Source organism: Pseudomonas sp. S3_B08 (genome assembly GCF_054667725.1).
Genome location: NZ_CP162750.1, coordinates 1,075,278 through 1,131,759 on the forward strand (window position 1 = coordinate 1,075,278; position 56,482 = coordinate 1,131,759).

53 protein-coding genes (2 of these 53 only partly in view) are annotated in these 56,482 nt (G+C 61.1%); 17 read left to right on the forward strand and 36 right to left on the reverse strand.

Going from position 1 to position 56,482, the window contains the following annotated elements; genetic code table 11:
• The 11 genes in view from AB4N73_RS04940 to AB4N73_RS04990 are tightly spaced (at most 21 nt apart) and all read right to left on the reverse strand, a layout consistent with a single transcriptional unit that may run on beyond the window.
• Positions 1-652: the 5' portion of a polysaccharide deacetylase family protein gene (locus AB4N73_RS04940; RefSeq protein WP_041478593.1), read on the reverse strand. 350 nt of this gene lie to the left of the window's left edge; only the first 652 of its 1,002 coding nucleotides appear in the window; the start codon lies at positions 650-652; the stop codon falls past the left edge of the window.
• Positions 653-665: 13 nt separating this feature from the next.
• Positions 666-1,802, reverse strand: a complete 1,137-nt coding sequence (locus AB4N73_RS04945) for a glycosyltransferase family 2 protein (protein ID WP_150635726.1) — start codon at positions 1,800-1,802, stop codon at positions 666-668.
• Positions 1,795-2,763, reverse strand: a complete 969-nt coding sequence (locus AB4N73_RS04950; protein WP_095179532.1) for a glycosyltransferase family 2 protein — start codon at positions 2,761-2,763, stop codon at positions 1,795-1,797. The genes AB4N73_RS04945 and AB4N73_RS04950 overlap by 8 nt, the downstream gene beginning before the upstream one ends.
• Positions 2,760-4,130 (reverse strand): O-antigen ligase family protein, encoded by a 1,371-nt coding sequence (locus AB4N73_RS04955; RefSeq protein WP_457263609.1) that lies wholly within the window; start codon positions 4,128-4,130, stop codon positions 2,760-2,762. Before AB4N73_RS04955 ends, AB4N73_RS04950 begins: the two co-directional genes overlap by 4 nt.
• Positions 4,127-5,218, reverse strand: coding sequence for a glycosyltransferase family 4 protein (locus tag AB4N73_RS04960; protein ID WP_252883537.1), 1,092 nt, complete (start codon positions 5,216-5,218; stop codon positions 4,127-4,129). The genes AB4N73_RS04955 and AB4N73_RS04960 overlap by 4 nt, the downstream gene beginning before the upstream one ends.
• Entirely contained in the window at positions 5,215-6,807 is a 1,593-nt protein-coding gene (locus AB4N73_RS04965) for a GumC family protein (RefSeq protein ID WP_041478598.1), read from the reverse strand. Before AB4N73_RS04965 ends, AB4N73_RS04960 begins: the two co-directional genes overlap by 4 nt.
• Positions 6,808-6,823: 16 nt before the next feature.
• Positions 6,824-7,846: a polysaccharide biosynthesis/export family protein gene (locus AB4N73_RS04970; RefSeq protein ID WP_095179536.1), complete on the reverse strand. Its 1,023-nt coding sequence runs from the start codon at positions 7,844-7,846 to the stop codon at positions 6,824-6,826.
• Between the two features lie 21 nt (positions 7,847-7,867).
• Complete coding sequence (locus AB4N73_RS04975) at positions 7,868-8,515, reverse strand: CpsD/CapB family tyrosine-protein kinase (protein ID WP_024012451.1); 648 nt, start codon at positions 8,513-8,515, stop codon at positions 7,868-7,870.
• On the reverse strand, positions 8,515-9,261 hold the full coding sequence (locus AB4N73_RS04980) for a sugar transferase (protein WP_110646483.1): 747 nt from the start codon (positions 9,259-9,261) through the stop codon (positions 8,515-8,517). Before AB4N73_RS04980 ends, AB4N73_RS04975 begins: the two co-directional genes overlap by 1 nt.
• A 14-nt stretch (positions 9,262-9,275) precedes the next feature.
• Positions 9,276-10,310: an NAD-dependent epimerase gene (locus AB4N73_RS04985; protein ID WP_041478601.1), complete on the reverse strand. Its 1,035-nt coding sequence runs from the start codon at positions 10,308-10,310 to the stop codon at positions 9,276-9,278.
• Complete coding sequence (locus AB4N73_RS04990; RefSeq protein WP_056784540.1) at positions 10,307-11,659, reverse strand: UDP-glucose dehydrogenase family protein; 1,353 nt, start codon at positions 11,657-11,659, stop codon at positions 10,307-10,309. The genes AB4N73_RS04985 and AB4N73_RS04990 overlap by 4 nt, the downstream gene beginning before the upstream one ends.
• A gap of 389 nt (positions 11,660-12,048) precedes the next feature.
• Between AB4N73_RS04990 and AB4N73_RS04995 the strand changes: the two genes are divergently transcribed.
• Positions 12,049-13,746, forward strand: coding sequence for a sulfatase-like hydrolase/transferase (locus tag AB4N73_RS04995; RefSeq protein ID WP_460142997.1), 1,698 nt, complete (start codon positions 12,049-12,051; stop codon positions 13,744-13,746).
• 140 nt (positions 13,747-13,886) lie between these two features.
• On the opposite strand, the gene AB4N73_RS05000 is transcribed toward AB4N73_RS04995, so the two are convergent.
• Together AB4N73_RS05000 and AB4N73_RS05005 are read right to left on the reverse strand one after the other, a co-directional pair.
• The gene (locus tag AB4N73_RS05000; protein ID WP_460142998.1) at positions 13,887-14,906 is read right to left on the reverse strand and encodes an AraC family transcriptional regulator; all 1,020 of its coding nucleotides are present in this window, start codon (positions 14,904-14,906) and stop codon (positions 13,887-13,889) included.
• Positions 14,903-15,847: a LysR family transcriptional regulator gene (locus tag AB4N73_RS05005; protein ID WP_150741570.1), complete on the reverse strand. Its 945-nt coding sequence runs from the start codon at positions 15,845-15,847 to the stop codon at positions 14,903-14,905. The genes AB4N73_RS05000 and AB4N73_RS05005 overlap by 4 nt, the downstream gene beginning before the upstream one ends.
• Positions 15,848-15,943: 96 nt before the next feature.
• On the opposite strand from AB4N73_RS05005, the gene AB4N73_RS05010 reads away from it, so the two are divergent.
• A complete protein-coding gene (locus AB4N73_RS05010) occupies positions 15,944-16,792 on the forward strand; it encodes a helix-turn-helix domain-containing protein (protein ID WP_460142999.1) in 849 nt (282 codons plus the stop codon).
• A 12-nt stretch (positions 16,793-16,804) separates the two neighbouring features.
• Here the strand turns inward: AB4N73_RS05010 and AB4N73_RS05015 are convergent, their stop codons facing one another.
• Positions 16,805-18,778, reverse strand: coding sequence for an alkyl/aryl-sulfatase (locus AB4N73_RS05015; protein WP_460143000.1), 1,974 nt, complete (start codon positions 18,776-18,778; stop codon positions 16,805-16,807).
• 139 nt (positions 18,779-18,917) lie between these two features.
• Between AB4N73_RS05015 and AB4N73_RS05020 the strand changes: the two genes are divergently transcribed.
• Genes AB4N73_RS05020 through AB4N73_RS05030 form a run of 3 tightly spaced genes read left to right on the forward strand, consistent with a single transcriptional unit; the run spans position 18,918 to position 23,096 of the window.
• Positions 18,918-19,571, forward strand: coding sequence for an ABC transporter ATP-binding protein (locus tag AB4N73_RS05020; RefSeq protein ID WP_016774109.1), 654 nt, complete (start codon positions 18,918-18,920; stop codon positions 19,569-19,571).
• Positions 19,571-22,039, forward strand: coding sequence for an ABC transporter permease (locus AB4N73_RS05025; protein ID WP_460143001.1), 2,469 nt, complete (start codon positions 19,571-19,573; stop codon positions 22,037-22,039). The genes AB4N73_RS05020 and AB4N73_RS05025 overlap by 1 nt, the downstream gene beginning before the upstream one ends.
• Positions 22,029-23,096 (forward strand): lipocalin-like domain-containing protein, encoded by a 1,068-nt coding sequence (locus AB4N73_RS05030; protein ID WP_457263592.1) that lies wholly within the window; start codon positions 22,029-22,031, stop codon positions 23,094-23,096. Before AB4N73_RS05025 ends, AB4N73_RS05030 begins: the two co-directional genes overlap by 11 nt.
• Positions 23,097-23,140: 44 nt before the next feature.
• Here AB4N73_RS05030 and AB4N73_RS05035 read toward each other — a convergent pair whose 3' ends face one another.
• A complete protein-coding gene (locus AB4N73_RS05035; protein WP_076563955.1) occupies positions 23,141-24,091 on the reverse strand; it encodes an IS110 family transposase in 951 nt (316 codons plus the stop codon).
• A 312-nt stretch (positions 24,092-24,403) separates the two neighbouring features.
• Between AB4N73_RS05035 and AB4N73_RS05040 the strand changes: the two genes are divergently transcribed.
• The 3 genes from AB4N73_RS05040 (at position 24,404) to AB4N73_RS05050 (ending at position 25,529) form a co-directional block, all read left to right on the forward strand.
• Positions 24,404-24,646: a hypothetical protein gene (locus AB4N73_RS05040; RefSeq protein ID WP_056784562.1), complete on the forward strand. Its 243-nt coding sequence runs from the start codon at positions 24,404-24,406 to the stop codon at positions 24,644-24,646.
• A gap of 11 nt (positions 24,647-24,657) precedes the next feature.
• Positions 24,658-24,858: a hypothetical protein gene (locus AB4N73_RS05045; RefSeq protein ID WP_041478610.1), complete on the forward strand. Its 201-nt coding sequence runs from the start codon at positions 24,658-24,660 to the stop codon at positions 24,856-24,858.
• 86 nt (positions 24,859-24,944) lie between these two features.
• Entirely contained in the window at positions 24,945-25,529 is a 585-nt protein-coding gene (locus AB4N73_RS05050; RefSeq protein ID WP_056784570.1) for a hypothetical protein, read from the forward strand.
• 323 nt (positions 25,530-25,852) lie between these two features.
• On the opposite strand, the gene AB4N73_RS05055 is transcribed toward AB4N73_RS05050, so the two are convergent.
• The 7 genes from AB4N73_RS05055 to AB4N73_RS05085 form a co-directional block, all read right to left on the reverse strand.
• Positions 25,853-26,680 carry a glycosyltransferase family 2 protein gene (locus AB4N73_RS05055; RefSeq protein ID WP_056784574.1) on the reverse strand — a complete coding sequence of 276 codons (828 nt, stop codon included), beginning with the start codon at positions 26,678-26,680 and terminating at the stop codon, positions 25,853-25,855.
• Between the two features lie 307 nt (positions 26,681-26,987).
• Positions 26,988-28,376, reverse strand: coding sequence for a 2-oxoadipate dioxygenase/decarboxylase HglS (gene hglS, locus AB4N73_RS05060; protein WP_252878167.1), 1,389 nt, complete (start codon positions 28,374-28,376; stop codon positions 26,988-26,990).
• A gap of 88 nt (positions 28,377-28,464) precedes the next feature.
• The gene (glcF, locus tag AB4N73_RS05065; RefSeq protein ID WP_460143002.1) at positions 28,465-29,685 is read right to left on the reverse strand and encodes a glycolate oxidase subunit GlcF; all 1,221 of its coding nucleotides are present in this window, start codon (positions 29,683-29,685) and stop codon (positions 28,465-28,467) included.
• 2 nt (positions 29,686-29,687) lie between these two features.
• Positions 29,688-30,737: a glycolate oxidase subunit GlcE gene (glcE, locus tag AB4N73_RS05070; protein ID WP_460143003.1), complete on the reverse strand. Its 1,050-nt coding sequence runs from the start codon at positions 30,735-30,737 to the stop codon at positions 29,688-29,690.
• Positions 30,737-32,236, reverse strand: coding sequence for a glycolate oxidase subunit GlcD (gene glcD / locus AB4N73_RS05075; RefSeq protein WP_252869184.1), 1,500 nt, complete (start codon positions 32,234-32,236; stop codon positions 30,737-30,739). The genes glcE and glcD overlap by 1 nt, the downstream gene beginning before the upstream one ends.
• 163 nt (positions 32,237-32,399) lie before the next feature.
• Positions 32,400-33,326 carry an alpha/beta fold hydrolase gene (locus AB4N73_RS05080; RefSeq protein WP_095179550.1) on the reverse strand — a complete coding sequence of 309 codons (927 nt, stop codon included), beginning with the start codon at positions 33,324-33,326 and terminating at the stop codon, positions 32,400-32,402.
• Between the two features lie 21 nt (positions 33,327-33,347).
• Positions 33,348-34,802 carry a flavin-containing monooxygenase gene (locus AB4N73_RS05085; protein ID WP_460143004.1) on the reverse strand — a complete coding sequence of 485 codons (1,455 nt, stop codon included), beginning with the start codon at positions 34,800-34,802 and terminating at the stop codon, positions 33,348-33,350.
• A 188-nt stretch (positions 34,803-34,990) separates the two neighbouring features.
• Here AB4N73_RS05085 and AB4N73_RS05090 point away from each other — a divergent pair, with 188 nt between their 5' ends.
• The 3 genes from AB4N73_RS05090 (at position 34,991) to AB4N73_RS05100 (ending at position 38,188) form a co-directional block, all read left to right on the forward strand.
• A complete protein-coding gene (locus tag AB4N73_RS05090; protein ID WP_252869187.1) occupies positions 34,991-36,064 on the forward strand; it encodes a diguanylate cyclase in 1,074 nt (357 codons plus the stop codon).
• 208 nt (positions 36,065-36,272) lie between these two features.
• Positions 36,273-37,508, forward strand: coding sequence for a M20/M25/M40 family metallo-hydrolase (locus tag AB4N73_RS05095; RefSeq protein ID WP_056784596.1), 1,236 nt, complete (start codon positions 36,273-36,275; stop codon positions 37,506-37,508).
• 401 nt (positions 37,509-37,909) lie between these two features.
• On the forward strand, positions 37,910-38,188 hold the full coding sequence (locus AB4N73_RS05100; protein WP_457263575.1) for a hypothetical protein: 279 nt from the start codon (positions 37,910-37,912) through the stop codon (positions 38,186-38,188).
• A gap of 129 nt (positions 38,189-38,317) precedes the next feature.
• Here the strand turns inward: AB4N73_RS05100 and AB4N73_RS05105 are convergent, their stop codons facing one another.
• The 8 genes from AB4N73_RS05105 to AB4N73_RS05140 all read right to left on the reverse strand — a co-directional run bounded on the left by AB4N73_RS05105 (position 38,318) and on the right by AB4N73_RS05140 (position 46,530).
• Complete coding sequence (locus AB4N73_RS05105; RefSeq protein ID WP_016774123.1) at positions 38,318-39,187, reverse strand: isocitrate lyase/PEP mutase family protein; 870 nt, start codon at positions 39,185-39,187, stop codon at positions 38,318-38,320.
• Positions 39,188-39,341: 154 nt separating this feature from the next.
• Positions 39,342-40,376, reverse strand: a complete 1,035-nt coding sequence (astA, locus tag AB4N73_RS05110; protein ID WP_041478621.1) for an arginine N-succinyltransferase — start codon at positions 40,374-40,376, stop codon at positions 39,342-39,344.
• A gap of 49 nt (positions 40,377-40,425) precedes the next feature.
• Entirely contained in the window at positions 40,426-41,442 is a 1,017-nt protein-coding gene (locus AB4N73_RS05115; RefSeq protein ID WP_460143005.1) for an arginine N-succinyltransferase, read from the reverse strand.
• A 118-nt stretch (positions 41,443-41,560) separates the two neighbouring features.
• Positions 41,561-42,910: an APC family permease gene (locus AB4N73_RS05120; protein ID WP_076567476.1), complete on the reverse strand. Its 1,350-nt coding sequence runs from the start codon at positions 42,908-42,910 to the stop codon at positions 41,561-41,563.
• Positions 42,911-42,964: 54 nt separating this feature from the next.
• Entirely contained in the window at positions 42,965-43,717 is a 753-nt protein-coding gene (locus tag AB4N73_RS05125; RefSeq protein ID WP_056784608.1) for an N-formylglutamate amidohydrolase, read from the reverse strand.
• A complete protein-coding gene (locus AB4N73_RS05130; protein ID WP_460143006.1) occupies positions 43,701-45,032 on the reverse strand; it encodes a type I glutamate--ammonia ligase in 1,332 nt (443 codons plus the stop codon). Before AB4N73_RS05130 ends, AB4N73_RS05125 begins: the two co-directional genes overlap by 17 nt.
• A complete protein-coding gene (locus tag AB4N73_RS05135; RefSeq protein ID WP_460143007.1) occupies positions 45,029-45,673 on the reverse strand; it encodes a cysteine hydrolase family protein in 645 nt (214 codons plus the stop codon). Before AB4N73_RS05135 ends, AB4N73_RS05130 begins: the two co-directional genes overlap by 4 nt.
• A 2-nt stretch (positions 45,674-45,675) precedes the next feature.
• Positions 45,676-46,530 carry a MurR/RpiR family transcriptional regulator gene (locus AB4N73_RS05140; RefSeq protein WP_016774129.1) on the reverse strand — a complete coding sequence of 285 codons (855 nt, stop codon included), beginning with the start codon at positions 46,528-46,530 and terminating at the stop codon, positions 45,676-45,678.
• 258 nt (positions 46,531-46,788) lie between these two features.
• Between AB4N73_RS05140 and AB4N73_RS05145 the strand changes: the two genes are divergently transcribed.
• Together AB4N73_RS05145 and cobF are read left to right on the forward strand one after the other, a co-directional pair.
• Positions 46,789-47,418 (forward strand): histidine phosphatase family protein, encoded by a 630-nt coding sequence (locus tag AB4N73_RS05145; protein ID WP_460143008.1) that lies wholly within the window; start codon positions 46,789-46,791, stop codon positions 47,416-47,418.
• Positions 47,418-48,173 (forward strand): precorrin-6A synthase (deacetylating), encoded by a 756-nt coding sequence (gene cobF, locus AB4N73_RS05150; protein ID WP_252877856.1) that lies wholly within the window; start codon positions 47,418-47,420, stop codon positions 48,171-48,173. The genes AB4N73_RS05145 and cobF overlap by 1 nt, the downstream gene beginning before the upstream one ends.
• 218 nt (positions 48,174-48,391) lie before the next feature.
• Here the strand turns inward: cobF and AB4N73_RS05155 are convergent, their stop codons facing one another.
• From AB4N73_RS05155 to AB4N73_RS05165, 3 genes are read right to left on the reverse strand one after another with little or no spacing between them, the layout of a single operon-like run.
• The gene (locus AB4N73_RS05155) at positions 48,392-49,573 is read right to left on the reverse strand and encodes an acetyl-CoA C-acetyltransferase (RefSeq protein ID WP_460143009.1); all 1,182 of its coding nucleotides are present in this window, start codon (positions 49,571-49,573) and stop codon (positions 48,392-48,394) included.
• 11 nt (positions 49,574-49,584) lie between these two features.
• Positions 49,585-50,250 (reverse strand): CoA transferase subunit B, encoded by a 666-nt coding sequence (locus AB4N73_RS05160; RefSeq protein ID WP_016774134.1) that lies wholly within the window; start codon positions 50,248-50,250, stop codon positions 49,585-49,587.
• Between the two features lie 23 nt (positions 50,251-50,273).
• Entirely contained in the window at positions 50,274-50,972 is a 699-nt protein-coding gene (locus AB4N73_RS05165; protein ID WP_016774135.1) for a CoA transferase subunit A, read from the reverse strand.
• Positions 50,973-51,268: 296 nt separating this feature from the next.
• On the opposite strand from AB4N73_RS05165, the gene AB4N73_RS05170 reads away from it, so the two are divergent.
• Entirely contained in the window at positions 51,269-52,204 is a 936-nt protein-coding gene (locus AB4N73_RS05170) for a LysR substrate-binding domain-containing protein (RefSeq protein ID WP_460143010.1), read from the forward strand.
• 44 nt (positions 52,205-52,248) lie between these two features.
• On the opposite strand, the gene AB4N73_RS05175 is transcribed toward AB4N73_RS05170, so the two are convergent.
• Together AB4N73_RS05175 and AB4N73_RS05180 are read right to left on the reverse strand one after the other, a co-directional pair.
• Entirely contained in the window at positions 52,249-52,866 is a 618-nt protein-coding gene (locus tag AB4N73_RS05175) for a DNA-3-methyladenine glycosylase family protein (protein ID WP_460143011.1), read from the reverse strand.
• Positions 52,867-52,924: 58 nt separating this feature from the next.
• Complete coding sequence (locus AB4N73_RS05180) at positions 52,925-54,007, reverse strand: bifunctional transcriptional activator/DNA repair enzyme AdaA (protein WP_122708301.1); 1,083 nt, start codon at positions 54,005-54,007, stop codon at positions 52,925-52,927.
• Positions 54,008-54,116: 109 nt separating this feature from the next.
• Here AB4N73_RS05180 and AB4N73_RS05185 point away from each other — a divergent pair, with 109 nt between their 5' ends.
• Positions 54,117-54,548 carry a VOC family protein gene (locus AB4N73_RS05185; protein WP_460143012.1) on the forward strand — a complete coding sequence of 144 codons (432 nt, stop codon included), beginning with the start codon at positions 54,117-54,119 and terminating at the stop codon, positions 54,546-54,548.
• Here AB4N73_RS05185 and AB4N73_RS05190 read toward each other — a convergent pair.
• Positions 54,530-55,648 (reverse strand): carboxylate-amine ligase, encoded by a 1,119-nt coding sequence (locus AB4N73_RS05190; protein WP_460143013.1) that lies wholly within the window; start codon positions 55,646-55,648, stop codon positions 54,530-54,532. The genes AB4N73_RS05185 and AB4N73_RS05190 overlap by 19 nt on opposite strands.
• Before the next feature lie 161 nt (positions 55,649-55,809).
• Here AB4N73_RS05190 and AB4N73_RS05195 point away from each other — a divergent pair, with 161 nt between their 5' ends.
• Complete coding sequence (locus AB4N73_RS05195) at positions 55,810-56,085, forward strand: hypothetical protein (RefSeq protein ID WP_423523379.1); 276 nt, start codon at positions 55,810-55,812, stop codon at positions 56,083-56,085.
• A 194-nt stretch (positions 56,086-56,279) separates the two neighbouring features.
• Positions 56,280-56,482, forward strand: the 5' portion of a protein-coding gene (locus tag AB4N73_RS05200) for a biliverdin-producing heme oxygenase (protein WP_041478637.1). It continues 403 nt past the right edge of the window; the window shows 203 of its 606 coding nt (coding positions 1-203); it begins with the start codon at positions 56,280-56,282; its stop codon lies beyond the right edge, outside the window.

Below are 56,482 nucleotides of genomic sequence, written 5' to 3' on the forward strand. Positions count from 1 at the left end.
CCCGCACCTGATGCCAGTCCAGTGCCTGTGGCAGCGAGTCCTTCGGGCATTCGTCGGTGAGTTCTTCCAGCTCCTGCGGGGCCAGGCTTTTCAGCCCTTGCAGGTAATGCAGCAGCGCCAGGCTGCGGCGCTCGACATCGATGTCATCAAGCAGCACCGGCAGCGGATGTTTGCGCGCATGCAGGCATTCGATCAGGTGCATGCGTGCTTTATCGCCATGGCTGCCCCATAGGGTTTCGCCAAGGCTTTCCCACCAGAAACGCTGGCGGCTGCCGATGAAATCGGTGGAGAGAAAAATGCTCGCCGGCACCTGGTGTTTCTGCAGCAACGGGAAGGCGTTGACGGCGTTGTCACGCCAGCCATCGTCAAAGGTCAGCGCCACCCGTGGGCGCTCGCTGCGCAGGGCGTTGGGCTGGAGAATTTCCATCAGCGGCACGCAGTCGAAATGCTTGCGCAGCCACACCAGCAAATGCTCGAACGCTTTCGGTCCGACGCACAGTTCATTGCGGTGCGGCAGGTCGGCGGCGCGGTCATTCGACAGCACGCGGTGCAGCATCAGAATCACCCCCGCGCCCTGCAACTGCTGACGGCCCACCGGCGAGTTGAGATAGAGCCAGCCACTGGTGCTTTTTATCAGTTGTTTGATCGCCATGGCTTCGGTCCTCTTAACGGTTCTGTTCCGGATTCCACTGGGCATACCGCTGACCGCGCAGGAACTGCCACAGGCCGAGACTCATCCCGGCGAGGGTGACCAGCAGAAACGCGGCGAGGCGGAACGGTTTCGGCAAGCGGTGTTGCGCATCCAGCAGCCCGGCAATTGCCACGCTGTAGCCGAACAGTTGCGCGATCAGGCTCAGGCGATAGAAAGCGTGCTCGTCCCACAGCCAGCAATTGCTCAGCAGCAATGGCAGCAGGAGTACCGGCGCCAGGCGGCGGATCAATTTGTGGCTGATCAACGCCAGGGAATACAGGCCATGCTTGAGCGGGTTGAGCAGCTCGCGGCGCTGGGCCAGGCTTTGCAGGCCGCCGACGGTGACGCGCTGACGGCGGCGAAACTGTTTGTCCGCCTCGTCGACGCCATGGTCGATCACTTGCGCTTCGGGAACGTAGACGATGCGCTTGCCGGCTACCGGCGCGCAGGTGCTGATAAAGAAGTCGTCGTTGACCTCGGCCGGTACGTTCTGGAACAGCTCGCGGCGCAGGGCGAGCAGGGCGCCGTCGGCCGAGACCATGCAACCGGTGCGGTTCTCGACCCGGCGCAACCACCCTTCGTAATGCCGATAGAGGCTGTCGCCGACACTCAGACCGCCACCGGTGACCGGGATCACCATGTGCCCGGCGCAAGCGCCGACCTGTGGATCGCTCAGCGGCGCGAGCAAGTGACCGAGGGTGTCGCGTGACCATTGGTTGTCGGCATCGGTGAACACCAGAATGTCGCCGCTGCTCAGGGCCGCGCCGGCATTCAGCGTGGCGGCTTTGCCCTGACGCGGCAGGTCAAGCACGGTGATGCGCGGATCAATCACTTTGTGCGCGCAGGCCACGGTGTCATCGGTAGAGCCGTCGCTGGCGAGAATGATCTGCAGCGTTGCCGGTTGATAATCCTGGGCCAGCAGCGTGCGCAACTTGTGCTCGATATGCCGCGCCTCGTTGTGCGCGGCGATGACGATGCTGACGTTCAGCGGCGGCGCCGGCGTGTGTCGCCACGCTGGAAACAGCGGCGCGAGGATCGTCAGCAACAGCGGGTAGCCGACGTAGGCGTAGACCGGCAGCAACAGGCACATCCAGAAAATGAACTCAGCCACGGGCAGGCCTCCTTGCGTTCCACTGACACAGACTCAAAATGAACGCCGCGCCGGCCAGGTGCAGGCGCAGCCAGTGCAGGCCCCACAGTTGCAAGAGCAGAATCGGATCGCGGTGCTTGATGCTCTGGCGAACGCTCAGGACCAGACCGGGGATCACGGTCAGGGTGACCATCACCGCCGCGTGATGGGGAAAGCCGTCTAGCAGTGCGGAAATCGCCAGGAAATCGAGGATCCACACCAACAACGACAATATTGGAAAGCGCAGCAGGCGCAGGCTCATGCCATGGGTGCGCAGCAGTTGCAGATGGCTGCCCTGACGCCACATTTCCTTGCCCATCCATTCGCGCCAGTTCATCTCGTAACCCCAGTGCAGCGCGACCTTGTCATTGACCGACAGCAGACGCGCGCCCTGTTCGTGCAGGCGCAGGGTGAATTCCTTGTCTTCGCCAGTGCGCAGGGCCTCGTTGAAACCGCCGACCTTGTCGAACCATTCGCGACGCATCAGCAGGTTGGAACTGGGCAGCCAATCGACACTGTGGCTGACGCGGTGCGACGGCTGCGAAGTGCGCCGCTGCCAGGCCGTGGCGAACCATGGCGCCTCGGCCGGCGTATGCAGATCCAGGCCGAACACATCGGCTTGGCCACTGGCTTGGATGTCGAACAAGGGCTGCAACCAGGTTTCAGGCATTTCCACGTCGGCGTCGATGAAGGCCAGCCATTCCCCGCTGGCGATCGCCGTGCCGCGATTGCGTAGAGCGCCGATCAACAGCCCCGGCAAGCTCAGCACGGTTGCGCCGAACTGCCGGGCAATCTGCGGACCCTGATCGGTCGAGCCGTTGTCGACCACGATTAGCTCGCACTCGACGTTGGCCGCGTGTGCGGCTTTCTGCGCGGCGAGCAGGGTACGGCCAATGTGCCGCGCCTCGTTGTACATCGGGATGACGATGCTGATCCGCTTCATGCCTGCGTCTCCGGGGTCAGTGGCGCCTGCTCGGCCTTGATGCGCAGGACGCTGGTCAGCGCCAGCATGATCCACACGTATTTCTGGTTCGGCGCGCTGAGGAACATCAGGAACAGGGTCAGCGATAGAAAGCTCACCCCCAGGTGGGTCATCATGTCCGCCCGATGTCCATCACCGCGCAGCATCCACGCCGCCCGCGCGCGAATCAGGTTGTACAGACCGAGCCCGAGCATGCCGACGAAGAACAGCCCGGCGGGCACGCCCAGTTCGCTGAAGATTTCCAGATAGGTGTTGTGGGCGCGGCGGTACAGATCGCCGATCTTGCGGTTGGCGGAAAACGCCTTGGCGTAACCGGTGGTCGCGTAATGCAACGGGAAGGTCCCGGGACCGGAGCCGAGCACCGGATGTTCGCGGATCATCTGGCCGCCGACGACGATGTAGGAAGCACGGCGGCCGAGGGATTCGTCCTGCGCCTTGGAGCCGGCGCTGAGGATGCTCAATGACTGGATCCGCGCCATGTAACCGGCCGGCATGGCGTAGATCGCCAGCGGAATCACGATGGCCGCACCGAGCATGACGAAACCCAGATGCCGTGGGCGGATGTGGGTCAGTTGCGCGCGGTAGTGCCAAATGCCGATGAGCAGGCTCAACGCCAATACCACCAGACCTGAGCGCGATTCGGTCTTGGTCATGCCACCGAGCAACAGCAGGCAGCAGGCGCCCCAGAACAAGCGGTGCAGCAGGTTCGGGCTGCGGATCACCAGCAGCAGACCCAGAGGAATGGCGAAGGCGATGAGCATAGCGAAGGCGTTGGGGTCTTCGAGCAGGCCGGCGGCGCGGCCCTGATCCTGAAACTTCGCCGAGAACATCGCCATGGCGCAGGTCGCGGTGACGGCGAGGGTCACCAGCCGGGCGAACAGGTCGAGGTTCAGTTCGCGGCCGATCAACAAGGTAATGACAAACAGCACCAGACCAACGCTGAGTTCGCGCAGATGCCCCAGCGACATGCCCATGTCATCGGTATTGAGCAGGCTGAGAAAATACAGAACCATGAAGCCGATCAGGCAGTGCCACAGGTTGCTGCGCAGGCGTTGCGACGGAATCTGGTGCAGCGCCAGTTGCAGCATCACGATTACCGCCAGGGACGCGCCGAGCAACTTGCTTCCCGACACTGAACTGTCTTTGAAGAACCCTTCGAACGGCACCAGCGCGGCAATGCCGAGCAGGCCCCAGGTCGGCTTGCGGTACAGGACGGTGAAACCGACCAGGCCAATCACAGCCCCCGGCGCCAGATACGGCCAGGGACTGGCCAGCAAACCGAGGCTGACCAGGGCGAACAGACTGACGATCGAGAGCGGGAAAATCATGCGCGTGTCTCCCGTGCCGTGTGGATGTACAGCTGCGACCAGCGTTCGGCCAAAGCCTTGAGGTCGTAGCGTTCCTGTTGGGTGCGTCTGGCGTTTTCACGCAACTGCGCGGCCAGCTTCGGTTCGGCCAGCAAGGTGTCGAGCTGGCGGGCGAGGGCGGCGGTATCCGTCGGCGCCGCGAGCAGGCCGTTGTGACGGTCCTGCAGGACATCGGGAATGCCGCCGACCGCGAACGCCACCACTGGCACCCCGGCCTGCATCGCTTCGAGCAGAATCATCGGCGTGCCCTCGGTGCGCGAGCTGATCACCAGCGCATCGAGTTGTTGCCACCAGCCTTGCATCGCCGTCTGGTAGCCCGGTAGGCGAATCCGCTGCTGCAACCCGGCAGCATCGATGCGCGCCTGCAAGGCCTCGCGTTCCGGTCCGTCACCGAGCATCACCGCGTCCAGTTGCGGATGCTGGTGACACAATGCGATCAGCGCATCGAGGAACAGGTCCGGGCCTTTCTCGCTGCTCAATCGACCGACGTAACCGGCCAGCCAGCGTTGCCGCTCTGCCAGCGACGGCATCGCTGGCGCCGCTGGTAAACCGTTGGGAATCACCTGCAACTTCTCCGTCCGGACGTTGGCCTGACGGTGCAGCACGGCGATACTTTCCGCCACGCAGACCACCCGTTTTACCGACGCCGTGCGGCACAGTTGCAGGCTTAGCCAGGTGTAGAACTTCTGCTTGCGACTGCGCGGCGTGAACCCGTGCTGGGTGATCACTAGCGGCAGGCGCAACAGCGTGGCGCCGACCCAGCCGAACAGCAGTCCTTTGAAGTTGTGGGTGTTGAGCAACGGTTTGTCGCCACGGCGCTGACGCAAGTGCCGCAACAGCTCGCCCGGCCCTGAACAAGCGCGAGCGTCCACCCCAGCCTCGCGAAAGCGCGAGATCAGCTCAGGCGGTGCGTCGAGGAACAGCACCTGGTGCTGCCCCGGCGTGGCCAGGCAATGATCCAGCAACATCCGCTCGGCCCCGTAGAAGCCGCCGCTGCTGAGCAAATGAATGATCGGCAGGGCGACGATTGGGGTGGACACCGCGTTCAATTGCGCACCCAGTGAACCAGGCTCGGCATGGTCCAGTTCTTGTGCGGATTGCCCGGCTGTGACGTTTCTTCGTTGAGTACCAACAAGACCGGCAGACCCAGCTCATGGCTGATTTGCGCCGGATGCTTGAAGCGATGGTCGAAGAACTCACGCACGTAGACGAACGCGATTGCCAGCAGCAGACCGGTGAACAGCCCGAAAGGGATGATCAGCAGCGGTTTCGGGAACGCTGCCTCGGTCGGTTCGAACGGCGGGCTGAGTACCCGGGCGTTGGACAGGTCATCGTTGAGCGAGCGCGTGGTGCTGCTTTCGGCAAAACGCTGGGCATAGGTCGAGAACGCTGCGTGCAGCGCATCGATCTCGGTGTCCATCTGGCGCAGTTTGCTCTGGGTCTGCTGCAGGTCGCGGATGCGGTTCTTGAACTCGGCGATGCGCGCGGTTTTCTGCTCGATCACCTGCTTGACCACGGCCAGGTCGGCGGTGCGTTCCTGGATGCGGTTGCTCACCACTTTGAGAAACTGCTGACGGGTGCGGGCGATCTGCTCGCGGGTCAACAGCATCGGTTCGCTGCCGGGCTGGAACACCGCCAGATCGTTCATGTAACGGCTGACCTGGCTGGTCAGTTGCTCGCCCATCTGTTTGATTTCCCGGTCCTCGAACGCCACGTTGTCGACGGTGGTGGTGAAGGTGTAGGGGAAGGTGTAGTCGTTGAGCTTGCTACTGCTGGCGGCGGCGAGCGCGGTTTTCAGATATTCGAGCCAGCGCTGGCTTTGCAGCAGGCGGTCCTGATACAGGTTCAGCGCCTGTTCTTCAGTGTTGATGGCGTTGAGGCGGAAGGTGATTTCCTCCTTCGGATCCGCTGCGCCGACATTTTCCAGCAGTGCTTGACGATTACCTTCCAGGCCATCGAGACGCACTTGATACTGGTGCTTTTTGGTCTCGTAGAACGACTGCGGCAAGTCGATCGATTGCAGGGCCTGACGGCTGACCAGATAGTTCTGCAGCAGGGCGCTGACAAACGTCGTGCCTTGCTGCGGATCCGGGAAGCTGTAGGTGATCGAGATCACGTTGGAACCGGGCAGGGTTTCGATTTTCAGGCTGTCGACGGCTTGCTGGGTCAGGGCGTCGAGGGTGGTGTCACGCACCGGATCGGTTTCCATGCCGAGCCCGTTGCGCAGCGGGTTGATGACGTACTCGCGCAGCGGTGTCGAGACGTAGCGCTTGAACGGTTCGCCAAGCAACTTGGCGAACACCCCGGGTGGCGGGCTGTATTCACCGTTGTCGCGCAGTTCGCTGATGGTCTGACGGATCAGTGCTGGCGAGCGGAGGATGTTGCTCTCGGTTTCCATGTCCGCCAGCGACGGCGGAATGAACGTGGCGTTGTCCACCGTGAGCGACGTGGTGGCGTCGCCCTGAGAGAGTTTTTTCGACTGCACGATGACCTGCGCGGTGATATCGAAGCTCTGTTTGAGCAGCAACGGCAGGAGCAGGGCGATGACTGCAAAGGTCAGGAAGACGCGCTTCACCAGCTGCTTGTTGGCGAAGAAAATCCTGAAGAACTCATGCAGGTAGTTTTCCTTTGGGTTCATGTCGGTCACCTGTGAGTTAGTTGTCACTGTCTTTGTTGTCGACGCGGTAGCCGAAGCTGAAACCGACGCCCTGGAACAGCACCACATCAGCCAGTTGGCGGGCGAGTTCGCCGGCGCTGGCCAGTTTGGTTTTTGGCACGTAGAGCATGTCGTCCGGTTGCAGGTAGGCGATTTGCGGGGCGTCGCCGGACAGCGCTTTTTCGACGTCGTAGCGCACGGCTTTCACCTGATTGCCGTTGCGCCGCATGATCACCACCGAATCCAGCCGCGCCTTGACGTTGGTACCGCGCGCCAGGGTCAGCGCCTCGAGCACCGACACCGGCCGGCGGATCGGATACGAGCCCGGTTGTGCGACCTCGCCGAGCACGTAGATCTCGTTGCCTGCGGTGGACTTGAGCAGCACGTCCACGGTCATGCGGCCCGGCAGTTGCGCGTACTTTTTGTTGAGGAACGATTCCAGTTGATTGACGGTCATGCCTTGCAGCGGCACGGCGCCGATTTCCGGAAAACTCGCGTAGCCGTCAGTGCCGACGGTGATCTCGCGGCTCATGCCGGTGGCCGGGTGATTGAGGGCGCTTTTCAGGTTCTGCTCGTTGCTCAGCGGGCTGATGATCTGCACGGTGAGCTGGTTGCGGTTGGGCTGGAACAGCTGTTTGCGCTGATACACGCGCTGGATTTCCTGGCGCGCTTCTTCGCTGGTCAGCCCGGCGATTTTCACCGAGGTGTTGGCGCCCGGCAGTTCGATGGTGCCGTCGGGCAGCACCAGTTGATTGCCGTTGAGCTGGCTGGCGGCGGTGAAATTCAGGCCGATCTGGTCGCCCGATTGCACGCGGTAGGCGTCCGAACCGCTGGTGCTGATATGGAAGATCACGTCCAGCACATCCTGCGGGCGCAGGGTCTGCTCGATCTTCGGCATATCGGTCGCCTGGGCGTTGGCCGGGGAGGCGGTGAGAATATTCACCGGCATGTTCTGGGTGTCGGAAGTGCTGGAGCAGCCCGCAAGCGGCAGCAACAGCAGGACAAGCATTCTGGCGTTCATGGCGTCATCCTTTGCGTTCGCTTACAGGTTTTTGTAAAGCCATTTGGGCATGTAGTACTTACGCCGGTTGAACACGCTGCCGACCACTTTCGCCCCGGCCTGAGTCAGGCGTTGCACAGCGGCCTGGGCGACTTCCCAGCGGGTGTCTTCGGCGCGCACGACAAACACCACGCCGTCGACCTGAGTGCTGATGACCAGGGTGTCGGCGGCGGAATACACCGCGTCGCCGTCGATCACCACAAAGCGGTACTGGCTGCCCAACTGGTCGAGCAACGGGCTCAGGCGCTCGGCGGTCAGGTGTTCCAGCGTGCGGATCGGCCGGCCGTTGGGCAGCACATGGAAGGGCAGGCTCGAGACCTGCACCACGCAGTCCTGCAACAGCGGCGGGTTGCCCGGGTTGAACAGCAGGTCGCGCAGGCCGCGCTCCTTGCCGAGGTTCATTTGCTGGGTGAGGTTGTTCGCCGACTGGCTGGCGTCGACCAGCAGCACCTGGCCGCTGCTCATCTGCGCCAGCTGACTGGCCAGTGCCAGCGCGCTGGTAGTGGTGCCGGCGCCGGGGTTGGCGGCGGTCAGGAACAGAATGCGCAGATCGAGATCCAGCACGGTCGAAGTCAGATTCGATTCGCTGGGGCTGGCGATGCTCAGGCTTTTATTGGTTGAACCGTCCATTAGCTTGCTCCGTGGCCGCTGAATACTTTGAAGGGGGTTTTCAACAGAATCTTCAGATCAAGCAGAAGGCTCTGCTCGGCGATGTAGCTGAGGTCCAACTCAACGCGCTGGTCGAAGTCGATGTTGCTGCGTCCGGAGATCTGCCACAGACCGGTCATGCCGGGGTAGATCGCCAGACGCGCGAGGTGATTGTCCTTGTAGCGGTAGGCGTTGAACGAGGTCGGACGAGGGCCGACCAGGCGCATGTCGCCGGTCACTACGTTGATCAGATTGGGCAGCTCGTCGAGGCTGGTGCGCCGCAGAAAACTGCCGATGCCGGTGACGCGCGGGTCCTTGTCGATCTTGAAGTCGATGGCGTCGGCCCCGTGTTTGTTCAGGTGGCGCAGCGACTCTTTGAGTTCTTCGGCGTTGCTGACCATGGTGCGGAACTTGAACATGCCGAACTTGCGCCCGCGATAACCGGTGCGTTTCTGCACGAACAGCACCGGCCCCGGGCTGGTGAACTTGATGGCCAGGGCCAGGCCCAGCAGCACTGGCGAGATCAGCACGAGAATCGTCAGCGCGCCGAGGCAGGCGACCACCCGGTTGGTCCGCGACAGCTGCCATGGGCGGCCACCATCGCGGCCGCTGAGCCAGCCGCGACCCTGACGGTGGATCGCCGCGTCGAGGCGCATGCGATGTTCCGGGTCGACGCGCTTGTCAGGGCGCATTTGTGCAATCGACACACTTCTTTCATGTCCAGTCATGGCGTCCTCCGCATTCAATCAGCCGCAAGCGGCGCACGGGCAGTGGGGTAGTAGTCGCGGAACCAGGCGATGAAGCGGCCCAGTCCTTCATCCAGTTCTATCCGGGGCTGGAATCCGGTGGCCTGGGCCAGATCGCTGGCCTCGGCGCAGGTGTTGAGCACGTCGCCCGGTTGCAGCGGCAGCAGCTCGACAATGGCTTGCCGATCGAGATGTTTTTCCATCAGCGCGAGGTAGGTTTTCAGTGCAACCGGCTGCTGCCCGCCAATGTTGAACAGGCGCCACGGCGCCATGCTGCTGGCCGGGTCGGGCTGCTCGCGATCCCACTGCGGATTGGCTTGCGGTGGCTGATCGATGAGGCGTGCGATGCTTTCGATGATGTCGTCGATGTAGGTGAAGTCGCGCTGGTGCTCGCCGTAATTGAACAGCTTCAGCGGCTCGCCTTCGCTGATCGCCCGGGCGAACTGGATCGGCGACATGTCCGGCCGTCCCCAAGGCCCGTACACGGTGAAAAAGCGCAGGCCGGTGCAGGGAATGCCGAACAGATGGCTGTAGCTGTGCGCCATCAGTTCATTGGCTTTTTTGGTCGCGGCGTACAGCGACAGCGGATGGTTGACGCCATCCTTGACCGAGTAAGGCGTGTGTTGATTGGCGCCGTACACCGAACTCGACGAGGCGTAGATCAGGTGCTCGACCGGGTGGTGGCGGCAGCTCTCGAGAATGTTCAGGAAACCGTTGAGGTTGCTGTCCAGATACGCCCGTGGATTGTCCAGCGAATAACGCACCCCGGCCTGCGCGGCCAGATGGATCACCACTTGTGGCTGCTCGCGGGCAAACAACGCGTCGATCGCTGAAGCGTGGGCCAGATCCACCGTGGCCAGCGGAAAATCGCCGACCTGCTCGCGCACCCACTGCACGCGGTCGTGCTTGAGCTGCGGGTCGTAGTAGTGATTGAAATTGTCCAGGCCGACCACCGAATGCCCGTCGCGCAGCAAGCGCAGGACGCAATGGGCACCAATGAAACCGGCGGCACCGGTCACCAGAATTTTCATGGCCGCAGCCCTTCGGGGGCGATGTGGCGCAGGCCGATGCCGCTGTAATGCAGGCCGGCGGCGGCTACTTGTTCCGGGTTGTAGAGATTGCGCCCATCGATGATTACCTTCGAACGCAGCTTCTCGGCGAGCAGTTCGAAATCGACCACGCGGAAGTTTTTCCACTCGGTGCAGATCACCAGCGCGTCGGCGTCTTCAAGGGTGTCGTCGCGGGTCGCGCACAAGTGCAGGTCGTTGCGGTAGCCGTAGATGCGCCGGCACTCGGACATGGCTTCCGGATCATAAGCCTGCACGCTGGCGCCTTCGGCCCACAACGCGTCCATCAGGTAACGGCTGGGGGCTTCGCGCATGTCGTCGGTGTTCGGTTTGAACGCCAGGCCCCAGACGGCGATGGATTTGCCGGCCAGGCCTTGCGGAAACTGCGCGCGCAATTTGCTGAACAGGATGTGCCGTTGGCTGTCATTGACGTCGGTGACGCTGCGCAGCAGTTTCAGCGGCATGCCGTTGTGTTCGGCGGTGTGCAGCAAGGCCCGCAGATCCTTGGGAAAGCACGAGCCACCGAAGCCGCAGCCCGGATAGATGAAGTGATAGCCGATGCGCGGGTCGGAGCCGATGCCTTTGCGCACCGCTTCGATGTCGGCGCCGAGCAGCTCGGTGAGATTGGCCAGTTCGTTCATGAAACTGATGCGGGTGGCGAGCATCGCGTTGGCCGCGTATTTGGTCAGCTCGGCGCTGCGGTTGTCCATGAACATCAGTTTTTCGTGGTTGCGGCAGAACGGCGCGTACAGCTCGCTCATCTGCTCGCGGGCAGCGTCGTCGCGGGTGCCGATGATGATCCGGTCCGGGCGCATGCAGTCGGCGAGGGCGCTGCCTTCCTTGAGAAATTCCGGGTTGGATACCACGCGCACCTGCAGCTCGGTTTTGCCGCGCTGCAGCAATTCGCTGGTGGCCGTGGCCAGAACCTGATCGGCAGTCCCGACCGGCACTGTGGATTTGATGATCAGCGTGCGATCGGCCTCCATCAGGCCGGCGATCTGCCGGGCGACGTTGAGTACATGGCTGAGGTCGGCTGAGCCGTCTTCGTCCGCCGGGGTGCCGACGGCGATGAAAATCAGCTCGGCGTGAGTCACCGCATCACTGGCCTGGGTGCTGAACAACAAGCGCCCGGCCTTGATGTTTTCTTCAAGTGTTGCGGACAGGCCTGGCTCACTGATAGGCGGTACCGCTTGTTGCAGTTGTTTGATCTTGTTCGGATCAATATCAATGCATAAAACCCGATGGCCGACATCGGCAAGTGCAGCGGCTTGTATAAGTCCGACATAGCCAGTGCCAAATACGCTCACGTCCATCTGCGCACCTCAATAAAACCAGAAAAGTTAACTACGGAATGAGATTGTTAAAGGGGTATAGCGCAGGGTTTGAAAAGCGTGTCAGCAAAATGACATGTTGCACGGGTATAACACTTGAGGCGTTTTTGGCGATTGGCCATCAAGTCATTGCTGCGATTGAATTTGTTCTTTCTTTGCAGATTTGTTCAGATTCAATTTAACCGACAGACGGTCTAAGTCCCCGAAATTAAAGGCTTTCATCCCCGCCGGTGTGTCAGATTTGAGTCACCGTTTTTTTGACGCTTTACCCGGCTATCAGTCATTTCTTGCGCTTTGATGGCCGGGTGCTAGTGTCAGGTTCTGACCGACAAAGCTTTGACAACCTCCCATTTCGGACGGCCGGTATCGCCATGTTCAAATACGCCAAGGAACTGCTTTTAGTTGCCTACTTATTGCTCTTTTCCGACTACTATCTGGACCGGTTAAATGCTATCGGGTGGGGTTTTAATGTACTTGTTTTTGGCGCGATGTTTTTGGCGCTTACTTTCGCGTTATATCTAACTGCCTATATACGTCAGGCTCTTGTTCGACATGCGTTCGCATTAACGCTGTTTGTGGCGGCGGTTTTTTTCGATGTCTATACCCGGGTCACGGCGGATTACCTGAGGTACAGCGATTTTGTCTCGCTGGTGTACTCCGGCGGCTTCATTCAGGAAGCGGCCTATCAGTACCGCGACGCGATCCTGCGCGCGCTGCTCAGTGGCTTGCTGCTGTTGTTCGGCATCGGGCTCAAGCCGCGTCATGCGCTGTACATACCCAATACGTTGCGAGTAGCGGCTCCGGTCATCGGCGTGTTGATGCTCAGCGCTTTGCTGTTTTTACGTGCGGGTGAGGGCGCGCGTGGTCTGCCGATCATGTACACGCCGCTGGCCTACCTCAACCTGTTTGCCTACGAAGCGTTGCATGACACCGTCGGCCCGCGTGAATCGGTGACGCTCGCGCGCGCCGCGCCTGCCATCAGCCACGATATCGTGCTGATCATCGACGAAAGCATTTCCGGCAATTACCTTGACATCAACGCGCCGTTCGGCGTGCACAGCAACCTCAAGCAAGCGCCGGCCGGGGTCGATGTCTTCAATTTCGGTTATGCCGCGTCCATTGCCAACTGCAGCGCCGACACCAACGTCACCTTGCGCTACGGCGGCACCCGCGCCGATTACAGGCGCATCAACAGCACGTTGCCGTCGATCTGGCAGTACGCGAAGAAGGCCGGGCTCGGCACGGTCTACATCGACGCCCAACGCACGGCCGGCAATTTGCAGAACCTGATGACCGCCGCCGAGAAAAACGACATCGACAGTTTCGTGCAATTCGACCAGACCAGCGTGCGCGACCGCGATATGGCGGCAGCGGCGAAGCTGATCGAATTGCTCAATGACGATCGCCCCGAGCTGATCGTGATCAACAAGGTCGGCGCGCATTTTCCGGTGCATGACAAATACCCGGACGCGTTCATGGCCTACCGGCCGACGCTGCCGCGCGGGCAGTTCACCGAAGTCGCCGACACTGGCGAACGCCCCGGTTTCAATGGCCAGCCGGATGACTGGGTGCTGTATCGCAACGCCTACAAGAACACGCTGTTGTGGAACGTCGGCGAGTTCTTCGCCCGGGTGTTTGCCCAGGCCAATCTGGACAATGCGCTGCTGATCTACACCTCCGATCATGGCCAGGATCTGCATGAGCGCGGCAACCCGGGCTTGAATACCCACTGCGGCGGCGACCCGGTGGAAGAGGAGGGGCTGGTGCCGCTGGTGGTGATTCAGGGCCGTGGATTGCAGACGCCGGACTGGGCAGCGAATCTGCCGGCAAACAAGGACCGCTCCAGCCACTACAACATCTTCCCGACGCTGTTGCAGGTGATGGGTTATGACCTTGCGGGGATTGAAGCGGTATATGGCAAACCGCTGAGCGTGCCGACGGCGGATGAGTTCACTTTCAACTACCGCTTCAATGCGCGCTTGGGGGCCAAGCCTGAGTGGAAGCATATCGATCTGGGCAGCATCGTCACCCCGGAACGAGCGCCGGCGAGTGTGGCTTCGGGGCAGTGAGTTTTTGATTGCTCGGGCGGGCCTCTTCGCTGGCAAGCCAGCTCCCACAGGGCTCGAGGTTGTTCACAAATCCTGTGTCAGCACTGGCCTCTGTGGGAGCTGGCTTGCCAGCGATGGGGCCAGCACTGACACCAGCCAATTCAAAGCTTCAGCCACCGCGCCCGATACTCCCCAGGCGCGCACCCCAGCCAGCGCGCGAAAGCCCGGTTGAATCCCTGCACATCGCTGTAACCCAAGCGATCCGCCACGTCGACCAGCTCCAGCGCCCCGGATTGCAGCAGGTCCTCGGCACGATAGCGGCGATGCTCATCAAGCAGTTCGCTGAAAGTCCAGCCCAACGCCTTCAAACGCCTTGCCGCCGTGCGCTCAAGCAAATGCTGTGTAACACAGAACTGCTGCCAATCCGCTGTCGCCAGATCTTCGATCAGATAATCGCTGAGCTGTCCGAGCAAGGTCGATTCACTGAGACGTCGGGTCTGTTCCAGCAGATCGACAAGCGTTGTTTCCAATGCCGGATTGCCCGGTGTCAACGGCATTACGAACAGCTGAGGATCCAGATAAATCGCCGCGCATGATTGCTCTGCGCTCACCGGGGCGCGCAATGCCGATTGATGCTGCTCGCGGCTTGCCGATGCCAATGCCACACCTAGCACCGGATCACGATTCACGCCGCTGGCGAGCAATTTGCGTCGTACCAGGCTGCACAGGCTGACAAGGATGTAATCGGTCAGCGCCGCCGGAGCACCCAGACTGCCGGCTTCGACCAGACGCAGTGTTACGCCGTCATCTTTACGCAGGATTTGCACACGGAAATGCCCGTTGAAAAACGCAAAGTACTCGGCGAAAAACGCACAGGCACGTTCCAGCGACACGGCGACATCGAACAGATAGGTCAGCCCGTTGGTGGCCGTCGAAACGAAACGTTCACCCGCCGCCAGACCGATCAGTGGATCCCCGCTCTGTTCCACGGCAAACGCCCAGAAGCGCCGCGACATCAGCAGCGGCATGCGCGTGAACGGCGTGCGCAGATCGAACAGGCTGCGGCGCAGCTGCGCTTCGATGGCGTCTTGGGTAACGCCGCGCGCGAGCAATTCTTCAATGGCCGGCAGCAGGGTCGGCGCGTAAAAAGCGTTGACGGGCTGCGGATCGATTTTGCTCATGTTGTGCGCGCGTCTCCCGTCGCTCCGTTAGCCGCCAGCAAACGCTGATCGACGCTGAGGATCGCCTCGATCATCGCCCGCGCTGCTGGCGTCAGGGTAAAACCGGCGCGGCTGACGATGCCATAACCCAGTTGCAGCGCCGGCTCGTCATGGGGGACGTCGACAAAGTCGAGCAGCTCGATCAGGCCTCGATCAAGTTGTTCACGCAAGGCCTCAAGCGTGGCAAGCCCCACCGCGTCTGAACGCAGCACTACGCGCTGGATCGCGTCAAATTGTGCGCACTCGACGCTCGGGGTGAAGTCCTGCTCACCGAGGATATCGGCGAGCACCTTGCGGATCATCGGAGGAATGCGCGTGCCGACGATCGGGTAATCGAGCAGGGCGCGCAAGCGCAGGTCTCGTTGCGCGGCAAGCGGATGGCCAGCGCGACAGAAAAACCGTCCCGGCCGCGTGCGCAGCAGGTGTACCTCATACTGCGGATCGCTGACGAAGTGCCGCGCATCGGCGACGAAAAACTCGATCTGCTGCTCGCGCAACCACAGCGACAATTGCTGCCAGTCGCCCTGATGAAAGCGCGTACGAATTGCCGGATGCGCCTGAATGAAATCGGCCAGCGCTTCCGGCACCAGCACTTGTGCCGGATACGGGCCGCAACCGAATTGCAGTTCGCCGCCGGTGAGGCCGTTGTATTGCGTCAATTCGTTGTGCAGCGCCTGACTGCCAGCGAGCAGGCGCCGCGCATGTTGCAGCACCAGTTGGCCTTGCCCGGTCAGGCGAAACTCACGGCTGCTGCGCTCGACCAGCTCGCAGTCAAGGTCACGCTCCAGAGTCTGGATGCTGCGGCTGAACGCCGGTTGGCTGAGGTTGATCGCCTCGGCGGCGCGACCGAAGTTGCGGTAATCAGCGAGGGCGACCAAGTGGCGAAGCTGGCGAAGATCCATCATGCGTCTCCTGCATTTTGTGAATACTTTTAATGCATTGGATCGATAGCACGTCCGCTGGCATAAGTACACGCCTGTTCTTCCATGGCCGCCTTCATGTCTCAGCCTCTGTTCGCCTCCAGCGCGTTCACCCGCACGATTCTCGCGCATGCTCGCCAGTCCGGGCTGTGCCCGCAACGCTTGATGACGCGCGTCGGGATCTGCCCGTCTGTGCTTGCCGGACAGCATCAATTGATCGCCGCACAAGCGCTTGAACGGTTGTGGCGTGAGTGTGAATGGGCCGGGGTAGCGCCGACGTTTGGCTGCGAACTGTCCGACGGGATGGCGACCGATTGCCTGCAAGGACTGAATATTCTGCTCGACTCGGCCGCGACCCTGCGGGCCAGTCTGAAGTGCTTCATTGACTGCTTGCCAAGGGTGATCAATTACGTTGCGGTGGAGTTGGTCGAGGCAGGCGACGTGGCTCGTTTGCGCCTGCATTCGCTGCAGGGGCAGCTCCATCATTTCGCCCTGGATGCGGCGGCGATAACGCTGGTGCGCAACATTGCCCGTCGACTCGGCGGGGCGCCTGGAGATTTGTTTGTGAGTGTCAGCCTGCGCCCCGCGCAAATGGCCGGTGGCTGGCTGCGTGGAGTGGGTATCGCGGTGGAGCAGGGCGAGCATCTGTGCCTGACCTTGCCGCGCTCCAGGCTCGATCAGGCCTTGCTGGGCGCCAACCCGTTTCTGCATCAGAGCATGCTGCGCCACTGGCACGCTGCAACTTGTGCGCCTGCGCGTGAGGACAATCTGACGATGGCGCGGCACTGGCTGACGGCGGGCGATCAACCGATCGAGCGGATCGCTGAGCGGCTGGGTTATCGCCAGCCGAGCAACTTTATCCGCGCGTTTCGCAAACAGTTCGGGATTACGCCGAAGCAGTTCCGGTTGAATCCCGGTCAGGCATGAGGGGCGTTTGGCCTAAGGCGTGACGATATTGAACTGCGGCCCGAACGTATCCAGGCTGCCCATCAATAATCCGAATTTCTGACCATTGCCCTGCAACTTCACCAGCCCTTTTTGCATCGCCGTCGGGAAGTCCAATTGCTTCAGGCTGATCTTCTCCAGCGTATCGCGGCTCAGGCTGACGCTCGCATCCGCCGCCGGATTCAAGCCGGCGCGGTGAGTCAGCACGCCGTTGCGCAGGGTCAGGGTGAAATCCTTTTGCACATCGTCGAACGTCCAGTTCAGCGTCAGGTCATGGGCCACGGCTTTGTCGCTGTCCAGGCGTACCGCGAGGTAATCGAAGAACATTTCCGGACTCATCGCCCGGACCATGTCCACCGATACGGTATTGGCAGACTGCGGTGGTACGCCGTTGCGCAGTTCCATCGCACCGGTCAGGTACATGTTGCGCCAGGTGGCGTTCTCGCTTTGATAACCCAACTGCTCCAGCGTCTCGGCTTGAGCGTTGCGGGCATCCGCGTTGTCCGGATCGGCGAACAGCAACTGGCTGCCCAACTGCGCGGCCCAGCGGTAGTCAGCGCTGGCCATCGCACTGCGCATTTTTTCCAGTACCGACGTGGCACCGCCCATGGCCTCGACCGAGCGTTTAGCCGCATCGACCGGCGGCAGCGGGTTGAGGTTGGCCGGGTTGCCGTCGTAGAAACCCATGTAGCGCTGATACACCGCGCGCGTATTGAAACTCAGCGAGCCGTAATAACCACGGGTGTACCACTTCTGATCGAGCGAGCCGGGCAGTTTCTTGATTGCTTCGGCAATTTCCAGCGGCGTCAGGCCCTGGTTGAGCAAGTGCAGGGTGCGGTCGTTGATGAAGGCGTACATGTCACGCTGATCGGCGAGCAAAGTACGAATGCGCTCACCACCCCAGGTCGGCCAGTTGTGTTGGGCGAACAGCACGTCCGCCTTGTCACCGTAGCGCATGAGGCTGTCATCGAGGTATTGCGACCAGGCTTTGGCATCGCGTACTTGCGCGCCGCGCGGGGTGAGGATGTTGTGCATCATCTGCGTGGCGTTTTCGGCCATGCACAAGGCTTTCAGCTGCGGCAGATAAAGGTTCATTTCCGCTGGCGCTTCGGTGCCTGGGGTCAGCTGGAATTCGACTTGCAGGCCAGCGATGGTGCGGGTTTCCAACGGCTCGGCAATCAGATCGGTAGGCGCGATCAGTGTGACCGTGCCACCGCTGGGCGCGCTCTTGCCGAGGCCAGCGTCGACCTGGCCTTTTTCACTGCGCGGCAACAGGCTGCCGAACTGGTACTGCGCGCGGCGGCTCATGGCATTGCCGGCCATGACGTTCTCGCTCATCACGTGTTCCATGAATCCCGCTGGCGCATACACCTTGACCTTGCCGGACTTGACATCGGCCTCGTCGATCACCCCGCGCACGCCGCCGAAATGATCGACATGAGTGTGGCTGTAGATCACCGCGACGACGGGTTTGCGCGGGCGATGGGCGTAGTACAGATCCAGCGCCGTCCTGGCGGTTTCGGCCATGGTCAGCGGATCGATGATGATCAGCCCGTCGTCACCTTCGATGATGGTCATGTTGGCGAGGTCGAGGCCGCGCACCTGATACAGCTTGGGGCTGACCTCGAACAGACCGGCGTGGGCATTGAGCTGTGCCAGTCGCCACAGGCTCGGATTGACCGATTCCGGCGTCTTGTCTTTGGCGAGGAAATCATAGGCATTGACGTTCCAGATGACTTTGCCGGCGGCATCCTTGATCTGGCCCTTGAACGGTGCGATCAAGCCTTTGCTGACGGATTCGAAATCGGTGCGGTCGCTGAAAGGCAGGGTTTGCAGCACGGCAGCGTTGCTTGCGGCGGTTTGCACGCTCGGCGCCACCGGACCGTCAGCAGCGAGCAACGGCTGGCTCAGGCAAGTGGTGATCAGGCAGGTCAGCAGGCCACGCGGGCTCAGGATGAAACGGGGCATGGGTGTCTCCGGTTTTATTATCGTTATGGCCGAACAGCCAGCAGCTTAGGGCGCGGCGCTGGGTTGACGATGATCATCAGCGGACAAAAACCATTCAGGGCCGCTATCCTAGGCCCAGGTTCACTGATCGGGTTTGCCCATGCTTGAGGTTCGCGACGTTTTCAAAAGCTATGCCACGCCACAGGGATTGTTGCCGGTGCTGCAAGGCGTCGACCTGACGCTGGAGGCCGGTGGCAGCCTGGCGCTGATGGGCGAATCGGGCAGTGGCAAAAGCACGCTGCTGCATCTGGTAGCGGGGCTGGACAAGGTCGACAGCGGCAGCATCCGCAGCGGCGAACATCGTCTGGAAGCCATGAGCGAAGCGCAACTGGCCAACTGGCGACGCACGGAAATCGGTCTGGTGTTTCAGCAGTTCAACCTGATCGGCAGCCTGCGCGTGGAAGACAATCTGGCCTTTCAGGCGCGCCTCGCCGGGCGCCATGAGCCACGCTGGCAAGCGCATCTGGTGCAGCGTCTGGGTCTGGGCGATCTGCTCTCGCGGTATCCCGAGCAACTCTCCGGCGGTCAGCAGCAACGAGTCGCATTGGGCCGCGCACTGGCCTCGCAGCCGAAATTGCTGTTGGCCGATGAACCCACCGGCAGCCTCGATGAAGCGACCAGCGATGAAGTGCTGCGGCTGTTGCTCGAATTGCTCGATGACACGCCGACGACCCTGCTGATGGTCACCCACAGTCAGCGCGTCGCGGCGCGATTGGCCCAGCGTGTGGTGTTGTCGAACGGGCGGGTCGCCTGATGATCTGGCGGCAAACCCTGCGCGCGCTGCTCAGCCACTGGCGGCGCCATCCAGTGCAGTTTTTCAGCGTGCTGACCGGGTTGTGGCTGGCCACCAGTCTGCTCACCGGCGTCGAGGCGCTGAACAGTCAGGCACGTGACAGCTACGCGCGGGCCAGCCAGATGATCGGCGGCGAACCGCAGGCCAGCCTCAGCACGCCGAATGGGGCGCTGTTTCCACAGCGCTGGTTTATCGAATTGCGCCGTCAGGGCTGGCCAGTGTCACCGGTGTTGCAGGGCCGGCTGACGCTCAAGGGCCAGGAAGATCAACGCATTCAAGTGATGGGGATCGAGCCGGTGTCGCTGCCGTCGGATTCGGCAGTAGCCGGGCAGGCGATGCCGATCGAGCGCATCGTCGAGTTTTTCAGCCCGCCGGGCGGCACCTGGATTTCTCCGGACACCCTGCAAATTCTCGGCTTGCGCGAAGGTGATACACCGCAAACCGTAAACGGCCAAACCCTGCCGCCACTGCTCGCGCAGAAGGACATGGCGCCGGGCCTGTTGCTGGTCGACATCGGCGTAGCGCAGCGCCTGCTCGAACAACCCGAGCAATTGTCGCGACTGCTGCTACCCAAGGACTTTCATCAAGAATTACCGGCCAGTTTCAATGATCGCTTGCAGCTCAAGAGTAGCGGCGAAGAAAACAACCTCGCGCGGCTGACCGAGAGCTTTCATCTCAATCTCGATGCCCTTGGATTTCTGTCGTTTCTGGTCGGCCTGTTCATCGTCCACGCCGCCATCGGCCTCGCTCTGGAACAGCGCCGAGGTTTGCTGCGCACCTTGCGCGCCTGTGGCGTCAGTGCACGAATGCTGATCGCATGTCTGGTGGTTGAACTGGGTGTGCTGGCGCTGATCGGCGGATTATTCGGTGTGATCAGCGGCTATTGGCTGGCCAGCGTGCTGCTGCCGGACGTCGCCGCCAGCCTGCGCGGTTTATATGGCGCGGAAGTGGCGGGGCAGTTGCGCCTGAGTCCCTGGTGGTGGTTCAGCGGCATAGGGCTGAGCCTGCTCGGCGCGTTGCTGGCCGGGGCCAACAGTCTGCTGCGGGCGGCGCGCCTGCCATTGCTGGCGGTGGCCGATCCGCAGGCGTGGCATCAACAGTATTCGCGCTGGTTGCGCCGACAGGGTTGGCTGGCGACAGCGCTGCTGACAATTGCGCTGGCGGCGCTGATCTGGGGCGACAGCCTGAGCAGCGGTTTCGTGCTCATGGCCGGGCTGTTGCTCGGTGCCGCTCTGGCCTTGCCGGTGTTGCTCAGCGCGTTGTTGAACCCGTTGCTCGGGCGCAGTCGTTCGGTGCTCGGCCAGTGGTTTCTCGCCGACTGCCGCCAGCAATTGCCAGCCCTGAGTCTGGCGCTGATGGCGCTGCTGTTGGCGCTCGCCGCCAATATCGGCGCCGGTAGCATGACCGCCGGTTTTCGCCAGACCTTCAACGACTGGCTCGAACAACGCCTGAGCGCCGAGTTGTACATCAACCCGGCCAATCCGGCGCAGGCCCGCGAGATGCACAGTTGGCTCAAGCAGCAGCCCGACGTGACCGCTGTGCTGCCCAACTGGCAGGTTTCGGTGACGCTGCAAGGCTGGCCGGCCGATGTCTACGGCATCATCGACCACTCCTACTATCGCCAGCATTGGCCGTTGCTCGACAGCAGTGGCAGCGATCCGTGGGGCAAACTGGCCACGGACGATGCGGTGATGCTCAGCGAACAACTGGCGCGACGCCTGAAAGTGAAGCCGGGCGAGCATCTGAACATTCCCACGCCGAACGGCACATGGTCGCCGCGCATCGTCGGCATCTACGCCGACTACGGCAATCCGAAGGGGCACGTGCTGATCAGCAGTGAGCACCTGCTGCGCGGCTGGCCGCAACTCACGCCGAACCGCTTCAATCTGCGTATCGACCCAGCGCAGATTCCGGCGCTGCTCAACGCCTTGCAGGCGCGTTTTGCGCTGGATGACAACCGCATCGTCGATCAGGCGCGGCTCAAGGGCTGGTCGGTGCAAGTCTTTGAACGCACATTTGCTGCGACAGCAGCTTTGAACAGCCTGACCTTGGCCGTGGCTGGCGTGGCGCTGTTCATCAGTCTGCTCACTCAGAGCCAGAGTCGCCTCAGTCAGCTCGCACCGCTGTGGGCGCTGGGCGTTACGCGCAAACAATTGATGCTGCTCAACCTCGGTCAGACCTGGCTGCTTGCCGTATTGACGTTGCTGTTGGCGCTGCCGTTGGGCATCGCCCTGGCGTGGTGCCTGGATGCGGTGATCAACGTGCAGGCATTCGGCTGGCGCCTGCCGTTGCGGGTGTTCCCGTTGCAGTTGCTGCAACTGATGGGCCTGGCCTTGCTGGCGACTCTGTTGGCTTCGGCATGGCCGCTGTATTCGCTGTACCGCACGCAACCGGCGGACTTGCTGAGGACGTTTGCCCATGAGGACTAAATGGCTCGTGCTGATGATTGCGCTGCTGCTCGCTGGCTGCGATCAGCCTGCACCCGAGGAAAAGGGTTTTGCCGGCATGGGCGATCAGGCGCAATCCTTCACCCCAGTGGTGCCCGGTCGGGTATTCAGCTTTCCGGCCGATCATGGCGCGCATGATGGTTTTCGCATTGAGTGGTGGTACGTCACCGCCAACCTCAAGGATCAGCAGGGCAATGATTTCGGCGTGCAATGGACGCTGTTTCGCAGCGCCCTGAAACCCGTCGCCGAGCAGGCCGGTTGGGGCAACCAAACGATCTGGCTGGGCCATGCGGCAGTCACTTCGCGCTCGGTGCATCATGCCGCCGAGCGCTACGCCCGGGGCGGAGTAGGCCAGGCCGGCGTGCGCTTGGCGCCGTTCGAGGCGTGGATCGATGACTGGATGTTTGCCAGTCAGGCGCAGGATCCGTTGAGCGATATGCAACTCAGTGCTCGTGACAAGAATTTCGCTTATCAACTGCGCCTTACCTCCAGCCGACCGCTGGTGCTGCAGGGCGACAACGGTTTCAGCCAAAAATCCGAAGAAGGCCAGGCGTCGTATTACTACAGCCAGCCATTTTTCCAGGCCAGCGGCACGCTGCAGATCGACGGCCAGGCCTACACCGTTAGCGGCCCGGCGTGGCTCGATCGCGAGTGGAGCAGTCAGCCACTCACCGCCAATCAAACTGGCTGGGACTGGTTCTCGCTGCATCTGGACAGCGGCGAACACGTGATGCTTTATCGCATGCGGCAGAAGACCGGCGCGCCTTATCTGACCGGCACCTGGATCGCCGCTGACGGGCAGATTCAGACGTTGCGCAGCGAGCAGATCAGCCTTGTGCCGCAGGACACGGCAAAGGTTGCCGATCGACCGATGCCGGTGAAATGGTCGATCCGCATTCCTGACAAGAAACTCGATATCAGCGTTGACGCGATCAACCGCAATGCGTGGATGGATTTGCGTATTCCCTATTGGGAAGGGCCGGTGAAGGTCGATGGCAGCCATCCTGGCCAGGGCTATCTGGAAATGACCGGGTATTAACGGCGGCACCGCTTTCTTCCCTGTGGGAGATTCTATGGTTATCCTCAAGCGATAACTGCCCCTTTCGATTGATATTCGCTCTGGTTTTTCATCAGGGCGAACGCTATGCGGGCGAGTTTACGGCTGAGCATCACCAGTACCTGTGTAGTCGCTTTTCCACAGCTGAGATGGTGGTTGTAGAACGCCTTCCAGGCATTTGATCGGCAGGCTGACATGGCGGCGTTATGCAGTAACCGTCGCACCTCCGAGCATCCGCGCTTGGTTAAATATCTACGGCCATTTTTTTGGCCCGAGTCGCTCACTCTCAGATCCATGCCTAAAAACGCGACATAAGAGTCGCCACTGGTAAAGTCGCCTCGGTTGTATGCCATGACCAAAGCAGTTGCAGTTAGAAAGCCTATACCTTCGATGGCTTGGCATCTGGCAACTTCTTCCAGCAAACCAGCTTCACGCAAGATTTCCTTGAGCTTTTTCTGAACTAGCAAATCCAGCCTTTCCATGGACTTTACGAAAGTTGCGAACACGGCTTTCAAGCTGGCGTCATTTGCCCAGCTCTGGGTCAGGCTGGTTTTGGCCTGTATCAGCGAAGCTCTACGTCGTAGAAGGCTTTGCAGCTTGCCGTAGACCGCCGGAGGTGGGGTCCAGGGGCGTAAATCTTCGCCTTCATTTTTTAGAAAACGGGCGAGAAGACGGGCGTCAGATGCGTCCGTTTTACTACGGCCACCGACACCTTTACGATAATTACTGAGTTGAAAACCGTCGATGATGAAAACGTCGTGGCCTGACTCATGAGCCAACTCAACCAAGTCGACGTGATAAACATTTGTCGCCTCAACAGCTATGGCGGTGGGTCCCGGCAACGTTTTAAGCCAGCGCTTTATGACGGGCTTTTCATTGGTTATCGAGGTGAGCAGATCTGGATCTGCTAAATAAATAACAAGTTCAGCTTTGGCGACGTCCACACCCACAATTGACTTCGACACGCGCATTGCCACTGACACTTCTCCACGCTAAGGTTTTACGACTTGTAGGGGTTTCACCCAGAGGCGCAGGCTTGTTTCTATCGTCGCTTGAACGAAGCATTCTCTATCGGCGCTTTTGGTGGAAGGGGTGGGGCGAGGTCTCCCACGGTCTGTACTGTTACAGCAGTCAGATGCGAACTGTTCGTCCCACCACCCCTTCAAGTCTAACCATACAAGCGAGCCTGCTCGCGAAAGCGTCAGCGCTGTGACCGCTGAGTTAACTGACTGGAACTCTCGCCAGCGCTCTCCGCTCTACCCAGAAACCCGCCATTTTCGGACTCACCCATGAGCGACGACCTGCAACCCCCAGACCTCGACACCTGGCAGCGTCTGTTCGACGATCAAGCCTACTGGCAGAACTCCCCTGACGCTCACTACCTCGATCTGCAACGCATCGCCGATGACCTGCTCGGCCAAGGCGCAATCGATCTTGAGCAATGGCAGTTGATGCGCGCCAAAGCCGACGATCTGCACAAGCAGTCACCCGAGGTCAACGTCGCCCGCGAACTCGAAGATCCCGAAGCCTGAGGACTCCTGCCATGAATACCACCAACAACCAGAACGACAACCCCGACGAGCCACGCCCGGCCGGCGAAACCGAGCGCGACAATGATGCCCTGCGCCCGACCGATCCCAAGCAGCGGCAGGACAGCGGCAAAGGCACGCCGAGTGGCGAATCCACCGCCCAAGAGACTGCCAAGCCACATACCCGTGGGCCACAAACCCAAGTCAAGCCCTGAACAGCGTCTATGCTCACTGGCACGCCTGCTGCTGAAGTCGTTTCGGCGGTGGGCGTCGCCATTTCATCACAGGGAAAGTAATGCATATGAAGCTCGACGCTCTGGCCAAGGCCATCACTCTCGCAACGCTGCTTTCTGCTGCCAGTTTCGGCGCTTTAGCTGCCGACATTCCGTTATCCGCCGTCGTTGAGGCCGATTCCGTTACCACCAAAGTGCTCGCCGTCGACCCGGCCCATCACCAGGTCGTGCTGGAAGGCCCCGAGGGACGTCAGGTCCACGTTCAGCTCAGCGACAAAGCGAAAAATCTTGCCAATCTCAAAGTAGGGGACCTGGTGAAGATCGAGGTGCAGCGATCTGTCGCCGCTTATCTCGATACAGACGTGGATAAAGGTCTGCCAGGCACCACCGAACGTACCGGCGAACTGCGCAAGGCCCCGGGCAGCGATAACCCGGGCGGCGAGGCCTATCGTCAGGTTCAGGTGCAGCTGAAAATCAGCAAAATCGATTTGAAGACCAATCAGGTCACCCTCCAAGATCCGTCCGGACAATCGAAGACGCTCGATGTGAAGAAGCCGGAGATTCAGGCCAAGTTGAAAGATCTGAAAGTAGGGCAGAGCGTTATTGTCACTTACACCGATATCCTGAAAGTGACCAGTCAGCACGATAGTTGAGTATTAACTCTACAAGTTTATTGCTCTTGTATAACTTTATGTATGAGAGCAATCATATAAAGTTTTTTGTAAGACAATTCCCGGGATAAATCGGTAAAACACAGTTTTTAAATTTTCAGTGCAAAAATTTCATGTTTGCCCATGACGACAGGTCCACTTGTTTGAATTAAAATCCTCGGCGTTCGCCCAGTGTCAGGGCTCTTTACCGGTGCAAGGATTGCCAGGCCGTAACACTGGGCGAACTCCACTACTGACGAAAGTTGTATACAGAATCTGCAAACAAAAAAGGCGACTTTGCAGTCGCCCTTTTTTATTGTTTTCGATCAAGTCGAAGCTTGCATACCGGTTTTGCCATGCTGCCCCTGCAAGCGCTTGAGTGTCTGCTGGTACATTTTTGTACGGCGATGATCCTTGCCATATGTGCCTGCCGCCGCGACGGTGCCGGCCTGGATGTGATCAAGGTAGCGGAAGATCTTCCGCGGCGAGAGAAACCTGACGCCATAGCCCAACCCGACCATTCGATCCTGAAGCGTGTAACCAGGCACCTCCTCATCCATGCAGAAGTGCAGCCCGAGCGACTTCATCAAACGCGCATTCCACAGCGTACAGAAACTTTTCAGATGCGTTTCTTTATACGGGCGTGGTGGTTTCGAACGCAGGCCGAAATGAACTTTTAGCCGACGAACATGATGTTTGCAGAACCGCGAAGTTAACCGCCAGGTATCACGCAGTAACCCACGATCAAGTTGCTCAACACAACCCACCGCCGCCATGTCCGCACTTTTCGTGCATTCGCGCATCATCATCGCGAACACTTCCATGTCGTAGACAAAGGTATCGGTGTGCAGCAGAAACAAATAATCGGTCTCAACTTTCGCCAAGGCCAGATCCAGCGCCTTGCCATGGGCAATATGCCCCATTTCCTTACCGGGCGACGGCCGCTCGATCAGATTGATCCAGTCCAGCGAACGCAAATAATCGAGGCTGGCATCCGCCGAATCGTTATCCACCACCCACACTGGAATGCCCTGCGCCTGAACATGCTCGCGCAACAGCTCCAGACACATGCGAGTGATGTCCGGGGTTTTGTAATTGACCAGAACCAGACTGAAGTCGGGATGCGGCTGGGTAGGCAGATCGAAGGCTTTCATGTCGGAGGGACTCATCACGGCTCAAGACGACAGGTTGATGAGCCGGGATGCTAGCGGGGGAAGCTTAGGTGAAGCTTAATTTGCCGATCTGATTGGTTTGTGAAAACAAGCGGGATAATTCAGATCCGACATTGTTTTCCAATAGATGCAGCGACCATTTGGTTTTGTCGCTTGTCCTGAACGGCGGTCCATCCGCAAAACCTGTGGGAGCGAGCCTGCTCGCGAAGGCGTCTTTCCAGTCACATCATCGGCGACTGTTACACCGCTATCGCGAGCAGGCTCACTCCTACAATAGAACGGCGCAAATTCAGGTCAGTTTGATCCGCAGCACTTCGGCACATTCCTCAATCGACCGCCGTTGCGTCTCGGCATACAACCCCAACTCATCGATGGTCGAACGCCCCAGCGCCTGTTCGAAAGCATGTCGATTGGAGTGTTCGGCGTAATGCGCCTGTGCGGCATCCCCCAGGTTCGACTGAAAAATCCCCGCCGCGCTCACCGGCAGGAAATCTTCGTACACCAGCGGCTCCGCTTTCACATAGCCTTCGCGCAATAAATCCTCCAGTGACGATTCGCCAAGTCCGTGCGCCGCGATGCCCTTTTCCGTAGCGAAATAACGAAAGTACGCCAGCCCCTGTTCGCGCATGCCCTCGATGCTGTCAGGAAATTCGGCAAAGTGCTGCGTCATCAGCGCGTCGTAGCGTGCGGCATTGGCTTCATTGGGGAAGTCGCCCAGTTCATCGCGAGCGGCATTCAACAAGCGGTCATACAGCGCGCGACCCTTGGGTGTCAGAGCTGCGCCGCGTTGTTCGATTTCGCCGAAGCGCGCGCTGTGGCTGCCACGGGTTTCGGGCTGATCGGTGAAGGCGATCGGCTCGTCCAGCGCTTTGAAGCTGGTCTGGCGCAGCAGGATCGGGCAATTGCGGCGTGGTGGACCTTCGATCACCGCTTTGGGTGTGATGCCATGGGCAGGCATCTGCTCCTGAACGGTGTCGATGTCCAGCGTGCGCGGGGTCAGGTGATTGATATGCGGGCCTTTGAACGCAACGACATCGGCGATCAAGCGGTGCTGAGCGCTGAGTTTCTGGTACTGCGCGGCACTGACGGTGGCGCTGTGGTGCCAGCGAAAAGTCTCCAGGGCCTGTCGGACGAATTCTGCGGCTTCGTCGTCATTCAGTCCGCCTGCCGTTTCCGCCTGTTCAATCAGGCGCAACGCCTCTTCAGTAAAAATCGAACGACGGGCCAGTACCGACTCGGCAAACGAACGCAATTCGGCGTCTTCAATCAGCTCCAGGCGCAGCAACGAGGTAAACACGCGAAACGGGCTGACCTGCAGCGCTTCTTCATGCACCGCGCGAAACGCCGTTGAATGCACCGGCACACCCGCCGGAGTCAGGTCGTAATAACCCACTGGCTGCATGCCCATCACTGCAAACAGGCGGGCGAGGGTGGCCAGCTCGCTCGCGGTGCCGACGCGGATGGCGCCGTGGCGTTCCATGTCCAGGCGTTCGATTTCGCCGGTGCGCTTGAGCTGTCCGGCGATGTCAGGCTGACGTGCCAGCACTTCGCGGTTGGTTTTTTCCACCAGTTCCATCAGCGCGCCGTACAGCGGCACCTCTTCGCGGTACATGTCGGACATCGCTCGGGAGAAGCGTTGGCGGATCAGGTCGGGGCTGACGAACGGCTGCACGGTCATGAAAAAAATTCCTGCCACGGTGACGAAATGGATGCCCGAAAAGATCGCAGCCTTCGCCCACGCGGGCAAACGAAGAATCCTACGAACTTCATTCTGCCAACGACTGATCCACCAGCTCGATCCAGTGTCTGACCGGTGTGCGCCCGGCGCTCGCCAGATGGCTCTGACAGCCCACATTGGAAGTGACGATCAACTCCGGTCGGCCGCTTTCCAGGGCGTTGAGTCGATGGTCACGCAGTTGCCGCGCCAGCACCGGTTGGGTCAGCGAGTAAGTGCCCGCCGAGCCGCAGCACAAATGGCCATCCGGTACCGGCGTGAGGTTGAAGCCGAGTCGGGTCAGCACGGCTTCCACGGCGCCGCCGAGTTTCAGTGCGTGCTGCAAAGTGCACGGGCAATGCACAGCGATGCGTCGTTCGCTGGCGGCGCACACTTGCTCCAGCGGTTCCTCGGCGATGATTTGCACCAGATCCCGAGTCATTTCGCTGATCTGCCGAGCCTTGTCGGCATAGACCGGATCGTCCGCAAGCAAATGCCCGTAATCCTTGATGAACGCGCCACAACCGCTGGCCGTTTGCACGATGGCTTCGGCGCCATTCTGCAAGTGCGGCCACCAAGCGTCGATGTTCTGTCGAGCGCGGTCAAGACCTTTGGCCTGGGCGTCGAGGTGATAGTCGAGCGCACCGCAGCAACCGGCCTCGCTCACCGGAGTGACGCTGATGCCCAGACGATCGAGCACCCGCGCGGTCGCGTCATTGGTGTTCGGCGACAGGCCCGGTTGCACGCAGCCTTCGAGCAACAACACCCGGCGCGGATGCCGAGGAGCGGGGCGCGACCCCATAACACCCAAGTGTTGCGGCAGTTTGCTTTCCAGCAGGCGCGGCAGCAGCGGTCGAAAGGTCGCGCCCATGCGCAGCAAGCCTTTGAACAAACCGGGATTCGGCGCCAACGCACGCAAGCCTTCGCGCAGCAAGCGCTGAGCGGCCGGGCGCGGCACCGCGCTGTCGACTACCGCGCGGCCAATGTCGAGCAGGTTGTGATAATCGACGCCGGACGGGCAGGTGGTTTCGCAGTTGCGGCACGACAGGCAACGATCCAGATGCAGTTGCGTCTGCTCGGTGGCCGGTGCGCCTTCCAGCACTTGCTTGATCAGGTAAATGCGCCCGCGCGGGCCATCGAGTTCATCGCCGAGCAATTGATAGGTCGGGCACGTCGCGTTGCAGAAGCCGCAATGCACGCAGGTGCGCAGGATCTTTTCCGCTTCGCCAGCCCGGGGCAATTTTCGCGATTGCTCGCTGAGGGTGGTTTGCATGGCTAGACCTCCGCGTACATGCGTCCGGGGTTGAACAGCCCTTGCGGGTCGAGTTGCGCCTTGAGTTGCCGGTGGTAGCGCAGCAAGGTTGGCGCCAAGGGTTGAAACGGCGAGTCGGTGGCACCGTGGGTAAAGCACGTTGCATGGCCGCCCAAGGAATGGGCGAGTGCGTGAATCTCATTGCTATCGGATTTCACCCAGCGTTGCGCGCCGGCCCAGTCGATCAGTTGCTCGCCGGGCAGCTCGAGCGGGCCGAGATTGTTCGGCAATGACAGGCGCCACAGCGGCAAGCCTTCGTCGAAAAAACTCAGGCGCTGTTCGTTGAGGTCGCGCCAGAAAACCGAGTCCAGCGGCTCGCCACCCAGGCGTTGATGCGCCGCCGTCACCGAACCTTCGCCGCCTTCCAGACGCAGATACAGGCTCCGGCCATCGTGGCACGCAGCACTGATCGGCAGCGGTTGCTGGCCCCATTCGGCAAGTTTGCTCAAGGCCCGAGCGCAGTCGATATCGAGGCGAATGCTCAGGCACTGGCGCGGTTTCGGCAGGACTTTCAGCGACACTTCGGTGAGCACGCCGAGGCAACCGAAACTGCCGGCCATCAGTCGCGAAAGGTCATAACCGGCGACGTTTTTCATCACTTCGCCACCGAAGCGCAGATGCTGACCGAGGCCGGTGATTACCCGCGTGCCGAGAACGAAGTCGCGTACCGAGCCGGACCACGGCCGGCGAGGTCCGGACAGTCCCGTGGCGACCATGCCGCCGACCGTGGCGCTGTCGGCGAAGGACGGCGGTTCGCAGGGCAACATTTGCCCGGCCTCATCCAGCGCCGCAAGCAGCTCGGACAACGGCGTGCCGGCACGTGCGGTGACCACCAGTTCGGTCGGATCGTATTGAACGATGCCGCGATGAGCACGGGTGTCGAGCACTTCGCCGACCACCTCGCGACCGAGAAAGGCCTTGCTGTTGCCGCCCTGAATCTTCAGCGGCGTGGCATTGGCCCGCGCGGCGTTGACCTGATCGAGCAGGGCGTTGGCGGCGTCGAAATCAGCCATCAGAATCGCTCCAGCTCGGGGAAGGGCAGTTGCCCGGCGTGAATGTGCATCGCGCCGAATTCGGCGCAGCGGTGCAGGGTCGGAATGTTCTTGCCGGGATTGAGCAGGCCCTGCGGATCGAACGCGGCTTTCACTGCATGAAACAGCAGTAACTCGTCGCTGTTGAACTGCGCGCACATCTGATTGATTTTTTCGCGGCCGACGCCGTGCTCGCCAGTGATGCTGCCGCCGACTTTCACGCACAATTCGAGGATCTTGCCGCCCAATGCCTCGGCGCGATGCAGCTCCCCCGGCTGGTTGGCGTCGAACAGAATCAGCGGGTGCATATTGCCGTCGCCGGCGTGGAACACGTTGGCCACGCGCAAGCCATATTCCTCGCCGAGGCTGGCGATACCTTGCAGCACAGCGGGCAATTCGCGGCGCGGGATGGTGCCGTCCATGCAGTAATAATCGGGCGACAATCGACCAATCGCCGGGAACGCGTTTTTGCGTCCGGCCCAGAAACGCACGCGTTCAGCCTCGTCCTGGGCCTGGCGCACTTCAGTGGCGCCGGCCGCTGTCATCACTTCCCGTACGCGCAGGCAATCGTCGTGCACGTCGGCTTCGACGCCGTCGAGTTCGCACAGCAGAATCGCCTCGGCGTCGACCGGATAGCCGGCGTGGATGAAGTCTTCGGCGGCGCGGATGGCCAGGTTGTCCATCATTTCCAGGCCTCCGGGAATGATCCCGGCAGCGATGATTTCGGCAACCGCTCGGCCGGCCTTCTCGACTGAATCGAAACTGCCGAGCAGGACCTTGGCGACTTGCGGTTTGGGCAGCAGTTTCACCGTGACTTCGGTGATGATCCCCAGCAGGCCTTCGGAGCCGGTGAACAAGGCGAGCAGGTCAAAACCGGCTGAATCGAGCGCCTCGGAGCCCAGCGTCAGACGTTCGCCCTCGATGGTCAGTACTTCGATTTTCAACACGTTGTGCACGGTCAGGCCGTACTTGAGGCAATGCACGCCACCAGCGTTTTCCGCGACGTTGCCGCCGATCGAGCAGGCGATCTGCGATGACGGATCCGGTGCGTAATACAAGCCAAATGGGGCCGCCGCCTGGGAGATAGCAAGATTGCGCACCCCCGGCTGAACCCGCGCGATACGTGCAGCGGGGTCGATGTGCAGGATGTTGTTGAACCGCGCCATCACCAGCAGCAGGCCCTTTTCCAGTGGCAGCGCGCCGCCGGACAACCCAGTGCCGGCACCCCGCGCGACCACGGGCACGTTGTTCTGATGGCAGAGTTTCAGCAGGGTTTGCACTTGCTCCAGACGCCGGGGCAGGGCGACCAGCATCGGCGTGGTGCGGTAGGCGGAGAGACCGTCGCATTCGTAGGGTTTGAGTTCATCTTCGCGCCAGAGGATGTCCAGGTCCGGCAGGGCTTGTTGCAGAGCCTTGAGCAATTCGCCCTTGTTCACCTCGGGCAACGGACCGTCGAGGCGTTCGTCGTAAAGAATGTTCATGGGAACGCCAACCTTCTGTCTCCGCTGATCGTTCCCACGCTCTGCGTGGGAATGTAGCCCGTGACGCTCCGCGTCACTGGACGCAGAGCGTCCCCTGAGGCATTCCCACGCAGAGCATGGGAACGATCAGTTGCGCCACCTGGGGCATTGCGAATATCCATGTTCATCGCTGTCGTTCCAGAAACTCCCCGTACAGCCGCGCGGTATTTCCCGGCTGTTCGACCATCGGCATGTGCCCGACGTGATCCCACACATCCACTTCGAGATTGGCGATGCCTTTGCTCCACACCGGCACGCTGCTGACGTCGATCAGGCGATCCTTGCGTCCCCAGAGCAACAGCGCCGGGCATTGGATCTCGGCCAGTTTCGGCTCCATCGGCGGGCTGGCGCGGAAGTCGCGGAAGATTTCTTCGAGCTCGTCACGCTGTTGCTCGTAGCGCTGGGCGACGGCGTCCAGCACCAGTTTCGGCACCCACGGCGGCGACTCCATGGTCATCGCGTAGAAGCGCTGAAATTCTTCGCGGGAGTTGATCAGGAACGGGTTGTGCCCGCGCGCCAGATGGCGCTCCATGTCGCTTGGCTCCGGAGCGGTGACGCCGGCCGGGTCAATCAATGCCAGCGAGGCGATTCGCTCCGGATAGGTCGCTGCCAGCCACGCGGCAATGTAGCCGCCCATGGAGTTGCCAATGACGTGGACTTTCTCTACGCCGCAGACATCGAGCAGCTGAATCATGCGTTTGGCCTGAACCGCAATATCGTAACCGCCGCCAGCCTTGAAGCCAGTCTCACCGTGGCCGGCCAGATCCGGAATGATCACCCGATACTGACGGACGAAGTGCCGGGCGCAGCGCAGCCAGAGGTTTTTATCGGCGCTGAAGCCGTGCAGCATCAGGATCGCGCTGGACGCCTCGTACGGCCCGCCTTGCCAGGTCGACACGGTCATCTCGGCGATCGGCACTTCGATCTTGTGCAGTTTGTACAACCTGGCCTCGCTGGCCATGGCCAGGTCGTACAGCCAATGGCCGACCGCCGGGTAACTCAACCAGCTCCAGGCCACGAAAACCGCGAGTGCGACAAACAGCAAAAGCATCGACGTCTTCCTTTTACGTGTTCAGGACAAAATATGGTCGGCCGGTTTCAGCGCCCGGGTCAGCAGGTGATAGCTGAAACTGAAGCCGGGAAACATCGCGATCACATGACCGCTCTTGCTCTGGTACCAACTGTGGCAACCACCGGACTTCCACACCGTGCGCTGCATTTCCCGGTGGATCATTGCAGTGTAGGTACGTTCTGCGTCACGGCGCACTTCGATGCTGCGCAGGCCTTTGGCCCGTACGGTGCGGATGCAGTCGAGGATGTAGTTCATCTGCGATTCGATGATGAACAGCGCCGAAGTGTGGCCAATGCCGGTGTTCGGCCCGGTGACGATAAACAGGTTGGGGAAATCCGGCAGGCTGGTGCCGAGGTAGGCGCGCGGGTATTCGGCCCAGACATCTCTGAGTTGCACCGCGTTTTTGCCGCTGACCGGGTAGGAAATCACCCCGTCGGTGGCGTCGTAACCGGTGGACCAGACGATCAGATCAACATCGAGATGCTCGCCGTCCACGCTGTTGATCCCGCTTTCGTCGATCGAAGCGATGCCGTGCTCGCGACTGTGCAACGTGACGTTGGCGCGGCTCAGCGCCGGGTAGTACGTGCTGGACACCAAAACGCGTTTGCAGCCGATGGTGAAGTCCGGAGTGAGTTTTTGCCGCAGCAGCGGGTCCGGAACCTGGCGCTTGAGAAAACGCAGCGCATGTTGTTGGACCAGATGAATCGCCGGTCTCGAGTATTTGAAGGCGATCACCCGGGTTTCGAATTGCCAGTAGATCAGCCAGCGCAGCAGCTTGTACGCCGGCTTTAGACCGAGCAGCCAGCGCTGGAAACGGCCGAATTTGCGATCGGCACGCGGCAGCACCCAATGCGGCGTGCGCTGGAATACATGCAGGTGTTCGACTTGTGGCGCAATCGCCGGGATCACCTGCGCGGCGCTGGCACCACTGCCGACGATCGCCACGCGTTTACCGCGATAGTCGTAGCTGTGATCCCAATTGTTTGTGTGGAAAGTCTTGCCTTGAAAGCGATCCATCCCAGGAAAGTTGGGGATGACCGGCTGACTCAACGGCCCGGAAGCATTGATCAGGAATTGGGTTCGGAAAGTACCTCTGGCGCGGGTGTGCACCAACCAATGCTTTTCCGCTTCGTCCCACTCGACGCGCTCGACATCCGCCCCCAGTTCCACGCGCTCGCGTAAACCGAACTGCTCGATCACCTGTTCGGTGTAGCGACGCAGTTCCGCCTGTTCGGCGAACATCTGCGACCAGCGGTAGGGCGCGAATGACAGCGAATACAGCGGCGACGGCACGTCCACCGCTGCGCCGGGGTAGGTGTTCTGGCACCAGGTGCCGCCGAAGAAGTCGCGTCGTTCAAGAACGCGAAAGTCGTCGATTCCGGCCTTGAGCAGGTTGACCGCCGCGCACTGGCCGCCGAAACCGCTGCCGATGATCAACACAGCGTAGGTATGCATGTGCCCCCTTTTTATAGTTGTTTTTCCATTTCCCCTCTTTCATTTATAGCCAACTCTGGGCCGCGCGTGCGGCGCTGATAGCGCTCTATTCAGGCCTCTGGCCGGTGATGGCTATTTAACGGCGCCCTGATAGACTCCGGACACATCCTTGTCGGGATGTAACCATGCATCGCGCGGTCGAGGCCCTTATGGGAAATACGCGAGGAAAGGGACTTTCACTGGCCAGGAGGCTTTACAGGTCGCGGGTGTTCGGGCTGCTGCTCGGGCTGATGTGTGTCAGCGTGGCGATGCACGCGCTTGATCCGCCGCTGTGGGTGTGGGGCCTGATGCTGTTCAACGGCCTGGTCTGGCCGCATCTGGCCTTTCAATGGGCGCGAAGCTCGAGCGTGCCGTTTCGCGCCGAACACCGCAATTTGCTGATCGATGCATTCATGGGCGGCTTCTGGGTCGCCGCCATGCAGTTCAATCCCTTGCCCAGCGCAACCACGATTTCGATGATGGCGATGAACAACGTCGCCATCGGTGGCGGGCGGTTTTTGCTGGCGGGTACGGCGGTGCAGTTGCTCGGTATGGGCGTAGGGCTGGTGGTGTTTGCGCCGGCGTTCATCCCGCCAACAACGCCGCTGCAGCTGTACGCCTGTTTGCCGTTGCTGTTGCTGTATCCGCTGGCGCTGGGCTGGATCTGCTTTCGCCAGGCCTCGACCCTCGGTCGGCACAAGCGCGAGCTGCTGGCGTTGAGTCGCACCGACAGCCTCACCGGCCTGCTCAATCACGGCGCGTGGAAGGATCAGCTGAACCTCGCGTTCCAGCGCTGCAAACGCCAGCAGCAGGGCGCGGCGATTGCGCTGATCGACATCGACCACTTCAAAGCGATCAATGACACCTATGGGCATGTCGCTGGCGATATCGTCCTGCGCCAGTTGAGCAAACTGCTCAAACAGAATCTTCGCGCCACGGATGTGGCGGGGCGCTATGGCGGGGACGAGTTCTGCGTGATTTTGCCGGAGCTGCCACTGTTCAACGCGGCTCAGGCGATGGAAGCCTTGCGCGAGCGTTTTGCGGTGATGGGCTACGAGCAGAACCCCGCGTTGAAGGTCAGTCTGAGCATTGGCCTGGCCGCGTACGACCCGAGCCATGCCGACGCCACGCGTTGGCTGGATGAGGCCGATCAGGCGTTGTACGAAGCCAAGGCCAGTGGGCGCAATCGGGTGATCTGCAACAGCGACAACAAGCCGAGGCAGGCGCTGCTGGATTCGGTCTGACGGGCGAGCTGATACCTGTGGGAGCGAGCCTGCTCGCGAAAGCGCTGGGTCAGGCGGTATCAATATCGTTTGCCACGACGCCTTCGCGAGCAGGCTCGCTCCCACCGGGGTATGTGTTGTCGGTTAGATCAGTGTCGCATCCGCTATAGAGCCTTGCGCCGATGTCGGTTACGGTTGAATCCCTCCGACACGAAACAAGGACTGCTTCATGACGTTCTCCTTTCCCCGCTCTCTGCTGGCCGCCAGCCTCGGTCTGTCCCTCGCATTCTCGGCAGCAAACGCCGCCGAACCGCACAAACAAGTGCTCGCCGATGCCGAGCAGTATCAGCCCGAAGCCCTGAAAATGTTGGAGCGACTGGTCAATATCGACTCCGGCTCAGGTTATGAGCCGGGCCTGAAACAGGTCAGCGACATTGCCATTGATGAACTGAAAAAACTCGGCGCCACCATCGAACTGGTGCCCAACACCCCGGAAAAATCCAACCACGTGCTGGCCACGCTCAAAGGCACCGGGAAAGCGAAGATTCTCCTGATGGCGCACATGGACACTGTGTTCAAGGAAGGCTCCGCCGCCGAGCGGCCTTTCCACATCAAGGACGGCCGCGCCTACGGGCCGGGTGTAATGGACGACAAGGGCGGCATCGTCGCCGGCATCTACGCATTGAAAGTGCTGAAGAACCTCGACTTCAAGGATTACGCGCAGATCACCTTCCTGCTGGATGCCAGCGAAGAAACCGGCTCGGACGTCGCCACCGACCTGATCAAGAAAACCGCCAAACAGCACGACGTCACCCTCAACCTCGAACCGGGGCGCCCGGCCGATGGCCTGGTGGTGTGGCGCAAGGGCAGTGCGACGGCGCTGGTCGAAGTCAAAGGCAAGGCCGCCCACGCCGGCGTCGCGCCAGAGTTGGGACGGAACGCGGCGATGGAAGCGGCGCATCAGATTCTGCAACTGGGCAAGCTCGGTGACGAGGCGAAGAAGACCACCATCAACTTCACCGTGCTCAAGGCCGGCGATCGCACCAACGTGATTCCTGATCAGGCCACGGCCAAGGCGGATGTGCGCGCGGCAGTGCCGGAGGAATTTGATCGCATCGAGAAGGATCTGGCGCGGGTCTCGCAGGACAAGTTGATTGCCGATACCGAAGTGAAAACGTCCTTGCAGCGCGGTTTGCCGCCGATGCCACAGACCGCTGAGTCGGATCGCCTGATGGCCATGGCCCAGGGAATTTACGGCGAGATTGGCCGCAAGCTGACCGAGGAGGGCAGTGGTGGCGCGGCGGATGCCAGTCTGTCCGCAGGCGTAGGGACACCGACGCTGGATGGCTTCGGCATTGTCGGCGGCAATATTCACACGCCTGAGGAATATGCCGAGGTGGCGAGCGTGGCGCCGCGGATTTATTTGTTGTCACGGATGATCATGGAGTTGGCCAAGCCGCGGTGATGGGGTTTGCGGTGTGACGAGGCCGGGCGGGGTGCCAGAGAAATCGGCCCCTCACCCTAACCCTCTCCCGGAGGGAGAGGGGACTGACCGCGTTGTTTGTGGTCCATGTGGCAACCGCCAGATCAAGTTGAATTCAAATTCGCATTCAACGCGATCTCTCACGTCGGCGTAGATCCAGAGCATCCCCCAATCAGTCCCCTCTCCCTCTGGGAGAGGGCTAGGGTGAGGGGCTTTTGTGGGAAAAGTGGCAGTCGAGGACGGCGCACAAAAAATACCGAAAAGTCCGACAGAAGCTCTCGTTGCGGCCGTCGGGCGCGGCTCTTATAGTCTCCGTTCGCAGATAACTCTGCGACGATCTTGGCCGGTCGAATACAGAACCTGACCTTTCTGGAGTGAACTCTATGACCGACCAGGTAATGCCGCGCTACCTCCCCATCGACACCTACGACGCCGAATCGCCGGTGCTTTTCATCAATACCCATACAGAACTCAGCGACATGGCCGCCTGTGCGATGCACCGGTTTGTGGTCGTGCGCGATCTGGCCGACACTTTCGCCAGCCTCAACCTCAAGGGCATCTCCGATTGTGATCTGACGCGGGTGACCAGCGCGGTTCATCTGCTGATGCGCGAGGGCTGCGCGATTCTGAATGTGATTCAGGCGCGGGCGGCGCAGCGGTAGGAGGGGTATAAGACGCCGGTTTAGCGGTGCCGCAATAGACGCTTTCGCGAGCAGGCTCGCTCCCACAGGGGACCGCATTTCAACTGTGGGAGCGAGCCTGCTCGCGAAGGGGCCGGTGCAGCGTGTGCATCACTCCTTGACGCTCATGTACTCCTTGGCCCAGAGAATGTATTCCTCCGGCTGGGTATAGGTGTGCGTCAACTCGGTCGCGCTCAAATCGGAGGCCTGGGTGAAGATCTGCCGCTGTTCGCGCAGGCTGTCGTAGGTTGCTTTGATCGCGGCGAAGTAGGCGCCATGGCCGTCGATGGTCACGCGCACGCCCAGTTCGGCCAGGCGTTTGTCGTCGCGCAGGGCCGGGTTGCCGTAGGTGACCAGCATCAGCGGCACGGTCAGATGCTCGGCGATCTGTTCCAGCTGATCGAAGTCCTGCACGCCGACCATGCAGATACCGTCAGCGCCCGCCGCCTGATATTGGCGGGTGCGGCTGATGATTTCCTGATTCGGCAGAATGCCGGCGTTGGTGCGGGCGATGATGGCCATCTCGGTGTCGACCCGGGCTTCCAGCGCCGCGCGGATCTTGCCGACGCCTTCGGCCACGGTGATCAGGTCGGTGGATTTGCGCCCGAATTGCGCGGGCAGCAGGGTGTCTTCGATGGTCAGTGCAGCGACGCCCGCGCGTTCCAGTTCGACGATGGTGCGCATGACGTTAAGAGCGTTGCCATAGCCGTGGTCGGCGTCGGCGATCACTGGCAATTGGGCGACGCGGCCAATGCGCGTGGCCTGTTCGGCGAATTCGCTGAGGGTGATCAGGGCGAAGTCCGGCGCGCCAAGCACCTGCAGGGAGGCCACGGAACCGCCGAGGATACCCACTTCAAAACCCAGGTCAGCGGCGATGCGGGCGGACATCGGGTCGAACACCGAAGCCGTGTGGTAGCAGGTGTCGGAGGCCAGCAGCTGACGGAAGTTACGGCGCAAATCTTGATGGGAAAGCCTGGTCATACGAGTTCCACCAATACATAAGGAATGGAAGGGCTTGAGCAAAGGTGTCAACGCCGAAGAGTGAAAAGGCTATCACGCGAATGGGTCAAGAATCATGACGAATTTGCGCGGCAGGACTGGCGGCTGAAAGGTTTAATCTCCCGTGCTGGAAATATCAGGCCGCCACGGCATGTTGCTGTTGATGGGGCAGGAGCACTGCGCGCACTGAATTGCCCGGCTGAAGTTGCAGGCGTTTGGCGGTGAGACGATCGACAACCAGGCTGTTGCCCACCAGTCGACCGGGGGCCACGGTGATACGGCAGTTTTCCAGCCGGCGGTTGTGAATCAGCCATAGCGGCGCCTGCTCGTCCGGGGTGCCGAGGCTCAGGGTCAGTTCGAGGCTGTCGCGCACCGTGCGGATGCTGCGGATCGGCGCTTCGATGACCGGGCCACCGTCGAAAATGTCGATATAGCCTTTGTGCGTGAAACCCTCGGCTTGAAGAATCTTCAACGCCGGCTGGGTGTTCGGGTGAGTCTGGCCTATCGCCGCCTGCGCCTGTTCGGTGAGGAGGCAGGTGTACAGCGGCTGGCGCGGCATCAGTTCGGCGATAAAGGCTTTGTTGCCCAGGCCGGACAAGTGATCGGCGTGGGTGAAATCCATCTGGAAGAAGTGCCGGCCGAGGCTGTCCCAAAATGGCGAGCAACCGTTTTCATCGGCACTGCCTCGCAGTTCGGCTATCATCTTCTCGCCAAACAGATGCGGAAATTCGGCGACGAACAGCAGACGACCCAGCGACAACAGGCGGCCATTGCTGCCGTTGCGCTGGTCATGGCGCAGGAACAGCGAGCACAGCTCCGATTGCCCGGTCAGTTCGTTGTTGAGGAACAACGTTGGGATCTGCCGCTGAATGCCCAGGTCCGGTGCCGAACTGACGGTCACCCCGAGCCGGTAGTTGTACCAGGGCTCGCGCAGGCCAACGGCGCCGGCCATCGCGCTGACACCGACCACGCGCTGCTCATCATCCTCGAGGACAAACAGGTAATCGGCATCGGCCCGTTCGACCTGTTCGGCGAACGCCCGTTGCGCCCAGCGCACCCGGTGCGCAAGTCGGTCCTCGTTGGCCGGAAGGGTGGTGAAACCTGGCCCGGCCTGTTCGACGAGGGTCATCAAGGCAGGCAGGTCGCTGACTTTTACCGGACGGACAATCATGCTCCAACTCCTTTGGCGTACCGATTCAGGCGCCGATGGCTAACGCGGCTCACAGAGCGACCAGCCGTATCGAGCTGCCTTCGCTGACTTTCAGCGCCGCGCAGATGGCGGGCGTCAGGGGCAGCGGCTGATCGGGGTGATAATCGAGTTCGGTGACAATCGCGCGGTAGTCATGCAGGGCGTCATTGCTCAGCAGATAACGGCCACGGGCGTCGGTCGATACTTGTTGGCGGACAATGACCGTTTGGCTGTCAGCGATCGAGCGAATGTTTGCGGTACGCGCATACAGGGTCGGGCCGGCGTCGAACAGGTCGATGTAGCTGTTGGTTTCGAAGCCTTCCCGCGCGAGGATGTCGAACGCTTCCTGGCCGTCCGGGTGCACGCGGCCGATGCAATCCTGCGCCGCTTGCGGCAGCATCGGCACGTAGATCGGGTATTGCGGCATCAGTTCGGCGAGAAACGTGCGGCTCTGCAACCCGCACAGGCGCTCGGCTTCCGCGTACGGCAGGTCGAAGAAATGCTTGCCCAGCGCATCCCAGAACGGCGAGTGACCCTGCTCGTCGCTGTAGCCGACGATCTCGGTGATCACCGCCTCGGAGAACCGCTGTGCATGCGCAGCAATGAACAGCAGGCGCGCTCGCGACAGCAGTTCAGAAAACGGCGTGCGCACCAACGCGGTGTCAATGTGGAAACCGCGCAGCAAGGTATGCCCGCTGAGGTCATGGCACAGCGACAGCGCCGGCACGCCATGCTCGATGTTCAATTCTCGCGATGCACTGGTGAAATGGCGGTTGCGCAGGCTGTAGAACGGCTCCTTGAAGCCGGCGGTGGCAAGGATTTCCGAGCAGCCGACCAATTGCTGGCGTTCGAGATCTTCCAGTACAAAGAAATAGTTTTCCGGCCCCTGGGCTGTGGCGGCGCTGTCGAAAGACGCGCACGACGCGGCGATTTTTTCGCGCAGGTGTTCGCTGTCATCCGGCAGCGAAGTCACGCCGATCAGGCTCTCGCGGGCCAGGCGCTGTAGCTGGGGCAGATCATTCTGCTCGACTGGGCGTAAGACCAGCATGGATGTACTCCTGTATCAAAAGGTTCGGCCGATTCGCCGAACCTGACTATCACTGTCGGTGTCCACGCGTTGAATCGGCGGTCGCCTGATTTGTTGTCAGACGCCGCTCTTTTTCTTGTCAGCCTTTGCTCGGATCGGGCAGCGCTGTGCTGGCGCCGAGCTTGTTGAGGAAGAACAGGTACACCAGGCCCAGGGCAATCCAGATCAGGCCGAGTTTCTGCGCATCGACGCCCATGTTGTACATGATGGCGGCGACGATGATGAAGCCGATCACCGGGCAGAGCAGATGGCGCACAAACTGTCCCGACTTCTGCCGACGCCAGTAGTGGTTGATCACCGTCAGGTGCAGAAGCATGAAACCGCTGAGGGCGCCGAAGTTGATCAGCGAGGTGAGGATGTCGACCGCGTCGATGAACAGGTAGCAGATCAGCAGCGACAATACCGCCACCAGATAAATGCTCAGGTACGGCGTGTTGTGTTTCGGGTGGACCTTGGCCAGCACCTTCGGCAGCTTGCCGTCGCGGGCCATGCCGAACAGCAGGCGCGAGACGGCGGCCTGCGAGGTGATCGCTACAGCAACGCCCCAGGCCAGCGCCGTGGCGACGGCGGTCAGGGTCGCCAGCCAGCTGCCAGCGGCGATTTCAGCGATTTCATAGAACGCGGTGTCGGCGGATTTGAAGCCCATGCCCGCCGCCAGATCGGTGGCAATCCAAGTCTGTACGACGAAAATCGTGCCCATCACCGCCAGGGTGATCAGCGCTGCCTTGCCGACGCTGCGGCCCGGATCTTCCTTGATTTCTTCGGCGAGGGTGGAGATCGCGTCGAAGCCGAGGAACGACAGCACGGCGATCGACACCGCTTGCATCAGCAGAGCGAAGTTGAAGGTTTCCGGGTGATACAGCGGCGCCAGCGTCAGCTCACCGTTACCGCCACCGTTGTGCAGGGCGTTCCAGGCGTAGAACAGGAAGATGCCCAGCACGACCAGTTGTGCCAGCAGGAACAGCATGTTCATCCGCGCGGTGAAGGTGATGCCGCGCAGGTTGACGAATGTTGCGCTGACCAGAAACGCCAGGATGAAGCCGACCTTGGGAATGTCCGGGTACAAATGGTTGAGCGCCATCGCCGAATACAGGTACAGCAGCGGCGGAATCAGCAGGTAATCGAGCAGCATCAGCCAGCCAGCGATGAAGCCGACGTGTTGATTAAGGCCGCGCTGGGCGTAGGAATATACGGAGCCGGCAACCGGAAAGGCCTTGGCCATGCTGCCGTAACTCAGCGCGGTGAACAGCATCGCCACCATGCCGATGATGTACGCCAGCGGCACCATCCCCGGTGCTTCGGCGTTGACGTAGCCATACACACCGAACGGGGCGATGGGGATCATGAAGATCATCCCGTACACCACCAGATCGGTCAGCGTCAGGCTACGTTTCAACTCTTGCTTGTAGCCGAATTCTTCAATTTCCATGAAGCGCAACTCCTTGTCAGCCATCGGTCGGTTTATGTTTTATCGGTCCGTCATTTACAGCAAAGGTGCGAGGTAGCCGGCCCAGCGCGACACTGCTTCGGGGCTGCGCAGCAGATCGTTGCGCACCTCGATCAGTACTGCCTCAAGGCCCCGGGCATCACCGTGCACCGGCACGGTCATGTCGCCCAAGGGATCAATTCTGTACGGCTGGTTGCCCGCCACCTTCAGCGGATGCACTTGCAGCCCGTCGAGCAAACGCAGGGCATAGTCTTTGGCCTGGCCGAACAACACCCCGACTTCCAGTGGTCGCGGCTGGCCGTAATACACCGGGGTAAAACTGTGAATGCCGACCACACGCACCGGCAGACCTTTGGCAATGCGCTCGTCGATCAACATCTGCAAGCGCGCATGAAACGGCTTGAACAGGGTCTGCCGACGGTACTCGCGGGTCGCCTCATCCAGCTCGCGGTTGCCGGGTATCGGGTAGATCTCGCTCTGCAGCGGGATGCTGTCCGGCGCATGGCGCGGTCGGTTGAGGTCGATCAGCAGCCGTGAATAGTTGGCGCTGAGCAGGGTAGCGCCAAGCTGTTCCGACAACTGTTCGGCCAGTTGCAGCGCGCCGATGTCCCAGGCGATATGTTCGCGTGCGGCCGCCTCGTCCAGGCCCAGATTGTTCAGGGCGTCGGGAATGTAGCGACTGGCGTGTTCGCACACGAGGATCAACGGATTCGTCGAGTCCTCGCGGCTCAGGGTGTAGACCGGGCGGGTGTATAACCCCAGCTCGGCGGATTCAGTACAGGCGTGCATAGTGCTCACACAGGTCAGCGGGCGAGAGCTGTTCCGTCAGCGCCAGTTCCTCGGTTTTCAGGGCGTAATACGTGTCGAGCAACGGCTTGGGCAGCCATTCATTGAAGGCTGCACTGTCACGCAGGCAATCCAGCGCCTGGGCCAGCGAGGCGGGCAGGGCGACGATGCCCCGGGCCTTGCGTTGCTCGTCGTTGAGTGAATCGGGAATTTCGTCGGTGATCGCGTTCAGCGCCAGACGTTGTTCGATGCCCAGCCGCCCGGCAATCAGCAGTGCGGCCATGGCCAGATGCGGCGAGGCGGTGGCGTCCATGGCGCGGAATTCCAGGTTGAACTGCTGCGCAGCGGATTTACCCCCCAGGGTCACGGTCGGGCAGATGCGAAGCGCCGCTTCACGGTTCTGCTGCCCCAGACACGCATACGACGCGCTCCAGTGGTGCGGCTGCAAACGCTGGTATGACAGCGGCGTCGGCGCGGTGAACGCGCACAGCGCCGGTAGAAAATGCAGGACTCCGGCAGCCCAATGCTGGCCGATGCTCGACAGGCCGTTGCTGGTGCCGGCGTCGTACAACATCGGCTGGCCGGCCAGATCGAGCAGGCTGACGTGCAGGTGCACACCGTTGCACACCGCCTCGGCGGCAGTCTTCGGCGCGAAACTCAGGTCGAGGCCCATTTGCCGGGCGATTTCCCGGGTGATTTCGCGCACGTTGACCGCACGATCCGCCGCCGCTACGCCAAGAGTCGGGCGGCAGGTGATTTCGTATTGGTGCTTGCCGTATTCCGGCAGAAACATTTCCGGCTCGACGCCGCCGGCGCGCAGGGCGCTGAGCAGCCAGCCGCCGAATTCGGCGCCTTGGCGCTGCGCCTCGAGAGAGAACGCCGCGTGTTCGGCAATGCCTGCGTGCAGGTTGAATTCATGTTCGAAGGCGGCGTTGACCTGCAACCCCAACTCATCGTGATAGCGCTCGACTTCATCGCGCAGTAATGTGCGTGGGCAGGCGCCCCACGCCTGACCGTCAGTCTCGCGAATATCGGCGTGGATGAAATCCAGCACCGGCGCATTGGCGTCCGGGCCGCTGCCGACAGTGACGCGGCTGCTCAGATCCGGAATCAGCCGCAGGTCGCCGTACGCGCCCCACGGACTGCTCGAGGCGATGATGTCCTGCGGCGTCAACGCGCTGTTGGCGGGGACCCAGCCGCAACCCGCCGCCTGGTAATGCTCCAGCTCATCGCTAGGAAACGAGCGGCCCCGGGTGATGCCGATCAGGTCAGTTGTCACCAGCGTGGTCATCGGTAAAGGCGTCAGGCGCGGGCTCATGGCTGCATCTCCCGCAGACGACCGAGTACGGTGTCGGTGTCGGTGATCCAGCAGTAACCCTTGATCGCGTTGAGGCAGGCTTGATGGCGTTCAGCTGTGTAAGTGGCGCAGGCATCCTCCACCAGCGTGACCAGATAGCCACGGTCGGCGGCATCGCGCACGGCCATGTCCACGCATTGGTCGGTGACGATGCCGGCGATGATCAGATGGCGGGTCTGCAGATTGCGCAGCACGTAATCGATGTTGGTTGAATTGAACACCCCGGAGGAGGTCTTCGGCAGCGCGATTTCGTTTTCGGTCGGGGTCAGCTCAGCGATGACCTGAGCCTGCACGCTGCCCTTGGGCAGGTGCATGTCAGACAGTTTGTGATCCAGCGAGCGGTCGCGACCGTCGGCGGTCAGGCTTTCGATAATCGTGTGCAGCACGTTCTGCTGCGCCTGGCGAAAGGCGCCGAGCAGGCGCTGTTGGTTGGGTACCACCTGGCTGCGCGTGCGCTGAAGAAAATATTCGGCATCCGCCCCGCGCAGGTGTGGGTCGAATTGCGGTTCGAGCCAGGCGCGCTGCATGTCCACCAGCAACAAAGCGGTGTGGTCGGTCGCAAACGGCAGGTCCCGTGGCGAGCGGTGGGGAAGGCTGAACATCCTTATTTGTCCTCCAGCAGGTGAGTCGCAAAATCGTTGCGCAGGGCATCGATGCCTTCCAGGCGATCGGCCGGGTCTGGCACGCGCAAGGTCAGGCAGGCAATCAACGCCTCGACCTGCGCCAGCGCCGGCACCATGGTGTCGAACGGCGACGCCGATTCCACCGGCGCGCTGATGATCAGGTCGGCCAATTCGCGCAGCGGCGAGGCGTAGACATCGGTGAACAGCACCACCCGCGCGTTGTTGTTCTTCGCCGCCTGCGCAACGCGCAAAGCTTGGGTCTGGTAGCGCCGGTAGTCGAACACCAGCACCACGTCCTGACGTTGCAGATCGTACAAACGGTCGGGCAGCAGGGCGTTATCTTCCAGGGCGAAACAGCCGGGACGCAGCAGGCGCAAGTGGTTGAGCAGGTAATTGGCCAGCAGAATGCTGAAGCGGCCTCCGAAACAGTAGACCTGATGGCGGCTGTCGAGCAGCCATTCGACGAGGATGCGCACATCTTCAGGCTGGGTCAGGGCTTGGGTGTCGACCAGCAAACGCTGGCTGTCCGCCAAGTAATGCGCCCAGGCATCGTCCTTGTTCTGCTGCGAGCGCGGCTGCAACAAGGTGCGCGGTGAACGCAGGCGATGGTCCATGTCGCTGAGCAGGGCTTCCTGGAATTCGGCATAACCGCCGAAACCGAGCTTTTTCACCAGACGCACGATGGTCGGATCGCTGACGCCGGCATGTTCGGCCAGTCGCGCCATAGGCCCGAGACCGTTGCGTGGATACTGATCAAGCAGGGCGCGAACGACTTTGCGCTCCGACGGCGTCAGGTCCAGGCCGGGATCGGTGATCAGGTCTCTGAGAGGGGGCATCCGGGCTCCTGCTGGATGGGGTGTCGAATTTGTTTCACATTCCGTTAAACGAGTATTTATGTAATGGGTGCTACATGTCTAGCTAATTTTTGTACAGGTTTTCTGAGCACCAAAAGTGTGCAAGGTGCCCGTGTAATAAGGGCTACGTCGAAGTAACGCGCTGTTGTAGTCCTTTGCCGATTGCTGTGTCAGACATTGCCTATCCCAAGCTCAGCGACGGGCCGGTGACAACCCTGAACGCCAAGGTTTTACGGCACAATGCGACGCGTATCGGCTGTGTGCCATTGTTTGTTTTATCTTTCGACCGAGAACCTGCTTGTGCCAAGTAGCCGTTTGACACTGATTTGCCATGCGCGAACCGTCGCACAGAAACTGGCGCGTTTTCCTACGGACGAGCCTGTTGAAGAGTTGCATTTAGCTTCTGACGCGTGGAGGGCGCGATTCGCCCCGCCACGGCGACTGATTTGCGCGCCTGAGCTGCGTACCCGGCAAACGGCAGCGTGGTTTGGCGTCGATGCGGAGATTGATCAAGCCCTGCGCGATTGCGATTGGGGATGCTGGCACGGCCAATCGATCAAGGACCTGCAAGCCAATGAAAACCAGGCTTTGCAAGCCTGGCTGGCCGATCCTGAAGCGGCGCCCCATGGCGGCGAATCGGTCAGGCAACTGACGCAGCGGGTCTCAATGTGGCTGGACTCCATCGCCGAAACCCCAGTCCATGTAGTGGCAGTCACGCATCCGTTTGTCATTCGCGCGGCGCTAATGCAGGTGCTGCAGGGCGCGGCGTTCCACGCAATCGACGTCGAGCCCCTGGCGATGATCGACTTGCGCTTCAATGGCATCTGGCGTCTACGCTTGCCGGGCATGGCCCTTGACGAGGAATTCTGATGAAACAGCTGCTGGTCATCGGCATTGGCGCGGGCAATCCGGACTACATCACGATGCAGGCGGTGAAAGCGCTGAATCGGGTCGATGTGTTCTTTTTGCTGGATAAAGGCCAGAGCAAGCAGACGCTGATCGACCTGCGCCGGGAGATCTGCGAGCGCTACATCACCGGCCACGCTTATCGCTTTGTCGAAGCCAGCAGCCCGGAGCGCGAGCGCGGCGATGTCGACTACACGGCGAGCGTCGATGCACTCAATCGCGCCAAGCAGCAAACCTTCGAGCGGCTGATCAATGATGAATTGTCCGACGGCCAGTGCGGCGGACTCCTGATCTGGGGCGATCCGGCGTTATACGACAGCACATTGCGGATTCTTCAGGCGATTCAGGCAACAGGCCGCTGTGAATTCGACTATGAAGTCATCCCCGGGATCACCAGCGTTCAGGCCCTGGCTGCGCAGCACAAAATACCTTTGAACACGATTGGTCGCTCAGTAGAAATCACTACAGGCCGGCGATTGGCGGCGGGGCAGGTGAGTGAAGCGGACAGTCTGGTGGTAATGCTCGATGCCGAGGATTCGTACCAGCGGGTGGCGGATCGGCAGACCGAGATTTTCTGGGGCGCTTACCTGGGCACGCCGGACGAGATACTGCTCAGCGGCCGGCTGGCGGAGGTGGCCGATGAGATCGAACGGGTGCGCAAGGCGGCGCGAGCGGAGCATGGGTGGATCATGGATACCTATCTGTTGCGCAAGCCTTGAATGGTTGGCGCCTGAACACGCGCTTTCGCGAGCAGGCTCGCTCCCACAGGGAAATGCGTTGCAGAATGTGGGGCGAGCCTGCCCGCGAAGGGGTCAGAACATTCACCACCGATTGTAGACAGGCAAAAAGAAACCCGGTGCAACGCAAATCGCACCGGGTTTTTTGTTGCCAGCCAACAGCGGATGTCGTGGATCCGCCGTCAACCTAGAACTCCGTATCAGCCGCGTTCCAGCGCCAAAGCCACGCCCTGACCGCCGCCGATGCACAAGGTCGCCAGACCTTTTTTCGCATCGCGCTTGAGCATTTCGTGCAGCAATGTCACCAGCACGCGGCAACCTGATGCGCCGATCGGGTGACCGAGGGCGATGGCGCCACCGTTGACGTTGACCTTGTCCAGATCCCATTGCAGGTCTTTGGCCACGGCCAGCGATTGTGCAGCGAACGCTTCGTTGGCTTCGATCAGGTCGAGCTGGTCGATGTTCCAGCCGGCCTTGTCCAGGCAGCGGCGGGTCGCCGATACCGGGCCGATGCCCATGATCGCCGGGTCGACGCCAGCGTTGGCGTAGGCGGCAATCCCGGCCAGAACCGGCAGGCCCAGCGATTTGGCTTTCTCGGCACTCATCAGAATCACGGCGGCGGCACCGTCGTTCAGCGACGAGGCGTTGCCAGCGGTGACGCTGCCGTCCTTTTTGAACGCCGGACGCAGTTTTGCCAGAGATTCTGCGCTGGTATCGCCGCGTGGCTGCTCGTCGACCTTGAACGCCACCGGATCGCCTTTGCGCTGCGGGATCAGGATCGGCGTGATTTCATCAACGAAGCGCCCGGCCTCGATCGCAGCGGCAGCTTTCTGCTGGGAAGCGGCAGCAAAGGCGTCCTGCTGTTCGCGGCTGATCTGGTATTTGTCGACCAGATTCTCGGCAGTGATGCCCATGTGGTAATCGTTGAACGCATCCCACAGGCCATCGCTGATCATCGTGTCGACGATTTGCGCGTGACCCATGCGCAGACCGGTGCGCGCGCCCGGCATGATGTAGTTGGACAGGCTCATGTTCTCCTGACCGCCGGCGATGATCACCTCGGCGTCGCCGCAACGGATCGCCTGCGCGCCCAGGTGAAGAGCCTTGAGGCCCGAACCGCAAACCTTGTTCAGGGTCATGGCCGGTACGGCGTGGGGCAGGCCAGCCTTGATTGCGGCTTGACGTGCCGGGTTCTGGCCAGCGCCAGCGGTGAGCACCTGGCCCATGATCACTTCATCGACCTGCGCACCGTCGAGGCCGGTCTGCTTGAGCAACTGGCGGATCACCGCCGCGCCCAGGTCTACAGCGGATACATTGGCCAGGGAGCCCTGAAAACTGCCGATCGCGGTACGCGTGGCGGCAACAATGACGACGTCTTGCATGTGCGAATTCCTCACTGGGCAGCGAACTGCATTTCCGGTACGTGATCCGGGACGATCAGTTTACCAGCGGTTTTGGCGACGATTTCCTCAACACTGACGCCAGGTGCGCGTTCCTTGAGGACAAAAGCGCCATTTTCGATTTCCAGATAGGCGAGGTCGGTCAGCACGCGCTTGATGCAGCCGGCACCGGTCAGCGGCAGGCTGCACTTGGCCAGCAGCTTGGACTCACCATCCTTCGAGGCGTGGGTCATGATGACAATGATGTTGTCGGCGCCGGCCACCAGATCCATCGCGCCGCCCATGCCCTTGACCAGTTTGCCGGGGATCATCCACGAAGCGATGTTGCCTTCCACATCCACTTCGAAAGCGCCGAGCACGGTCAGGTCGACATGGCCGCCGCGGATCATTGCGAAGGATTCGGCGGAATTGAAGATCGACGCGCCGATCCGCGCAGTCACCGTTTGTTTGCCGGCGTTGATCATGTCGGCATCGATGGTTTCTTCGGTCGGGAACGGACCCATGCCGAGCAGGCCGTTTTCCGATTGCAGCATGACTTCCATGCCTTCGGGGATGTAGTTGGCGACCAGGGTCGGAATGCCGATGCCGAGGTTCACGTAGTAGCCGTCCTGCATTTCGCGGGCGACGCGTTGAGCCATTTGTTCGCGGGTAAGTGCCATGTTGTTGTTCTCCGTAGGCCTGATTATTTGCGGATGGTGCGCTGTTCGATGCGTTTTTCGAACGTGCCGCAAATGACTCGATCGACGTAGATGCCCGGGGTGTGGATCTGCGTCGGGTCGAGTTCGCCGGGCTCGACGATTTCTTCGACTTCGACCACGGTGATCTTGCCGGCGGTAGCGGCCAACGGGTTGAAATTCTGCGCGGTGTGACGGTAAACGACGTTACCGAAATGGTCGGCCTTCCAGCCTTTGACGATGGCGAAATCGCCGGTGATGGATTCTTCCATCAGGTATTTGCGCCCCTTGAACTCGCGCACTTCCTTGCCTTCAGCAACCGGGGTGCCAACGCCAGTGGCGGTGAAGAACGCCGGAATGCCGGCGCCGCCCGCGCGCATTTTTTCGGCGAGGGTGCCTTGCGGGGTAAGGATGACTTCGATCTCGCCCTTGAGCAGTTGCTCTTCAAACAGTTTGTTCTCGCCGACGTAGGAGGCGATGACTTTGCTGATCTGGCGGTCGGTGAGCAGCACGCCAAGGCCGAAACCATCAACGCCGCAGTTGTTGGAAACCACGGTGAGGTCACGGGTGCCCTTGCGCTTGATCTCGGCGATCAGGTTTTCCGGAATGCCGCACAGACCAAAGCCGCCGGCGATAACGGTCATGCCGTCTTCCAGCCCGGCCATCGCTTCCTCGTAGGAATACACACGCTTGTCGAAACCTGCCATAGGCACCTCTTTTATTATTTGCGGGCGGCTGGCTAGCCGAATGACTGGAGTGTCTCTCTGCTGGATATATTTGTTAAGTTGATTTTTAAGGTGGATTGATTGATAAATCTCACCAATACGCGTTCGGCGATGATCGTTCCCACGCTCCGCGTGGGAATGCCTCCAGGGACGCTCCGCGTCCAGTGACGCGGAGCGTCACGGGCTGCATTCCCACGCAGGAGCGTGGGAACGATCAGGGCCATCGCATCACGGCTTGCAGCTTGACGCTTGCAGCTTGCAACTGGAGCAAAGCGACCATGACCATCAAACAGATCCGGGCCTTTCTCGCCGTGGCCCATAGCCTGAGCTTCGCTGTGGCCTGCGAGCGTCTGCATTTGTCGCAATCGGCGCTCAGCCTGACCATCAAGGCGCTGGAAGAGGGCCTGGGAGGGCGTCTGTTCAGCCGTAACACGCGTAACGTGGCGTTGACCCCGGAAGGCGAGTCCCTGCTGCCGCTGGCGCGCCGCTTGATCGCCGACTGGGACAATGCCGAAGACGAAATGCGCCAGCGTTTCAGCCTGCAGCGCGGACGCGTGACGCTGGCGGCGATGCCGTCGTTTGCCGGCAATCTGCTGCCGCCGATCCTCAAGAGCTTTCGCGCGCGTTATCCGAACGTCAACGTGACGGTCAACGACGTGATCAACGAGCAAGTGCTGGAAATGGTCCGCGATCGTCAGGTTGAACTCGGTGTGGCGTTCGCGCCGATGCAGAGCACGTCGATGACATTCACGCCTTTGTATGTCGATCGCTTTGTCGCCGTGGTGCCGGCCGATTCAGCGCTGGCCGGTCGCGCCGACATCGATTGGCAGACTTTGCTGCAGGAACCGTTCATCACCCTGCAGCGGCCATCGACCGTGCGGGTCATGCTCGAAGAGCATTTGCAGGCGCGCGGAATGAAGTTGCCGGTGGAGTTCGAGAGTCATCAATTGGCGACCGTTGGCCGAATGGTTGCCAGCGGGCTTGGGGTCAGCGCGGTGCCGGCATTGTGCGCCGGGCAAATGCGCGAGCTCGGTGCGCATTGCCTGACCTTGAATGATTCTGTGGAGCGGGCGATTGGTGTGTTGACCGAGCCGGGCAATGAACTGTCGGCGGCGGCGCAGGCGTTGTTCGAGATTCTCAAGGCTGAAGATTTGCAGCGCCAGTTCGATTTTCCCCTCACCCTGGGAGCGCGGAAACAGAGCGCCGAACGCTGATTCAGTGTGGGAGCGAGCCTGCTCGCGAAGAACGATAACGCGGTCTAAACCTTGGCCACGCGCCACAGATACCAGGCCGCAAGCGTCCGATAAGGTTTCCACGCCTGGCCAATCCCGATCATCTGTTTGCGCGTCGGCTGCACCTCCAGTCCCTTCAAGCGCCGATATCCCTCACGCACGCCAAAATCATCCGCCGGCAGGATGTCCATACGTTCCAGGCTGTAGATCAACAGCATCTCCACGGTCCAGCGGCCGACCCCGCGCAGGCTGGTCAGGCGTTCGATCAGGGTTTCATCGTCCATCGCCCGTGCAGTCGGGTAGTCGGGGACCACGCCGTCCAGCGAAGCCTGGGCGATCCCTTGAATCGTCGCAATCTTGCTCGCCGAAAAACCACAAGCACGCAGGCGCTCGACCTCGGTAGCCAGAATCTGCTGCGGACGCGGAAACGCCTGGCCGGGGAACAACTCCACCAAACGCCCAAGGATCGCATCGCCGGCCTTGGGGTGCAGTTGCTGATAGGCAATCGCCCGTACCAGCGATTCATACGGGTCGCGCGCTGGATGTGGCTGATGCCGACATGGCCCGACGGCGTTGATATGGCGTTGCCAGTCATTGTCTATCGCGGCCAGAAAAGCGCTGGCCATCTCATACATGTCAGCCATGTTGCGGTGATTCGGACATACCCATCGAAATCCCTGTTTGCGTGTTGGATCGCAAGGCTCAAAAAGCCAATTGTTGAGTCATTTGCAGCGCAGCGTTTTCCAGCCTGAGCAGGAACGCCTTGCGCGGTTGTCCGCCACCATAACCGGTCAGCGATCCGTCTGCGCCGATCACTCGGTGGCACGGGACCACGATCGACAGGCGATTGTGCCCGTTGGCCAGGCCGACGGCACGGCTGGCGCCGGGTTTGCCCAAGCCCGCCGCGATGGCGCCGTATGTGCTGGTGTGACCGTAGGGAATTTGCAGCAGCGCCGCCCACACCTCACGGGCGAAAGTGCTGCCGGGCAGGTGCAGCGGCACGCTGAACTGAGTGAGTTTGCCGGCGAAATAATCCGCCAGTTGCACCTCGATCTGCTGCAAGTGGGCGTTATGCCCCGGCGCAACCGCGTAGCCATAACGATTCTGCAGCGCTTCGACTTCGCGGGTCAGCGCCGGTCGATCGAGAAACTCCAACAACACCAGCCCACGCCGCTCAGCCATGGCAATCATCGGCCCCAGCGGCGTGGTCAGGCGGGTGAACAGCAACGGCTCACTGTTGGCCGCACGGCCCGGGGTGATGTGGAAGGACTTCTGAAACGCATCGCGAAAACCGCTGAGCGACTCGTAGCCGGAGTCGAACGCCGCGTGATCGATCGAAGTGCCTTGCCTGATCCCGCCCAGGGCCATGCCAAGGCGACGTGTGCGCAGCCAGGCGTGGAAGGTCATACCGAAGTGCTGCTTGAACCAGCGTCGCAGTTTCAGCGGTTCGATGCCCTCGGCGAGCAATTGCGCATCGCTCCAGCGCCGTTCGGGATCGGCGTCCACCGCATTGAGCAGGCGCTGCACCCAGTCCGGGGCAATGGCTGCCGCGTCCAGCGGTTTGCAGCGCAGGCAGGCGCGGTAACCAGCGCACAGGCATTCGTCGGCGTGGGCGAAGAATTCGACGTTTTCCGGTTTCGGCTTGCGCGCCGTGCAACTGGGACGGCAAAAGATCCCGGTGGTTTTCACGGCGGTGAAGAACACGCCTTCATAGGCAGTGTCGCGCTCGAGCATGGCGCGAACCATTTCGGCGTGGGGCGGCAGTACAGCGGCTGGTATGTTCATGGCCAGAGAGTAAATCCGCTTTGTCGATGGCTCCACCGAAAAATCGACAGTGAATTTTTTCCCTTGTGCAGCACAATGAGCGGGTCGCCGCTTTCGAGGAAGCCAACTCATGCATCCCTTTTCCATTCAGCACATCGATCATATCGTCCTGCGCGTCGCCGACCTGAAGCGCAGCATCGATTTCTACGCCAGGGTGTTCGGCGCCGAAGTGGTCAGGCATAACCAGCCGCTGGGGCTGGTGCACCTGCGGGCCGGTACGTCGATGATCGATCTCGTCGATTTGGCGGGCGAACTCGGGCGCAAGGGCGGCGGCGCCGCTGATGCGCACAAGCGCAACGTCGATCACTTCTGTCTGCGCATAGAACCGTTCGACGAAGCCGCGCTCATCGCCCATCTGCAATCGTTCGGGCTGACCGTTGCACAAGCCGCCAGGCGTTTTGGCGCCGAGGGTTACGGCTTGTCGCTGTACTGTTTCGACCCGGACGGCAATCAGGTCGAACTCAAAGGCCCGTCCGAGAGCGATCAGCCAGCGGTTTCCTGAAGCAGCAGCTCGGCCACTTGCCCGAGGGCCGAGCGGCCGTTTTGCGCTTGTTCAGACGCCAGATTGAACAGCGCCAGTTGCCGATCGGCGCTGGTGCCGCTGTCGATGATCGCCCGGGCACGTTCGAACAACTGCGCCGCGCCCAATACCTGTGCCGTTTCGGCAAAACGCTGCTCGGCCAGTTCCAGCCATTGCGCGAACGAACAGTCGCCGTCGATGCCTTCGACCAAATAGCGCCCATGAATTCCCAAGCGTTTGGCCCGCCAGCGATTTTCCTCCAGCATCGAACGTGCGGTCTGGTCATAGAGCAATCCTGGCCGCCGCTGCGCACTGGCGTGAGCCACCAGAACGCGAAAGAACGCCGCAAGGGTCAGCGCATCCTCGACCCGAGGGCAAGCGTCAGTCATACGCAGTTCCAGGGTCGGAAAACGCGCTGCCGGGCGCACGCCCCACCAACACTCGCCGGGCTGGCTGATCGCGCCGATACGCATGAGAAACGCCAAGTGTTCGTCGTAATGGCGCTGATCGGCAAACAGCGGCGGGATGCCCATGCGTGGCCACTCGTCACACGCGGTCTGCCGATAGCTCATGAAGCCGCTGGCGGCGCCATCCCAGATCGGCGACGAACAGCTCAGTGCCAACAGCAGCGGCGTCCAGGGCAGCACTTCGTTCATCACCGCAATGCGATCCAGCGGCTCTGCCACCTCGACGTGCACATGCAGGCCCGACAGCACGCTGCGGCGGGCAACATGGCCGTAGCGCTCGAACAGATGATGGAAATGTTCCTCGTCGGTCGGAACCTGCTCGCGCCAGTCGGCCAGCGGATGACTGCCGGCGCTGAGCACGCCCAGAGCAAACGGTTCAAGGGCTGCACCCAAGGCCTGACGGCTGCCACGGAGAAAATCGCCAGCGTGCACAAAGTCGCTGAACACCGGCGAAGCCACTTCGATCTGGCCCTGAAACATCTCCGTGGCAAACCACACACCCAGCGCCGCCCTGCAAGCCTCGATGGCCTGTGGGGGCGGACTGCCGACCATGCGCAGGCTCTGCAGGTCAGTGAGAAAGTACTCTTCCTCAATGCCGAATCGCGGGTGGCTCATGACGGTGCTCGAGCAAGTGGTTCTCTTGAGAACCGTGCGCCGTTGCGGTGGTTCACGCCAGGCGACCAGTGCCCCGCGAATGCACCGTTGGTCTTGTCCATTGCACTTGAGCGGCCGAGGCGTTTCCAAACAAGTCCGATCAACGTGTTCTGGAGGCAGACATGAGCAACCCATCCAGCAACGACAAAGCGCTTGAGCAAACCGTCAATGCCAACGACGACGGCTTCGCCATCGGCACGGCCGGGCGCGATGAAGACCCCAACGCCACCACCGACTGGGATGTCAGCCGCGATAACGAGGATGTCATGACGCCGGACGATACTCGCGGTCTGCCCGGTTATCCCGGCGCCGAAAAAAACAATCCTTCGAAACCCGTTGCCGACAGCAGCGTACCGGCCAACGGCGATCCATCGGTGCAGAACGACGGCGCTGATTGAGGTGGTCAGCAGTGGCAGGATAATGGCGTCGGTCGAACTTTTCTGATCCGGCGCCACTCTGAACCTGTCATAGGGTCGCAGTTCGACAGAAAAAACGCTTCGGCAGGCAGAAAAAGCCGCGTGGCGTGATAAATTCCCCCCACGTCGAGCCCACCCAGAATGGCCCCTGCCGGGTCCCACCAAGAGCGATCTACATGCAAGCAAAGGCCCGTGAGGTTTATGTGCCACCGGTGCTGCAAGATCTGCGGGCCGGCACAGCCGAACTGCACATCGCACTGGAAAAACGCCTTCCTTTTTTTACCGATACCCTCGATACCCCCGCATTCGAGCGCTTGATGGCGGCCTATTACGGTTTTTATCAGCCGCTGGAACGGGCGTTGCTCGCCAGTGGCGCTGT

Bases quoted from the DNA above. Each gene is read 5' to 3' on its own strand.
- AB4N73_RS05010 (WP_460142999.1), top strand. From the start codon at position 15,944: ATGTCTCAGCCTCTGTTCGCCTCCAGCGCGTTCACCCGCACGATTCTC.
- AB4N73_RS05180 (WP_122708301.1), bottom strand. From the start codon at position 54,007: ATGAACATACCAGCCGCTGTACTGCCGCCCCACGCCGAAATGGTTCGC.
- AB4N73_RS05020 (WP_016774109.1), top strand. From the start codon at position 18,918: ATGCTTGAGGTTCGCGACGTTTTCAAAAGCTATGCCACGCCACAGGGA.
- AB4N73_RS05155 (WP_460143009.1), bottom strand. From the start codon at position 49,573: ATGCAAGACGTCGTCATTGTTGCCGCCACGCGTACCGCGATCGGCAGT.
- AB4N73_RS04965 (WP_041478598.1), bottom strand. From the start codon at position 6,807: ATGAACCCAAAGGAAAACTACCTGCATGAGTTCTTCAGGATTTTCTTC.
- AB4N73_RS05100 (WP_457263575.1), top strand. From the start codon at position 37,910: ATGACCGACCAGGTAATGCCGCGCTACCTCCCCATCGACACCTACGAC.
- AB4N73_RS04950 (WP_095179532.1), bottom strand. From the start codon at position 2,763: ATGAAGCGGATCAGCATCGTCATCCCGATGTACAACGAGGCGCGGCAC.
- AB4N73_RS05025 (WP_460143001.1), top strand. From the start codon at position 19,571: ATGATCTGGCGGCAAACCCTGCGCGCGCTGCTCAGCCACTGGCGGCGC.
- AB4N73_RS05080 (WP_095179550.1), bottom strand. From the start codon at position 33,326: ATGCTTTTGCTGTTTGTCGCACTCGCGGTTTTCGTGGCCTGGAGCTGG.
- AB4N73_RS05175 (WP_460143011.1), bottom strand. From the start codon at position 52,866: ATGGCTGACATGTATGAGATGGCCAGCGCTTTTCTGGCCGCGATAGAC.
- AB4N73_RS04980 (WP_110646483.1), bottom strand. From the start codon at position 9,261: ATGACTGGACATGAAAGAAGTGTGTCGATTGCACAAATGCGCCCTGAC.
- AB4N73_RS05195 (WP_423523379.1), top strand. From the start codon at position 55,810: ATGAGCAACCCATCCAGCAACGACAAAGCGCTTGAGCAAACCGTCAAT.
- glcD (WP_252869184.1), bottom strand. From the start codon at position 32,236: ATGAACATTCTTTACGACGAACGCCTCGACGGTCCGTTGCCCGAGGTG.
- AB4N73_RS05130 (WP_460143006.1), bottom strand. From the start codon at position 45,032: ATGAGCCCGCGCCTGACGCCTTTACCGATGACCACGCTGGTGACAACT.
- hglS (WP_252878167.1), bottom strand. From the start codon at position 28,376: ATGACCGTGCAGCCGTTCGTCAGCCCCGACCTGATCCGCCAACGCTTC.
- AB4N73_RS04985 (WP_041478601.1), bottom strand. From the start codon at position 10,310: ATGAAAATTCTGGTGACCGGTGCCGCCGGTTTCATTGGTGCCCATTGC.
- AB4N73_RS05040 (WP_056784562.1), top strand. From the start codon at position 24,404: ATGAGCGACGACCTGCAACCCCCAGACCTCGACACCTGGCAGCGTCTG.
- AB4N73_RS05170 (WP_460143010.1), top strand. From the start codon at position 51,269: ATGACCATCAAACAGATCCGGGCCTTTCTCGCCGTGGCCCATAGCCTG.
- cobF (WP_252877856.1), top strand. From the start codon at position 47,418: ATGAAACAGCTGCTGGTCATCGGCATTGGCGCGGGCAATCCGGACTAC.
- AB4N73_RS05165 (WP_016774135.1), bottom strand. From the start codon at position 50,972: ATGGCAGGTTTCGACAAGCGTGTGTATTCCTACGAGGAAGCGATGGCC.
- astA (WP_041478621.1), bottom strand. From the start codon at position 40,376: ATGATTGTCCGTCCGGTAAAAGTCAGCGACCTGCCTGCCTTGATGACC.
- AB4N73_RS05090 (WP_252869187.1), top strand. From the start codon at position 34,991: ATGGGAAATACGCGAGGAAAGGGACTTTCACTGGCCAGGAGGCTTTAC.
- AB4N73_RS05125 (WP_056784608.1), bottom strand. From the start codon at position 43,717: ATGCACGCCTGTACTGAATCCGCCGAGCTGGGGTTATACACCCGCCCG.
- AB4N73_RS05050 (WP_056784570.1), top strand. From the start codon at position 24,945: ATGAAGCTCGACGCTCTGGCCAAGGCCATCACTCTCGCAACGCTGCTT.
- AB4N73_RS05030 (WP_457263592.1), top strand. From the start codon at position 22,029: ATGAGGACTAAATGGCTCGTGCTGATGATTGCGCTGCTGCTCGCTGGC.
- AB4N73_RS05185 (WP_460143012.1), top strand. From the start codon at position 54,117: ATGCATCCCTTTTCCATTCAGCACATCGATCATATCGTCCTGCGCGTC.
- AB4N73_RS05055 (WP_056784574.1), bottom strand. From the start codon at position 26,680: ATGAAAGCCTTCGATCTGCCTACCCAGCCGCATCCCGACTTCAGTCTG.
- glcF (WP_460143002.1), bottom strand. From the start codon at position 29,685: ATGCAAACCACCCTCAGCGAGCAATCGCGAAAATTGCCCCGGGCTGGC.
- AB4N73_RS04955 (WP_457263609.1), bottom strand. From the start codon at position 4,130: ATGATTTTCCCGCTCTCGATCGTCAGTCTGTTCGCCCTGGTCAGCCTC.
- AB4N73_RS05005 (WP_150741570.1), bottom strand. From the start codon at position 15,847: ATGGATCTTCGCCAGCTTCGCCACTTGGTCGCCCTCGCTGATTACCGC.
- AB4N73_RS05105 (WP_016774123.1), bottom strand. From the start codon at position 39,187: ATGACCAGGCTTTCCCATCAAGATTTGCGCCGTAACTTCCGTCAGCTG.
- AB4N73_RS04975 (WP_024012451.1), bottom strand. From the start codon at position 8,515: ATGGACGGTTCAACCAATAAAAGCCTGAGCATCGCCAGCCCCAGCGAA.
- glcE (WP_460143003.1), bottom strand. From the start codon at position 30,737: ATGGCTGATTTCGACGCCGCCAACGCCCTGCTCGATCAGGTCAACGCC.
- AB4N73_RS05095 (WP_056784596.1), top strand. From the start codon at position 36,273: ATGACGTTCTCCTTTCCCCGCTCTCTGCTGGCCGCCAGCCTCGGTCTG.
- AB4N73_RS05045 (WP_041478610.1), top strand. From the start codon at position 24,658: ATGAATACCACCAACAACCAGAACGACAACCCCGACGAGCCACGCCCG.
- AB4N73_RS04990 (WP_056784540.1), bottom strand. From the start codon at position 11,659: ATGGACGTGAGCGTATTTGGCACTGGCTATGTCGGACTTATACAAGCC.
- AB4N73_RS05085 (WP_460143004.1), bottom strand. From the start codon at position 34,802: ATGCATACCTACGCTGTGTTGATCATCGGCAGCGGTTTCGGCGGCCAG.
- AB4N73_RS05145 (WP_460143008.1), top strand. From the start codon at position 46,789: ATGCGACGCGTATCGGCTGTGTGCCATTGTTTGTTTTATCTTTCGACC.
- AB4N73_RS04995 (WP_460142997.1), top strand. From the start codon at position 12,049: ATGTTCAAATACGCCAAGGAACTGCTTTTAGTTGCCTACTTATTGCTC.
- AB4N73_RS05000 (WP_460142998.1), bottom strand. From the start codon at position 14,906: ATGAGCAAAATCGATCCGCAGCCCGTCAACGCTTTTTACGCGCCGACC.
- AB4N73_RS05135 (WP_460143007.1), bottom strand. From the start codon at position 45,673: ATGTTCAGCCTTCCCCACCGCTCGCCACGGGACCTGCCGTTTGCGACC.
- AB4N73_RS05190 (WP_460143013.1), bottom strand. From the start codon at position 55,648: ATGAGCCACCCGCGATTCGGCATTGAGGAAGAGTACTTTCTCACTGAC.
- AB4N73_RS04970 (WP_095179536.1), bottom strand. From the start codon at position 7,846: ATGAACGCCAGAATGCTTGTCCTGCTGTTGCTGCCGCTTGCGGGCTGC.
- AB4N73_RS05160 (WP_016774134.1), bottom strand. From the start codon at position 50,250: ATGGCACTTACCCGCGAACAAATGGCTCAACGCGTCGCCCGCGAAATG.
- AB4N73_RS05015 (WP_460143000.1), bottom strand. From the start codon at position 18,778: ATGCCCCGTTTCATCCTGAGCCCGCGTGGCCTGCTGACCTGCCTGATC.
- AB4N73_RS05140 (WP_016774129.1), bottom strand. From the start codon at position 46,530: ATGCCCCCTCTCAGAGACCTGATCACCGATCCCGGCCTGGACCTGACG.
- AB4N73_RS05115 (WP_460143005.1), bottom strand. From the start codon at position 41,442: ATGCTGGTCTTACGCCCAGTCGAGCAGAATGATCTGCCCCAGCTACAG.
- AB4N73_RS05120 (WP_076567476.1), bottom strand. From the start codon at position 42,910: ATGGAAATTGAAGAATTCGGCTACAAGCAAGAGTTGAAACGTAGCCTG.